The organism is Streptomyces sp. NBC_01217 (assembly GCF_035994185.1).
In the GTDB taxonomy this organism is placed as follows: domain Bacteria; phylum Actinomycetota; class Actinomycetes; order Streptomycetales; family Streptomycetaceae; genus Streptomyces.
The window spans coordinates 6,982,541-7,040,211 of the sequence record NZ_CP108538.1 but is presented as its reverse complement, the minus strand read 5'-3'; the positions used below and the strand labels follow the sequence as shown (position 1 = coordinate 7,040,211).

General features: G+C 71.0%; 42 protein-coding genes and 1 pseudogene (2 of these 43 running past the window's edge). 9 read left to right on the top strand and 34 right to left on the bottom strand.

All coding sequences use genetic code 11. The features are described from left to right. The 14 genes from OG507_RS31390 to OG507_RS31325 form a co-directional block, all read right to left on the bottom strand. Nucleotides 1-1,012, bottom strand: partial view of a non-ribosomal peptide synthetase gene (locus OG507_RS31390; RefSeq protein ID WP_327370483.1) — the beginning only. The gene continues 5,189 nt to the left of window position 1, outside the view; 1,012 of the gene's 6,201 nt are visible here — the first part of the coding sequence; the start codon lies at nt 1,010-1,012; its stop codon lies off the left edge, out of view. Between the two features lie 96 nt (nt 1,013-1,108). Continuing rightward, complete coding sequence (locus tag OG507_RS31385) at nt 1,109-1,318, bottom strand: MbtH family protein (RefSeq protein ID WP_327370482.1); 210 nt, start codon at nt 1,316-1,318, stop codon at nt 1,109-1,111. A gap of 198 nt (nt 1,319-1,516) precedes the next feature. After that, complete coding sequence (locus OG507_RS31380) at nt 1,517-2,587, bottom strand: methyltransferase (RefSeq protein ID WP_327370481.1); 1,071 nt, start codon at nt 2,585-2,587, stop codon at nt 1,517-1,519. A 9-nt stretch (nt 2,588-2,596) separates the two neighbouring features. Further along, nucleotides 2,597-7,654 (bottom strand): non-ribosomal peptide synthetase, encoded by a 5,058-nt coding sequence (locus tag OG507_RS31375; protein WP_327370480.1) that lies wholly within the window; start codon nt 7,652-7,654, stop codon nt 2,597-2,599. Beyond that, complete coding sequence (locus tag OG507_RS31370; RefSeq protein ID WP_327370479.1) at nt 7,647-9,446, bottom strand: non-ribosomal peptide synthetase; 1,800 nt, start codon at nt 9,444-9,446, stop codon at nt 7,647-7,649. The genes OG507_RS31375 and OG507_RS31370 overlap by 8 nt, the downstream gene beginning before the upstream one ends. 5 nt (nt 9,447-9,451) lie before the next feature. Beyond that, complete coding sequence (locus tag OG507_RS31365) at nt 9,452-10,489, bottom strand: TauD/TfdA family dioxygenase (protein WP_327370478.1); 1,038 nt, start codon at nt 10,487-10,489, stop codon at nt 9,452-9,454. Then, nucleotides 10,486-11,241, bottom strand: coding sequence for a thioesterase II family protein (locus tag OG507_RS31360; protein WP_327370477.1), 756 nt, complete (start codon nt 11,239-11,241; stop codon nt 10,486-10,488). Before OG507_RS31360 ends, OG507_RS31365 begins: the two co-directional genes overlap by 4 nt. Then, the gene (locus OG507_RS31355) at nt 11,238-12,476 is read right to left on the bottom strand and encodes a cytochrome P450 (protein ID WP_327370476.1); all 1,239 of its coding nucleotides are present in this window, start codon (nt 12,474-12,476) and stop codon (nt 11,238-11,240) included. The genes OG507_RS31360 and OG507_RS31355 overlap by 4 nt, the downstream gene beginning before the upstream one ends. Next, on the bottom strand, nt 12,473-13,258 hold the full coding sequence (locus OG507_RS31350) for a thioesterase II family protein (RefSeq protein WP_327370475.1): 786 nt from the start codon (nt 13,256-13,258) through the stop codon (nt 12,473-12,475). Before OG507_RS31350 ends, OG507_RS31355 begins: the two co-directional genes overlap by 4 nt. Next, on the bottom strand, nt 13,255-16,407 hold the full coding sequence (locus OG507_RS31345) for a non-ribosomal peptide synthetase (RefSeq protein ID WP_327370474.1): 3,153 nt from the start codon (nt 16,405-16,407) through the stop codon (nt 13,255-13,257). The genes OG507_RS31350 and OG507_RS31345 overlap by 4 nt, the downstream gene beginning before the upstream one ends. A 27-nt stretch (nt 16,408-16,434) precedes the next feature. Beyond that, entirely contained in the window at nt 16,435-18,273 is a 1,839-nt protein-coding gene (locus OG507_RS31340) for a non-ribosomal peptide synthetase (protein ID WP_327370473.1), read from the bottom strand. Nucleotides 18,274-18,331: 58 nt separating this feature from the next. Then, on the bottom strand, nt 18,332-19,576 hold the full coding sequence (locus OG507_RS31335; RefSeq protein ID WP_327370472.1) for an MFS transporter: 1,245 nt from the start codon (nt 19,574-19,576) through the stop codon (nt 18,332-18,334). Next, entirely contained in the window at nt 19,576-22,929 is a 3,354-nt protein-coding gene (locus OG507_RS31330; protein WP_327370471.1) for a non-ribosomal peptide synthetase, read from the bottom strand. The genes OG507_RS31335 and OG507_RS31330 overlap by 1 nt, the downstream gene beginning before the upstream one ends. A gap of 26 nt (nt 22,930-22,955) precedes the next feature. Then, a complete protein-coding gene (locus OG507_RS31325) occupies nt 22,956-23,183 on the bottom strand; it encodes an MbtH family protein (protein WP_327370470.1) in 228 nt (75 codons plus the stop codon). A 225-nt stretch (nt 23,184-23,408) separates the two neighbouring features. On the opposite strand from OG507_RS31325, the gene OG507_RS31320 reads away from it, so the two are divergent. Genes OG507_RS31320 through OG507_RS31295 form a run of 6 tightly spaced genes read left to right on the top strand, consistent with a single transcriptional unit; the run spans nt 23,409 to nt 28,285 of the window. After that, on the top strand, nt 23,409-23,663 hold the full coding sequence (locus OG507_RS31320; protein ID WP_327370469.1) for an acyl carrier protein: 255 nt from the start codon (nt 23,409-23,411) through the stop codon (nt 23,661-23,663). Continuing rightward, a complete protein-coding gene (locus tag OG507_RS31315; protein WP_327370468.1) occupies nt 23,660-24,235 on the top strand; it encodes a ferritin-like domain-containing protein in 576 nt (191 codons plus the stop codon). Before OG507_RS31320 ends, OG507_RS31315 begins: the two co-directional genes overlap by 4 nt. Then, nucleotides 24,232-25,884 carry an AMP-binding protein gene (locus OG507_RS31310; RefSeq protein WP_327370467.1) on the top strand — a complete coding sequence of 551 codons (1,653 nt, stop codon included), beginning with the start codon at nt 24,232-24,234 and terminating at the stop codon, nt 25,882-25,884. Before OG507_RS31315 ends, OG507_RS31310 begins: the two co-directional genes overlap by 4 nt. 43 nt (nt 25,885-25,927) lie before the next feature. Further along, entirely contained in the window at nt 25,928-26,824 is an 897-nt protein-coding gene (locus tag OG507_RS31305; protein ID WP_327370466.1) for a branched-chain amino acid transaminase, read from the top strand. Next, the gene (locus OG507_RS31300; protein WP_327370465.1) at nt 26,821-28,047 is read left to right on the top strand and encodes an acyl-CoA dehydrogenase family protein; all 1,227 of its coding nucleotides are present in this window, start codon (nt 26,821-26,823) and stop codon (nt 28,045-28,047) included. The genes OG507_RS31305 and OG507_RS31300 overlap by 4 nt, the downstream gene beginning before the upstream one ends. Nucleotides 28,048-28,087: 40 nt before the next feature. Then, entirely contained in the window at nt 28,088-28,285 is a 198-nt protein-coding gene (locus tag OG507_RS31295) for a hypothetical protein (RefSeq protein ID WP_327370464.1), read from the top strand. A 61-nt stretch (nt 28,286-28,346) separates the two neighbouring features. On the opposite strand, the gene OG507_RS31290 is transcribed toward OG507_RS31295, so the two are convergent. The 4 genes and pseudogenes from OG507_RS31290 to OG507_RS31280 form a co-directional block, all read right to left on the bottom strand. Then, on the bottom strand, nt 28,347-29,378 hold the full coding sequence (locus OG507_RS31290; protein WP_327370463.1) for an alpha/beta hydrolase: 1,032 nt from the start codon (nt 29,376-29,378) through the stop codon (nt 28,347-28,349). 54 nt (nt 29,379-29,432) lie between these two features. Continuing rightward, nucleotides 29,433-32,117 carry a BTAD domain-containing putative transcriptional regulator gene (locus OG507_RS31285; RefSeq protein WP_327370462.1) on the bottom strand — a complete coding sequence of 895 codons (2,685 nt, stop codon included), beginning with the start codon at nt 32,115-32,117 and terminating at the stop codon, nt 29,433-29,435. Nucleotides 32,118-32,129: 12 nt separating this feature from the next. Beyond that, nucleotides 32,130-32,423 (bottom strand): annotated as a pseudogene (locus tag OG507_RS40535) (AfsR/SARP family transcriptional regulator); the annotation flags it as partial. Nucleotides 32,424-32,878: 455 nt separating this feature from the next. Then, nucleotides 32,879-33,691, bottom strand: coding sequence for a hypothetical protein (locus OG507_RS31280; RefSeq protein ID WP_327370461.1), 813 nt, complete (start codon nt 33,689-33,691; stop codon nt 32,879-32,881). 99 nt (nt 33,692-33,790) lie between these two features. Here OG507_RS31280 and OG507_RS31275 point away from each other — a divergent pair, with 99 nt between their 5' ends. Beyond that, nucleotides 33,791-34,609: a helix-turn-helix domain-containing protein gene (locus OG507_RS31275; protein WP_327370460.1), complete on the top strand. Its 819-nt coding sequence runs from the start codon at nt 33,791-33,793 to the stop codon at nt 34,607-34,609. A gap of 22 nt (nt 34,610-34,631) precedes the next feature. On the opposite strand, the gene mnhG is transcribed toward OG507_RS31275, so the two are convergent. The 8 genes from mnhG to OG507_RS31235 form a co-directional block, all read right to left on the bottom strand. Then, on the bottom strand, nt 34,632-34,985 hold the full coding sequence (gene mnhG, locus OG507_RS31270; protein WP_327370459.1) for a monovalent cation/H(+) antiporter subunit G: 354 nt from the start codon (nt 34,983-34,985) through the stop codon (nt 34,632-34,634). After that, on the bottom strand, nt 34,982-35,317 hold the full coding sequence (locus OG507_RS31265) for a monovalent cation/H+ antiporter complex subunit F (RefSeq protein WP_327370458.1): 336 nt from the start codon (nt 35,315-35,317) through the stop codon (nt 34,982-34,984). Before OG507_RS31265 ends, mnhG begins: the two co-directional genes overlap by 4 nt. Next, on the bottom strand, nt 35,314-35,937 hold the full coding sequence (locus tag OG507_RS31260; RefSeq protein ID WP_327370457.1) for a Na+/H+ antiporter subunit E: 624 nt from the start codon (nt 35,935-35,937) through the stop codon (nt 35,314-35,316). Before OG507_RS31260 ends, OG507_RS31265 begins: the two co-directional genes overlap by 4 nt. Further along, nucleotides 35,934-37,589, bottom strand: a complete 1,656-nt coding sequence (locus OG507_RS31255) for a Na+/H+ antiporter subunit D (RefSeq protein WP_327370456.1) — start codon at nt 37,587-37,589, stop codon at nt 35,934-35,936. Before OG507_RS31255 ends, OG507_RS31260 begins: the two co-directional genes overlap by 4 nt. Continuing rightward, nucleotides 37,586-38,188: a Na(+)/H(+) antiporter subunit C gene (locus OG507_RS31250; RefSeq protein ID WP_327370455.1), complete on the bottom strand. Its 603-nt coding sequence runs from the start codon at nt 38,186-38,188 to the stop codon at nt 37,586-37,588. The genes OG507_RS31255 and OG507_RS31250 overlap by 4 nt, the downstream gene beginning before the upstream one ends. Further along, the gene (locus tag OG507_RS31245; protein ID WP_327370454.1) at nt 38,185-41,100 is read right to left on the bottom strand and encodes a Na+/H+ antiporter subunit A; all 2,916 of its coding nucleotides are present in this window, start codon (nt 41,098-41,100) and stop codon (nt 38,185-38,187) included. The genes OG507_RS31250 and OG507_RS31245 overlap by 4 nt, the downstream gene beginning before the upstream one ends. 373 nt (nt 41,101-41,473) lie before the next feature. Beyond that, nucleotides 41,474-41,875, bottom strand: a complete 402-nt coding sequence (locus OG507_RS31240; RefSeq protein ID WP_327370453.1) for a RidA family protein — start codon at nt 41,873-41,875, stop codon at nt 41,474-41,476. After that, the gene (locus OG507_RS31235; RefSeq protein ID WP_327370452.1) at nt 41,872-42,999 is read right to left on the bottom strand and encodes an acyl-CoA dehydrogenase family protein; all 1,128 of its coding nucleotides are present in this window, start codon (nt 42,997-42,999) and stop codon (nt 41,872-41,874) included. Before OG507_RS31235 ends, OG507_RS31240 begins: the two co-directional genes overlap by 4 nt. Nucleotides 43,000-43,126: 127 nt before the next feature. Here OG507_RS31235 and OG507_RS31230 point away from each other — a divergent pair, with 127 nt between their 5' ends. Then, on the top strand, nt 43,127-44,731 hold the full coding sequence (locus tag OG507_RS31230; RefSeq protein ID WP_327370451.1) for an AMP-binding protein: 1,605 nt from the start codon (nt 43,127-43,129) through the stop codon (nt 44,729-44,731). 48 nt (nt 44,732-44,779) lie between these two features. Beyond that, nucleotides 44,780-45,601: a GNAT family N-acetyltransferase gene (locus tag OG507_RS31225; RefSeq protein ID WP_327370450.1), complete on the top strand. Its 822-nt coding sequence runs from the start codon at nt 44,780-44,782 to the stop codon at nt 45,599-45,601. A gap of 33 nt (nt 45,602-45,634) precedes the next feature. Here the strand turns inward: OG507_RS31225 and OG507_RS31220 are convergent, their stop codons facing one another. The 8 genes from OG507_RS31220 to mmuM all read right to left on the bottom strand — a co-directional run. After that, nucleotides 45,635-47,914, bottom strand: a complete 2,280-nt coding sequence (locus tag OG507_RS31220; RefSeq protein WP_327370449.1) for a bifunctional salicylyl-CoA 5-hydroxylase/oxidoreductase — start codon at nt 47,912-47,914, stop codon at nt 45,635-45,637. A gap of 4 nt (nt 47,915-47,918) precedes the next feature. Further along, complete coding sequence (locus tag OG507_RS31215) at nt 47,919-48,746, bottom strand: enoyl-CoA hydratase family protein (RefSeq protein ID WP_327370448.1); 828 nt, start codon at nt 48,744-48,746, stop codon at nt 47,919-47,921. Between the two features lie 107 nt (nt 48,747-48,853). Beyond that, nucleotides 48,854-50,308: an amino acid permease gene (locus OG507_RS31210; protein ID WP_327370447.1), complete on the bottom strand. Its 1,455-nt coding sequence runs from the start codon at nt 50,306-50,308 to the stop codon at nt 48,854-48,856. A gap of 187 nt (nt 50,309-50,495) precedes the next feature. Continuing rightward, the gene (gene argF, locus OG507_RS31205) at nt 50,496-51,503 is read right to left on the bottom strand and encodes an ornithine carbamoyltransferase (protein WP_327370446.1); all 1,008 of its coding nucleotides are present in this window, start codon (nt 51,501-51,503) and stop codon (nt 50,496-50,498) included. A gap of 113 nt (nt 51,504-51,616) precedes the next feature. Continuing rightward, nucleotides 51,617-52,849, bottom strand: a complete 1,233-nt coding sequence (locus tag OG507_RS31200) for an arginine deiminase (protein WP_327370445.1) — start codon at nt 52,847-52,849, stop codon at nt 51,617-51,619. Nucleotides 52,850-52,942: 93 nt separating this feature from the next. After that, nucleotides 52,943-55,516: a polynucleotide kinase-phosphatase gene (locus OG507_RS31195; protein ID WP_327370444.1), complete on the bottom strand. Its 2,574-nt coding sequence runs from the start codon at nt 55,514-55,516 to the stop codon at nt 52,943-52,945. Continuing rightward, a complete protein-coding gene (locus OG507_RS31190; protein ID WP_327370443.1) occupies nt 55,513-57,144 on the bottom strand; it encodes a 3' terminal RNA ribose 2'-O-methyltransferase Hen1 in 1,632 nt (543 codons plus the stop codon). The genes OG507_RS31195 and OG507_RS31190 overlap by 4 nt, the downstream gene beginning before the upstream one ends. 43 nt (nt 57,145-57,187) lie before the next feature. Then, a protein-coding gene (gene mmuM, locus OG507_RS31185) for a homocysteine S-methyltransferase (RefSeq protein ID WP_327370442.1) crosses the window boundary here: on the bottom strand, nt 57,188-57,671 show its final stretch. The gene runs 551 nt beyond the window's last position; 484 of the gene's 1,035 nt are visible here — the last part of the coding sequence; the start codon falls outside the window, past its right edge; it ends in the stop codon at nt 57,188-57,190.

Genomic DNA, 57,671 nt, shown 5'->3' with positions numbered 1-57,671 from the left:
CCAGCGCCGCGTCGAGCACATGGGCGCGCACTCCGGGCAGTGCCGAGCCGATGTGGGGCACGGGTCCGGCGATGCGAGCCGCGGTGGCGTCCACCGTGCACTCGGTGGGTCCGTACACATTGACCGCGCTCAGCAGGCCGCGTCCGGTCAGTTCCACCAGGTCCGTCCACATCGGGGCGGGCACGGGCTCACCGCCGAGGAACAGCCGCAGCGCGGTGTTCCCGAAACCGCCCTCGATCAGATGCGGACGCAGCACTTCCCAGTGCGAAGGTGTCGCGTCCAGGTCGGTGGCCCGTTGCTCGCGCAGAAAACCGGCGAACAGCTCAGGGTCGTCGCGCAGTTCGTCCGTGGGGAGGATCAGGGTGTCTCCCCGGCAGACTCTGATCCACTGCTGGACGGACGCGTCGAATCCGGGGGCGGCGTTCCACACCACACGCGAGGGCTCCTCGGGGAAGAGCCCGCTGCGCTCCAGGGCCCGCAGGAGATGCGCGACGTTGTTACGGGTGACCACCACCCCCTTGGGACGCCCCGTGGTGCCCGAGGTGTGCATGATGTACGCCGGTGATGCACCCGTGAAGGAGGGCTCCGGCGCCTCCGGTCCGGGGCCGTCAGGGCGGAGCCCGGGGCCGGTGTCCAGGTCGAGGCGTCCGAGGTCCCTGGGCAGAGGGGTGTCCAGCCGGCCGGAGGTGATCACCCAGCATGCCCCGGCGTCCTTGCTCAGGAACTCCAGCCGCCCGGCGGGCTGGGCCGGATCGAGGGGGACGTACGCCGCCCCGGTGCGCCACACGGCGAGCATCGCGGCGACCAGGTCCGCGCAGCGCGGGAGGCAGACCGCCACGGCCGCGCCGGGTGTCACGGCCCGCTCGCGCAGGGCCGCGGCGATCCGCTCCACCCGGTCGTCCAGCTCACGGTAGGTGAGGTCGCCCGAGGGCGTGGAGACGGCGGTGCGTCCCGGATGCCTGAGCGCCGCCTCCCGGAAACGCCCAAGGACATCGCTTGCGCCACTGTCCACGATCAGCTCCTCGGGCTGGACGGCCGGATGGTCTCGTCGCGGTGGCCGCGCCTGGGAGCCGACCGCTGAACTGTTGCTTGTGGTGCTGTCGGCGTCCTACTGCTGCGAACGCCGCCGCAGGCTCGCCGGCCGCATGTCGGTCCAGGTGCGCTCGACGTACTGAAGGCACTCGGCCCGGCTGCCCGGCCCGTGCCCGACGGCCCAGCCTCCGGGCACGGTGACCTCGCGCGGCCACAACGAGTACTGCTCCTCGTCGTTGACGAGTACCAGGTACTGCCGTGTCTCGTCCTCGAACGGATTCGTCATGCCCATCGGCCCGCTCCCGTCCTCACAGGCAGGCGGCGGTGATGGGTGTTCGGTCGGTTCATGTCGGATTCCCGTCGGCTCTTGGCGATGAGAAGGGCGCGCGCCGGGAAGGGGGCGCGGGCTGCCCGTGGGCGAACCGGCAGGCGGTTCGCCCACGGGCCGGGGAGACCTACCGCGGTTGCGGTGACCGATCGGCGGCTACTTGGTGGCGATGATGATGCCGTGCGGCGTCCAGCCCGGAACGTCGATCCGCTCGAACTCGCCGAAGCCGGCCTTCTGCAGGCACTCCTCGTGCTGCTTCCAGGAGTAGATCATTCCGCCCTCGGCCGGTATCGCGGCGAAGTACACGCTGTCCAGCGCCGCCACGACCGGGCCGTCGCCCTCGTCGTTGGACATCGAGTTGAAGATGACGAGCTTGCCGCCTTCGGGCAGCGCCTCGTACGCCTTCGCCAGCAGGCGGGTGTTCTCCTCCAGGGTCCAGATCACCAGCTGGTGGGCGAAGAGGATCACATCGTGTCCGCCCGGGAACGGATCGGCGAACATGTCGCCCGCGATGACGTCGACCCGCTCCGCCAGGCCCGCTTCGGCGATCTTCTTCTGGGTGATGACCGAGGACTCGGGGATCTCGAACACGGTGGCCCGCAGGTGGCTGTTGGCCGCGGCCAGGGCGATCGAGTTCACCGCGTCACCGCCGCCGCAGTCCAGCAGCGCCCGCGCGTCACCGAGGTCCAGCGCGTCGACGAGGTGGCGGTTGGCCAGCTCCGACCACGAGCGCATGTAGCGGTAGAACACGGCCTCCATGTGCGGGTTCTCGCTCAGCCGGTGGTAGAGGTCCCGGCCGGTGCCGCGCACCCGGCGCAGGCCGACGTTGGTGTTGGTCCGCAGGGACTCGGTGAAGTCCAGCTGGCCCTCGTAGACGACGTACTGCTCGAAACCGACCGTGTCCTTGAAGCGCTGCCAGTCCTCGGTGGCGGTCAGCTCCTTCAGTACGTCGGCCAGCCGGTAACGGTCGTTCTCCTTGACCGTGAGGCCCATGGCGGTGGTGCCGAGGAGCAGGATGTCGATGGCCCGTTCCTGGAGCGAGAGCCGCTCGGCGAGTTCCTCCTTGGTGACGCCGGGAGTTTTGACGAGCTCGTCGAGGAGTTCGGTCTCCACGGCGGCGTTGAGGTACTGGAACGCGGCGTGGCCGAAGAGGATCCACGCCAGACCGTCCATGTCCAGCGGCTGCCGGGCGGTCGGCGGGAGGCTCGTCTGCGCGGTGGTCGTCATGGAATGCTCCTATGGGGTAGTTGTGTTGTGCGGTGCGGGCAGATCCGTTTCCCCGGCCGGGCCGTCGAGCAGTCGCTGCACTTCGGCGTCGTCCAGCAGGTCGAGTTCGGCGGTCACCGCCGCCTCCACCAGAGCCGCGGCGGACCGCGGTGTCGGTGCCTCGAAGATCAGAGCGGTCGGCAGGTCGACGTCGAAGGCCTCACGCATCCGTTCGACGACCCGCATGGCCAGCAGTGAATGGCCGCCCTGGTGGAAGAAGTTGTCATCGGCACCCACGCGGTCGAGTTCCAGGGCCTCGCCCCAGATCTCCGCCACGGCCCGCTCGGTGTCCGAGGCGGGTTCGGTGTACGTCGCCCGAAGCCCGGCGCGTCCTGCCGTGGGGGCCGGCTCCGGGCGCGGCCGCGTCCACTCGGGCGCGAAGTCCGCGGCGAGATCCGTCAGCGGCAGATCCGCGTCGGCGGCGATGCGTTCCAGGACGTGCTGGAAGGCGTCGGTGAAGTGCTCCGCCGATGCGTGGTCGAAGACGTCCTGGTCGTAGGTGAGTTCCCCCGTCAGCTCGTGCGAATGCAGCCTGAGGGAGAGGGCCAGGTCGTACTTGGCGGTGCGGATCTCCGGATACAGGGCCCGCGCGTGCAGCCCCGCCATCCGCCCGGCCTCGTCGTCCGTGTGGTCGAAGTCGAACAGCACCTGGAAGAACGGGGGCTGGGACTCCTGCCTCGGCGGGGCCAGTTTCCGTACCAGTTCGTCCAGCGGGATCTCCTGGTGGGCGTAGGCCTGGAGCATGCGGTCGCGGACCCTGCCCACCACGGTGCGGAAGGAGGGTCGCCCGGAGAGGTCGCCCCGGATCACCAGCATGTTGAGCAGGAATCCCACCAGGTCCTCGGTCTCGGGCCGGACCCGGACGGCCGCCGTGGTGCCGACGGTGACCTCTTCCTGGCCCGCGGCCGCACCGTGCAGGACGACCTGCCAGGCGGCGAGCAGGACCATCGCGGGTGTTGCCCGCTCCTGGCCGGCCAGCCGTGTCAGCCCGTCGACCGCCCCGGAGGGGATGCGGAGTTCCACGGAGGCACCGGCGCCGCTGCGCTGCGCGGGGCGCGGCCGGTCCAGCGGCAACCGCAGGCTCTCCAGTCCCGCGAGCGCCTCCCGCCAGTACGCGAGTTCGGTGTTCAGCGAACCGTCCTCTATACGGCCCCGCTGCCAGGCCATGTGGTCGAGCAGCTGCACCGGGAGCGGCGGGAGCGCGGCCGCTTCCGCTCCGGTCCGCTCCGTGTAGCAGGCCGCCAGATCGCGCAGCAGCACTCGACAGGACCAGGCGTCCGAAATGATGTGATGCATCGTCATACAGAGGATGTGGTGTTCGGGTCCGGTCCGGACCAGGTCGGCCCGCAGCAGTGGCCCGGCGGCCAGGTCGAAGGGCCTGGCGATCAGCTCGCGCACCAGTTGCTGCGCCGCTTCCGGGCTCCGCACGTCGTGCTCGGCGAGTTCGGGCGCCGGGCCGTCGGTGGGAAGAACAGTGGCGGCCGGATGGCCCTCCACTGCCGCGAACCGCATCCGGAACGCCTCGTGCCGTCGCACCACCCGGACGAGCGCCTCGGCCAGGGCGGTCCGGTCCAGCGGGCCTTCCAGGTCGAGGACCAGCGGGACCACCTGTTCGTACGTGCCGGGGCGGAGGCGTTCGAGCAGCCAGAGCCCCTCCTGTGCGGGGGTCAGCGGCTGGGGCCGGGTCCGGTCCGCCGGGGCGATGGTGTCGGCGGCCTTGCCGGTGCCCCCGTCCATGGCCGCGGCCAGGAGCAGTTGCCCCATCGTGGAGGTGAACTCCGCCACGGTCGGCCGCCGCAGCAGGTCCCGCAGCAGGGTGTCTGCGGGGACCTGGGGAAAGGCCTGCCTGATCCGGGCGACGAGCCGCGCGGCGAGCAGGGAGTGCCCGCCCAGGGCGAAGAAGTCGTCGTGCACCCCGATGTTCGCGACGCCCAGCACCTCGGACCAGATCGAGGCGATGCTCTGCTCCACCGGCGTGCGCGGGGCCACGTGGCCCCGCCCGCCGCTGCCGGGCCCCGCACCGATCGCGGCGCGGCGCATGCGGTCGCCGCTGCCCGGTTCGGGCAGTCCCGCCCGGTCCAGTTTGCCGTTCGCGGTGAGCGGCAGCCTCTCCAGCAGCACCACGTCCCGCGGTACGAGGTAGTCCGGCAGCCGCTCGGCGAGATGGGCGTGCAACTCAGCGGCGGTCGCACCGGATCCGGGCACGAGCACCGGATATGCCACCAGGGCCAGGTCGCCGGAGGGCTCCCGCCTGCTGATCACGGCGGCGGCGCTCACCGCGGGGTGGGTGCGCAGCACGGCCGCGATCTCCCCGGGCTCCACCCGGTAGCCGCGGATCTTCACCTGTTCGTCGATCCGGCCCAGGTACTCCAGCAGGCCGTCGGGGCGGAGCCTGACGAGGTCGCCGGTCCGGTAGAGGCGTTCGCCCGGTGTGAACGGGTCGGGTACGAAGCGCTCCGCGGTGGCCCGTGGATTGCGGATGTACCCGCGCGCCAGGCACACGCCGCCGACGTACAGCTCTCCCGGCGTACCGACGGCGAGCGGCGCACCGTCCCGGTCGAGTACGTGCAGCCGGATGTCGGCCATCGGTACGCCGATCGGCACCGTGCCCGCGGCGATCTCCCCGGCCGGGACCTCGTGTGCGGCACAGGCGATGACCGTCTCGGTCGGGCCGTAGTGGTTGACCACCCGTCCGTCCGGGCAGCGTCGGCGCCAGCGCGCCACCAGATCGCTGTCCAGCTTCTCGCCGCCCACGACGGCCAGACGCACCGCGGGCGTGACCCCGGGCGGCAGCTGGCCGTCGATCGCGTCCAGGAGGGAGGGCGTGACCTTGATCAGCCCGTATGGCGCATCGGCGGACTCCAGCGCGGCGCACATCCGCTCCAGCTCCCGGCCTTCGGGGAGCAGGGTCACGCAGCCCCCGGCCACCAGGGGCAGGAGCAGTCCCGTGAGCACGAGGTCGAACGCCAGTGAGGTGGCGACGAGCGCGTCCCTCCGGCCGGGCGGACCGTCCAGGAAGTCGTTGCGTTCGTGGAGGAGGTAGTTGGCCAGTCCTGCGTGGGTGACCGCCACGCCCTTGGGCCTGCCGGTCGACCCGGAGGTGAAGATCACGTAGGCCAGGTTGTCCGGGGCGACGCGCGCGGCGGTGCCGGTCTCCGGGTGTCCGACGGCCTCGGCCTCCAGCACGCTGATGAGGTGCAGGGGGACGTCGAGTCCCGGCAGCGCGTCCTGGTGCGCCTCGGTGGCGAGCACGGCGCTGAGCGGGGCGTCCTCCAGCATGGCGGCGAGCCTGGCCGCCGGCTGGCGCGGGTCGAGCGGTACGTAGGCGGCGTCGGCCTTGAGGACGGCGAGCAGGGCCACGAGGGCCTCCACTCCGCGTTCGACGCACAGCCCGATCAGGGTCTCAGGACCGGCTCCGAGCTCCCGCAGACGGTGTGCCAGGCGGTTGACGCGGGCGTCGAGCGCGGCGTAACTCAGCTCCTCCTCGCCGAACCTGACCGCGGGCCGGTCCGGTGTCCGCCGCGCCCACTGCTCGAAGGCGTGCAGGAAGGTCGTGGGCAGGGCCTCGCGGTCGGACGCGGGCGGCGGCGGGAACAGCAGTTCGCGCTCCCGGTCCCCGAACAGCTCCAGGGTGTTCAACGGCGCGTCGGGCTGCGCCGCGACCTGGCGCAGGACGCCCAGGAACCGGTCCTGGAGCAGCCGCAGGGTGGTTTCGTCCAGGAGGCCGGAGCGGTACTTCCAGACCGCGGCGTAGTCCGGACCGCGGCGTCCCAGGCTCACCGTCAGGTCCAGCGCGGACGTCTCCGCGAACAGCTGCCGGTAGGAGACGGCGAGACCGGGGAACTCCGGCTCCACGAAGTCGGTGTTGTCCAGCTGGAACATCACCTGCACCAGCGGCTGACGGCCGGGCTCCCGGCTCGGCCCGGTCGCCTCGACCACGCGCTCGAAGGGCACCTCGGCGTGCCCGAGGTCGTCCAGGGTGGCTTCCCTGACGCGCCGCAGCAGCGCGCGGAAGGATTCCCCCGGCCGGACCTCGACCCGCATCGGGAGCGTGTTGATGAACACCCCGATCAGGCTCTCCGTCTCCGGCAGGTCGCGGCCGGCCACCGGTGAGCCGATCACCAGGTCCTGCTGCCCGGAGCCGCGCCACAGCGTGACCGCGAAGGCGGCGAGCAGCGCCATGTATCCGGAGGCGCCCTCAGTGGCGCTCGCCTTCTCCAGGTCCGTGACGACGCTGCCCGGGATCGACGCGAAGGAGGTGCCCGACTCCAGGCCGCTGTCCTCGTCGGGTGTGCGGTCGAAGGGCAGGGACACCGCGGCGGGCGCCCCCGACAGCCGTCGGCGCCAGTAGGACAGTCCCCGCTCCAGTCCCGCGCCGGACTGCCTCTGCCGTTGGCCGATGGCGAAGTCCGCGTACTGGATGGCCAGTTCGGGCAGCCGGGCCGGTTCTTTCGTGGCCCTGGCCCGGTACAGCAGCGACAGCTCCCGGTTCAGCACACCCTCCGACCATCCGTCGGCGGCCATGTGATGCATCCGCAGCACCAGATGGTGCTCGCGCTCGGTGCGGCGCAGCAGCGACCAGGAGACGGGCGGTTCCGTGGCCAGGTCGTGCTTGCGGCGGAGCTGCTGCCGGGCGAAGGCCTCCACGGCCTCGGCCTCGGCGGTGGGCGGCAGGTCGAGGACGGGGAGAGCCTCCTCGGCCGGGGGCAGTACCCGCTGCACCAGCCGGTCCCCGTCCGGCGCGACCACCGTACGGAGCACCTCGTGCCTGCGGCCCAGGTCGGTGATGGCCCCGCGCAGCGCCGGTACGTCGAGATCGCCCCGAAGGCCGATGACGAACACCGTGGTCTCCGTCGAGGCCTCGGGGTCCAGCTGCTCGGAGAGCCACATGCGCTCCTGGCCGAAGCTGGCCGGGAGTGTCTCGGGGCGTGTCCTGGCTGCCTGTTTCCCGGCCGCGGCCCGCGCGAGCAGCATGCGCTCGAAGGCGATCCGCTCGGGGGAGGGCCCGGACGTCCGGGTGTCACCCATGCTGTCCGCTCCGTCCCTCGCCACCCTCCGGGGTGGCGGTCGTGGTCTGAATGTGGGCCGCCAGCGCGCGCAGCTGCGGATGCTCGTAGACAGCGGTCACCGGCACCGACAGTCCGAGTTCGCGCTTCAGCCGGGCGACCACCTTGATCGCGAGCAGGGAATGGCCGCCGAGCCGGAAAAAGTTGTCGGTGGCGCTGATCCGGACCGAGCCCAGGATGTCCGACCACACCTGGGCGATCAGCGTCTCGATCTCGCCCCGGGGCCGGTCGCCCGCGGTTTCTTCCGCCTCGGCCGGATCGTCGGCCCTGAGCGGGAGCCGGGCGCGGTCCAGCTTGCCGTTGGCCGTCAGGGGGAAGCGGTCCACCGGTATCAGCTCGGCCGGAACCATGTAGTCCGGGAGGGTCTCCTCGCAGGCGTGCCGCCAGGCCTCGCGGTCGGGGGCCGGGGCACCGGAACGGAGCCTGCAGTAGCCGACCAGGCCGGCGCCGCCGGGCAGGTCGTCCCGCAGCAGGACCACGGCTTCGACGACATCGGGCTGCCGGACGAGCACGGCCGCGATCTCGCCGGGCTCGATGCGGTATCCGCGCAGCTTGACCTGCTGGTCGGCGCGGCCCTCGTACTCCAGCGTGCCGTCCGGTGTCCGGCGGGCCAGGTCGCCGGTGCGGTAGCAGCGCGCGCCCGCGGGGCCGTCGGGATCGGGGCGGAAGCGCTCCGCGGTCAGCGCGGGCTTGCCGCGGTAGCCCCGGGCGACGCCGGTTCCGGACAGCTGGATCTCGCCGGTCTCCCCCACCGCCACGGCACGGTCGTGCGTGTCGGCCAGCCGCAGGCGTACGCCCGGCAGCGGTTCCCCGAGCCGGGGTTGCGTCCCCTCGGTGATCCACCCGGCGGTGGCGTCCACCGTGCATTCGGTGGGGCCGTAGAGGTTGACGGCGGTGGCCGCCCCGCGCACGCCGAGCTCGGTCAGCCGCTTCCACAGCGCGTCGCTGACCGGCTCGCCGCCCACCAGCAGGGACAGGCGCGGCGACGAGTCGTCGTGGGGCCAGTGGTCGAGAAGGGTGTCGAGGTGTGAGGGGGTGATGTCCAGGGCGGTCAGCCGCTGTTCGCTGATCAGCCGTGCCAGGGCGGCCGGATCCGCGCGTGCCTCGTCGGGGACGATGACCAGGGTGTCTCCCCGGCACAGCCTGGTCCACTGCTGTACGGACGCGTCGAAGGAGGGGGAGGCGTTCCAGCCGACCCGCCCGCCGTCGCCCGAGGCGACCCCGGCCTGTTCCAGCGCATGTGTCAGGGCCGTCACCGCGCCCCGCGAGACCTGGACCCCCTTGGGCTCCCCGGTGGACCCGGATGTGTAGATCACGTAGGCCAGTTGGCCGGGGTGCACCGGCGCCTGTCCCGGGGTGCCCGTGTCACCGCGGTCCGCGACGAGGCCGTCCAGCGCCAGGACCGGCAGGTCGTCGTGGTCCGTGGTGGCCGACGCCTCGGCGACCAGGACCAGCGAGGCGCCGGAGTCGTTCAGCAGATGGAGCCGCCGCAGCCGGGGCAGGGCCGGATCGACCGGCACATAGGCGGCGCCCGCCGCGAGCACCCCGAGCAGGGCCACCACCAGGTCCGTTCCGCGGGGCAGGCAGACCGCGACCACCTGCTCCGTTCCCACGCCCCGCTCGGTGAGCGCGCGGGCCACCCGGCCCGCGGCGGTGCGCAGTTCGCCGAAGGTCAGACTGCGGTCGCGGTGGCGCACGGCCTCACGGTCCGCCGGTACGTCGGCGAGGCGGGCGAGGAGATCCACGTACGGCATGGCGCTCACCCGTGGATTCCGACCGCGGAGGGCGACACACTCGGGCTGCAGTCCAGCAGGCGGACCGGTTCGCCCATCGCCACCAGGATCTTCCGGTCGCCCTTGAAGGCGTCCCGGCCGTGCGCGCACAGGATGTTGTCGACCAGCAGCAGGTCGCCCGGCTGCCAGGACTCGCGCACGGTGACCGCCTCGTAGGCCCGGCGCAGCGCCGCGGCCTCGGCCTCGGTGATCTCACCGCCGTCCCCGAAGCGGGTCTCGAAGGGCAGCCCGGCTGCTCCGCCCGCCTCCTGGAGCACCTCACGGACGTCCTCGTCGAGGGACCAGGAGTTCCAGAACGCGGCGTGGTTGAACCACACCCGCTCCCCGGTGGCCGGATGCGCGATGATCGCGGGCCGGCGCTGCGCGGTGCGGAGCCCGTCCTCGACCAGCCAGTTCCAGCCGATGCGGTGGTACTGGCAGTACTCCTCGACCTGGCTCCGGTCGGCGGTGCCGAAGGCCTTCTCCCACGGCATGCCGGCGAACGAGGAGTACGAGCGCTCCAGCATCCAGCCCTGCGCCGCGAAGCGCTCCCGCAGCGGGGCCGGGACCAGCCGGAGCGCCTCGCGCATGTCACCGACGGTCGTCGCGCCCCCTTCCTCGGGGGCCTGGACGCAGAAGAAGACCAGGGTGCCGGGGAAGTCGAGCGTGTAGCTGTTCTCGTTGTGCAGCATGATCGGCTGGGCCGGCGGCAGATCGGTCGAGGAGTAGATGTCGTCCCCGAAGTCGCTGCGCGGTGTCGCCTTCTCCTTGTACGCGGCCCTCTTCTGCAGGAGCACGTCACGCAGCGCGGCGAAGCCGGCCGCGTCCCTGGCGGGCAGACCGCGCAGCATCAGGCAGCCGGAGCGCAGCAGTTGTGCGCGCAGCTCCTCGCGGTGCTCCTGGAGCCAGTCCACGGCATCGGCCACGGTGCCGAGTTCCGGGCAGTGCAGCAGCGGGGGCTTGCCCGCGGCGTAGCCGATCTCCAGTTCCGTGGGCTTCTCGGGGCGGTGGCTCGGCTCGGTCATGGCTTCCTCCGGTCTGCGGGCAGGATGCGGGCGACTGCGGCGAGCACCGTCTCCAGGTCGTCCGAGAAGTAGAAGTGGCCACCGGGAAACATCAGGGTGTCTCCCGGGCCGCTGGTGAGCTGGTGCCACGCCTTGAGTTCGGCGGTCGGCACGACCGGGTCGTCCTCACCGCCGAGAACCGTCAGCGGGCAGCTCAGCGCGGGCATGGGCCCGGCGTAGCGGTAGTCGTCGTCGACGGCGAAGTCGGCGCGCATGACGCGCAGCACCATGCGGCGCATGTCCGGGTCGTCCAGGATCTCGTCCGGCGTGCCGCCGCGGACCTTCAGCTCGGTGACGAGTTCCTCGTCGCTCAGCCCGGCGGGGAGCACCGGCCGGGGATTGGGCATCTGCGCTCCCCGGGCGGCGGAGAGGATCAGTCCGGACAGCGGCCGTCCCTCCCGCTCCCTGCGGAGTGCGAGTTCGAACGCCACCAGGGCTCCCATGCTGTGGCCGAGCACATGGAGGCGGGGTATGTCCCGCACGGCCTCGTGGATGGGGTCCACCAGATCGGGCATCCCCGCCGGGAGGGGCTCCGCGTAGCGGGCGCCGCGTCCCGGGTACTGGCCGATCAGGAGGCCGATGTGCGACGGGAGCAGGGGTTCCCACTCCAGGTAGGCGTGTGCGCTGCCGCCGGCGTGGCTGAGCAGCAGCAGGCGCGGGGCCTTTGCCGGGAGGTCCGGGCGGATGTCCCAGACGATGTCCTCCTGTGTCATCCGAGTCCCTCCCCGGACGCCGCGGCGGGCTCCAGCGCGACCACGGCCTCCTCGAATCCGGCGATGTGGTTGGACCGCACCCTGCGCACCGGTCCCGCCATCTGGACACCGGCCACCCGTCGGGTCAACTCCTCGTACAGGACACGGAGTTCGTTCATCGCCAGGGCGCCCCCGAGGCAGTAGTGGGCGCCGTGTCCGAAGGTGAGATGGCGGTTGGGCTTGCGGTCGATCCGGAAGACATCCGGCTCGTCGAAGACCGATTCGTCCCGGTTCGCCGACAGCCCCCACACGACGACCGACTGCCCTGCCAGGATCTTCCGTCCGGCCAGCTCGGTGTCGCGGGTGGCGGTACGCAGGGTGTGTGCGCCCGGCGAGGTCCAGCGCAGGATCTCGTCGACCGCCGTGGGCAGGAGTTCGGGCCGGGCACGCAGGGAATGCCACTGGTCGGGGTCGGCGGCGAGGGCCAGCAGACCGCCGACAGCGGCGTGCCTGGTGGTCTCGTTGCCGCCGGAGATCAGGCCGTCGCAGTTGAGGAAGATCTCCTCGTCGCTGAGCGGTTTCCCGTCGACCTCGCCCTGGACCAGGGCGGTGACCACGTCCTCGCGGGGATCGCGCCGGCGCTGCTGGACCAGCTCGGAGTAGTACAGCAGGATCTCGGCGTGCGCCTCTACGGCGGCCACCGCGGGGGCGCCCTGCTCGTCGACCGCGCCGAAGGCCACGGTGGTGCGGTCCAGCATGAAGTCCCAGTCCTTGCGCGGGACCCCGAGCAGATCGCAGATGACCGAGACCGGCAGCCTGGAGGCGACCTGGACGAAGTCGCACGTCCCGTCCTCCAGTGCCTGGTCCAGGCTCGCGGTGACGGTCTGCCGCATGTTCTGTTCCAGCCGGTGCACCGTGCGCGCGGTGAACACCGAACTGATGATGCGCCGGATGGCGCCGTGCCGCGGCGGGTCCGTGACGATGAGCATCTTGCGGGAGGCGGCCTCCGCCGCCCGGAGGTCCCCGCCCAGGCGCATGCCGCGCTCCGAGGAGAACGTCTTGCTGTCGCGCAGCACCCGCACAGCCTCGGCATGGGTGCTGACGGACCAGTAGGCCACACCGTTCGGCCGGACGTTCCACCGCACCGGGTCGTTGCGGCGCATCCAGCGCCACACCGGAAGCAGATCGCCCTCGCTGTGCAGCTGGGGGTCCGCGACATCCACGGAGGTGGGGTCAACGAGGTCGGACGTGGTCATGACTGTTCCTCCTGGGGGCGCTGCGCGGCAGGGCCGTCGCTCAGCAGTTGCGCTACGAAGGGCAGCAGCCCCGATTCGGGTTCCAGGTAGAAGAGGTGCCTGCCGGGGAACATCCGCCGCTCCCAGCCCGCGCGGGTGTACTCCCGCCAGTCCTCCAGGTCGGCCTCGACGACACCGTCGTCCTCGGTCCCGCCGCAGAGCGTCAGCGGACAGGCCAGCGGCGGCCCCGGGCGGTACCGGTACTCGTCGCAGACCGCGAAGTCCCCACGCAGGGGCGGCAGCAGCAGCTTCTGGAGATCCGGGTCGTCCAGCACCCAGGGCGGCAGCGTGCCGTTGTCCACGAAGTGGCGGACCACATGGTCGTCGTCGTAGGCGCCGAGGTCCAGATCGCCTCGGTGCCGGTCGGGGGGCCGCGTCGCCGAGACGATCAGCCGCTCCGGCCACAGGCCGTATTCGGTGCCCAGCCGCCGGGCCAGCTCGAATCCCACGATGCCGCCCATGCTGTGCCCGAAGACCGTGTAGGGGAGGTCGAGCCGGGGCAGCAGCGCGGTCAGCGCCCCCGTCACGACCTCGTCCATGGTCCGGAGCACGGGCTCCTCCCAGCGGTTCTGGCGCCCGGGAAGCTGCAGCGCCAGAACCGCGGTGCGCGGGCCGAGCAGCTCCTGCCAGCGGCGGAACTGTCCCGCCCCGCCGCCCGCGTGGTGACAGCACACCAGCAGGTGCTCGGCCGCCTCCGGGGCCGGCCACTCCATCAGCCAGGGTGAACGCAGCGCCGTACTCACCGGGCACCGTCCGGCTGCTCCCGGTCGAGCGCGCACTCCATGATCGCCTCGGTGAGCTCGGACAGCACCCGGTGCTCGAAGAGCATCCGTACCGACACGTCCACGCCGGTCGCCGCCCTGATCCGTGCGATGACCTGTGCCGCGAGCAGGGAGTGCCCGCCCTTCTCGAAGAAGTCGTCGTGGATACCGACCTGTTCGACGCCGAGCACTTCCTGCCAGATGCCCGCGATCATCTCCTCCAGCGGGGTCCGCGGCGCCTCGTACTCCGTAGCGCCGATGCGCGGCCGTTCGGCGGACTCGTCGAGCAGCGCGGTCAGGGCGGCCCGGTCGGCCTTGCCGTTGCTGGTGAACGGCAGGCTCTCCAGGAAGAGGTAACCGGCCGGGGAGAAGTGCTCGGGGAGCCTGCTGCCCAGATGGACGCGCAGCTCCTGTGCGCTCACCGGCGCCTCGCTCGCCTCCCGTACCACGCAGGCCGTCAGCCCGACGACGCCCAGGGAGTCCTCGCGGGCGACGACCGCGCACTCGCGCACGCCGGGGTGGCCGGTGAGTACGGACTCGATCTCGCCGAGCTCGACCCGGAAGCCGCGGATCTTGATCTGGTCGTCGGCCCGTCCGACGAACTCCAGCTCCCCGTCGGCCCGCCTGCGGGCCAGGTCACCGGTCCGGTAGAGCCGGCTGCCGGGTTCACGGGAATGGGGGTCGGGGACGAAGCGCTCCGCGGTGAGCCCGGGCCGTCCGAGATAGCCACGGGCCGTCCCGACGCCGCCCAGGTACAGCTCACCCACGACGTTCGCGGGCACCGGACGCAACTCGGCGTCCAGGACCAGGGCGCTGTATCCGGGGATGGCGGTTCCGATCGGCAGCGACGCCTCGCCGCCGGACGCCCGTACCCGGTGGGCGGTGGCGTAGATCGTCGCCTCGGTGGGGCCGTAGAGGTTGAAGCACCGCGCCTGGCCGGTCCAGTGCTGAACCATCCCTGTGGTGAGCACCTCGCCACCGGCCATCACGACCCGCAGGCTCGGGACGTCCGCCGCCCCGGTCGCGGCGATGGCGGACGGCGGGGCCGTCCAGGCGGTGACCTGGTGCCGGCGCATCAGCGCGGCCAGTGGCGCGCCGGGGACGAGTTCGTCCCGGGTCCCCAGCACGAGGGCGGATCCGGCGCCGACGGCGAGGCCGATCTCGAACATCGAGGCGTCGAAGCTGGGTGAGCAGAACTGCAGCATGACGTCGTCGGGGCCGAGCGGGAGTCCCGCCCGTTGCGCCGCCATGACACCGGCGAGCGAGGCGTGGGTGATCTGGACGCCCTTGGGCCGGCCGGTCGATCCCGAGGTGTAGATGACGTACGCCAGATTCCCCGCCACCGGACCCGGACCTTCCACACCTCCCTCGGCATCGGGCGCCACCACCGGCACACCGCACACCGCACCCAGCCCCTCAGCAACCTCCCCCGCACCCACCACCACAGCCGCACCCGAGTCCGACAGCATGAACTCCAACCGCGCCGACGGATACTCCGGATCCAACGGCACATACGCACCACCCGACTTCAACACCCCCAACACCGCAACCACCCACTCCACCGACCGCGGCAGACACACCCCCACCCGCACCTCAGGACCCACACCAGCCGACCGCAACACACCCGCCAAACGATCAGCCCACGCATCCACCTCACCAAAAGACAACGACCGCCCACCCGACACCACAGCCACCCCATCCGGCCGCTCCCGCGCCCACCCCGCAAACACCTCGTGCAGCAGGGGCGCGTCGGGTACGGCGGCGGGTCCGGGGGCCACCAGTTCCTCGTGCTCGGCGTCGCCGAGCATCCGCAGCTCCGACAGGCGCAGTGCGGGCTCCGCCACGGCCGCTTCCAGCAGGGTCCGGAAGTGCGCCTGCATGCGCTCGATGCTCGCGCCGTCGAAGAGGGCGGCGTCGTACTCCCAGGCGGCGGCGAGCCCGGTCTCGGTCTCCACCAGGGTCAGCGCCAGGTCGACGCCCGGGGCCTGGGTGTCCATCCGCACCACGTCGACGGTGAGTCCGTCGAGGCGGATGGTCCTGAGCGACACCTCCGCCAGATGCAGCACCGCCTGGAAGAAGGGCTGCCTGGCCCGGTCGCGGCCGGGGCGCAGCTCCTCCACGAGCCACTCCAGCGGCACCTCCTGGTGCTCGATCGCCTCCAGGGACACCTCGCGGACCCGGGTGAGCAGCTCCTCGAAGCTGGGGTCGCCGTCCAGGTCGCCGCGTACGACAAGGGTGTTGACGAAGCAGCCGATCAGCTCGTCGAGCCCGGGCTGGGCGCGGTTGGCCACCGGGACGCCCACCATCACGTCGGTCTGCCCGGTGTACCGGTGCAACAGGGTGTCGAAGGCGGCCAGCAGCACCATGAACACGGTGGCGCCCCGCTCGGCCGCGAACGCGCGGATGTCCTCGACCAGGTCGCCCGGCAGTGTGGTGAGCAGCATGGTTCCCCGGGCGACCGTGTCCGGGGTACGGCGGCGGTCGGCGGGGATCTCCACCGTGTCCCCGGCGCCCTTCAGCCGCTGGCGCCACACCTCCATGGACGTCTCCAGCGTCTCGGGTGTGAGGTTCTCCCGCTCCCACATGGAGAAGTCCGGGTACTGGATCTCCAGGTCCTCGCCGAGCGCCGGCTCCCCGCTCTGCAGACGCCGGTAGTTCTCGATCACCTCCTGGTAGAGGACCTGGAGCGACCAGCCGTCGGCGATGAGATGGTGCAGGCCCAGGGCGAGCCGGTGTTCCTGCTCGCCCAGGCGCAGCAACGCGGCCCGGAACAGCGGACCGGCCTCGATGTCGAACGGCCGCTGCCACTCCCGCGACAGCCACTCGTCCGCGGCGGCCGCCGGATCGATGCTGTCGTCGCACATCACGGACCGGAGCTCGACGCCGGACCAGGGCCACACCACCTGGACCGGGGCGCCGTCCTCCGCGGCGAAGGTCGTACGCAGCGCCTCATGGCGCCGGACGACCGCGTTCACCGCCGTCTGCAGCATGCCGGTGTCCAGGGTGCCGCGCAGACGGAGCACCGCCTGGATGTTCCAGGCAGCTCCGCCGCCCTCCATCTGCTCGAGAAACCACAACCGCCGCTGGGCGTAGGACGCCGGTACGACGAAAGTATCCTCAGTGAGCTCCATGCCCACTCCTCCACATCTGGTTGGCGGTCAGCTGAGCTGCCCGGGCGCTGCGCGCCGGGCCTGGCGCTTGATTCGGGTGATGCGCGGGCGTTGGGTTCCTCCGTCGGCCACGGCCCGGGAGACCGCCCCGGCCAGGTCCGCGACCGTGCGCCCGTTCGCCAGCAGCGTCTGGAGCGAGAGGTTCACGCCGTAGGTCTTCTCGATCCGGGCGACCACCTGGGCGGCGAGCAGCGAGTGGCCGCCCAGTTCGAAGAAGTCGTCCCGGGTCCCGATCTCCGGCTGTCCCAGTACCTCCTGCCAGATCTCCACCAGGTCCTTCTCGACCGGTGTGCGCGGCGGTACGGGCTCCGTGGTGCGCCGCCGCGGGGAGGAGCCCCGGGACATCAGGGCGTCGCGGTCGATCTTCCGGTTGGCCGTCAGCGGGAACTCGTCGAGCAGGGTGATGGAGTTCGGCAGCATGTAGTCGGGCAGGTCGTCGGAGAGGCTGCGCCGCAGCTGTCCCCCTGTGAGCACGGCGGACGCCGGGGAGTCTCCCGGCACGGGTACGACGAACGCGAGGACCTGCCGGCCCAGGAGGCCGGACTCGCTGACCACCACCGCCGCCTGGGCGACGGACGGGTGGCGTTCCAGGGCCCGTTCGATCTCGTTCAGCTCGATCCGGTGGCCGCGTATCTTGACCTGGTGGTCGGCGCGGCCGCGGAACTCCAGATTGCCGTCGGGCAGGACCGTGCCCAGGTCTCCCGAGCGGTACATCCGGGAGCCCGGTGTCACGGAGAAGGGGTCAGGGACGAAGGCCGCCGCGGTCAGTGCCGGGCGGTCGAGGTAGCCGCGGGCGACACCCGCGCCGCCGATGCAGATCTCACCGGTGCCGCCGGGCGGGACCGCGCCCGCCCCTTCCTCCGCGAGATACAGCGAAACCCCCTCCATGGCCGCGCCGATGGGCACCGAGGCCAGCTCCCCGAGCTCCGGGGCGACGGGGAAGAGAGAGGCGGCGACCGTGGTCTCGGTCGGGCCGTAGCCATTGACGAACCGGTGCCGGGTGGCGAACGAGGCCGCCAGCTTGGGCGGGCACGCCTCACCGCCGGAGACCACCACGGCGAGCTCGGGGAACTCCCGGTCGACCAGGGTGGCGAGGATCGAGGGCGGCAGCACGACCGTGTGGATGTGCTCGTCCAGCAGCCGGGCGGCCAGCCGGTCGGGCGAGGAGACGTCCTCCTTGGCCGCGATCACGAGCGTGCCGCCGTTCGTCAGTGTGGCCAGGGTGTCCACGACCGAGATGTCGAAGCTGAACGACACGCATTGCAGGGTGCGCCGCCCCGGACCGACCTCCAGCGGGGCGGCGGACCCGGCCAGGACGTTGCTCAGCGAGGCGTGGGTGATCTGGACGCCCTTGGGCCGGCCGGTCGATCCCGAGGTGTAGATGACGTACGCCAGATTCCCCGCCACCGGACCCGGACCTTCCACACCTCCCTCGGCATCGGGCGCCACCACCGGCACACCGCACACCGCACCCAGCCCCTCAGCAACCTCCCCCGCACCCACCACCACAGCCGCACCCGAGTCCGACAGCATGAACTCCAACCGCGCCGACGGATACTCCGGATCCAACGGCACATACGCACCACCCGACTTCAACACCCCCAACACCGCAACCACCCACTCCACCGACCGCGGCAGACACACCCCCACCCGCACCTCAGGACCCACACCAGCCGACCGCAACACACCCGCCAAACGATCAGCCCACGCATCCACCTCACCAAAAGACAACGACCGCCCACCCGACACCACAGCCACCCCATCCGGCCGCTCCCGCGCCCACCCCGCAAACACCTCATGTGTCAACGTGGCCGTGTTGCTCTCCATCAGCTCTCCCCTCATGGTCTGCGAACGGTGTGGACTCATTTCCCGGCGGGTTCGCCGGTCACGGAAGTGGCGCCGGTCGTACGGCCGGGACCGGCTCCGGTTCGGGCGCCGCCGGCCTGCGCGTGCCCAGGTAGACGCTGGAGGAGAGAGTCACCACGAACATCAGCGACAGCACGATCCGGTAGTCCAGGGCCGCCGTCAGGGCCGCCCCCAGCGCGATGGAGACCGTCTGCGGCACACCGCCGACCACGTTGAAGGCGGCATGGACCCGCCCCTGCAGATCCGACGGTGTCATCCGCTGACTCAGCGTCAGCATCGGGACGAGGATCCAGGGCACGGCGAAGCCGCAGAGCACCGCGCCCGGAGCCACGGCGGCCAGCCCGGAAGGGGCGAGCAGCAGCACACCGGCGGAGTAGCAGGCGAAGCCGATCGTCGCCGTCCGCTTCTCGCCGAGACGTCTGATGACCGCCGCGGCCGTCAGCCCGGCCGCGAGCGCTCCGACGCCCTGGATGCTGATCAGCACACCGACGAAGGCCGAGGGCCTTCCCAGCCCCTTGTCCACGACCGTGTACAGCACCGTCTGCGCGAAGCCGAACACGGAGAGCGTCATGGTGCTGGCGACGAGGATCTGGCGCAGTGCGGGAGTCCTGCGGATGTGACGGAGCCCGAGCAGCATCTCAGTCGTCCAGCTCTCGCCCTTGTCCTCGCTCCCCGTACTCCCGCCGGAGCGGGGCGCGGACCGGCCGCCGCGTACGAAGAGGAGGGAGAGCGTGGCGACGGCGAAGGTGGCGGCGTCGGCCACGACCACCCAGTGCGCACCGACCAGCACCACCGCACCGGCGCCCAGCAGCGGGGCGACCAGGCGGAATCCCTGCCGTGCCACCTGGATGAAGCCGTTGGCCTGGGCCAGCAGCTCCTCGGGAAGCAGCTCGGGCAGTATCGCCGTCTGCCCGGCATCGAGCGTGGCCGTGGCCACGCCGTAGGCGAACATCACCGCGTAGACGATCCAGACGCCGCTGCTGTCCTCGACCAGGAGCAGTGGCAGTACCAGCACCGCGCTGAGCAGGTTGGTGACGACGAGCAGCGGCTTGCGCCGGACCCGGTCGACCAGCAGACCGCTGAGGGGAGCCAGCAACTCCCCCGCGACAAAGGCGAACATGGTCAGACCGGCGGCGCTGCTGCTGCCGGTGAGTTCCTTCACCCATACGCCCATCGCCAGCCACAGCATGCTGTCCCCGAAAATGGAGAACAGCTGGCCGACGAGGTAGTTCCGTGCGTCGCGGACAGCCAGTACGCGCAGCACTAGGCCATCTCCTTCCGAGGGGTGTCCCGGTCGATGTGCTCAGCGACCTGACGTACCGTCTGAAGCCTCAGGAAGAGCTGTGGTTCGACCTCGAAGCCGGCCTGCGCCATGCGGGTGCAGCAGGTGATCGCCATCAGCGAGTCGCCGCCGGCCTCGAAGAAGTTGTCCGTGGGGCCCAGCGGCCCGGAGCCCAGCACTCCGGACCAGATTCCGGCCAGCGCGGCCTCGGTCGCGGTCGCGTACTGCGGACTGGACTCCCGCCGCGAGGACGGGAGTTCGGGGGCGAGCCCCGCGAGGGCCGTCCGGTCGGCCTTGCCGGCCGGGCTCCTGGGAAGTTCGCCGTGGCACACGAACGCGCTCGGTACCAGGGCGCGCGGCAGCTGCTGTGCGAGCGCGTCGCGCAGGCCTTCCGGTCCGGCCGGGTCCTGGGTGCGCAGCACCACATGGGCCACGAGCCTGCTCCGCCCCGTACCGTCCCGGTGCTGCACCACCACGGCGTCCCGCACACCGGGCAGTTCGCGCAGCCGCGACTCGATCTCGCCGAGTTCGACGCGTACCCCGTTGACCTTGATCTGTGCGTCCGTACGGCCGCAGTAGTCGATCACACCGTCCGGCCGGACCCGGGCGGTGTCACCGGTGCGGTAGAGCCTGGCGCCCTTCTCCGTGCTCCACGGGTCGGGCACGAAGCGCTCCGCGGTCAGTGCGGGCCTGCCGAGGTATCCGCGTGCCAGGCCGGTCCCCCCGAGGAAGAGTTCGCCGACGACACCGGGAGGCACCGGCCGCATCCGTTCGTCCAGGACCAGGCACCGCGTGTTCGCGATGGCTCGGCCGATCGGCACGGTGTCGTGGGGCCCGTCCGGTGCGCAGTGCCACGACGTGACGTCCACCGTCGCCTCGGTGGGGCCGTACAGGTTCTCCAGCCGGGCGCCGGGGAGCGCCCCGAGCGCCTGCCGGGCCAGCTCCGGGACCAGTGCCTCGCCGCTGCAGACGACCAGGCGCAGCGAGTCGCAGCCGGTCGATGAGGGCTCCTCCAGAAAGGTCCCGAGCAGTGAGGGTACGAAGTGGCAGACGGTGATCCGCCGTTGCCTGATCAGCCCGGCGAGGTAGCGGGGGTTCAGGTGCCCACCGGGCGCGGCCAGGACCAGTTCCGCTCCGGTCATCAGCGGCCAGAAGAGTTCCCAGGTCGATACGTCGAAGCTGACGGGCGTCTTCTGCAGTACCCGGTCCGAGGGTGTGAGCCCGTACTCCTCCTGCATCCACAGCAGGCGGTTGACTATGCTCTCGTGGCTGATCTGGACGCCCTTGGGACGGCCGGTGGAGCCGGATGTGTAGATCACGTACGCCAGGTGCGCCGGATCCGGAGCCTGCCCGGCCGCGCGCTCCGCCGATTCCTGCTCCGCCGACTCCTGCTCCACCGCCTCCGCGACCGCCAGGCGTGCGCCGTCGAAGTCCGGTATGACGTCGGCCTGTCCGGACGTACCCAGCAGGATCCGGGCCCCGGAGTCGGCCAGCATGTAGGAGAGGCGCGCCGCCGGGTATCCGGGGTCGAGCGGCAGATAGGCGGCGCCCGACCTGAGCACCGCGAGCACCGCGACCAGGAGGTCCGGGGAGCGTTCCAGGCAGATGCCGACCGGCTGGTCGGGCGCCGCCCCGCAGGCCAGCAGCTTCCGGGCCAGCGCGTCCGCCCGGGCGTGCAGTTCGGCGTACGTCAGCCGGGCCTGTCCGAGACTGACGGCCACCGCGTCCGGGTGCTGCGCCGCGGCCTGTTCCAGCAGCTCCACCAGGGTGACCGCGGGGCGCGGCAGCACCGCTCCCGAGGACGCCGCGAGCAGCGCCTCCCGCTCGACGGCGGGGAGGGGATCGCAATCCGCGACCGGTGCGTCCGGGGCGGCGACCAGCCCCGACAGCAGATACGCGTAGTGCCTCAGCAGGCGTTCGGCCGTCCGCGGATCGAACAGCTCGCTCATGTAGGCGAGATGTACGTCGATATCCACACCGTCGTCGGCGGTGGACAGGGACAGGTCGAACTTGGTCAGTCCGCCGTCGAACTCCGCGGGACGCACATCGAGGCCGGGCAGCCGCCATGTGCCGTGGCTCGGGTCGCGGTGCAGGAAGAAGGCCTGGAACAACGGGTTCCTGGCGGGGTCGCGCTGGGGCCGCAGCGCGTCGATCACCTGGCCGAAGGCGATCTCCTGGCGCTCCATCGCGCGGAGCAGCAACGTGTGTTCCCGGTGGAGCAGCCCGGCGAAGGTGTCGTCCGGGCCGATCGTGGCCGGCAGCGCGACCGTATTGGCGAAGAGCCCGACCATCCGCTGGGTCTCGGTGAAGGACCGCCCGGCGACCACCGTGCCGACGTTGAAGGCGCGCTGCCCGGAGTAGCGGTGCAACAGCACCTTGTACCCGGTGAGCAGCAGCGTGAACAGGCTCACGCCGTGCTGTCGTGCGCAGGCGCGGACCGCCTCGCCCAGAGCGGGCGGCAGCGTGTGCCGGGCCAGACCGCCCCGGTAGGAGAGCGAGGCCGGGCGGGGCCGGTCCATGGGCAGGTCCAGCGTCTGGGGGATGTCGGCAAGCAGCCCTCGCCAGTAGTCGAGACCGGCGGCAAGGGTGCCGTCGGCCTCGCGCTGCCGCAGCCAGGCCGTGTAGTCGCCGTACTGGGCGCGCAGCGGGCCCAGTTCACGGTCGAACGACTCCACGACGCCCGGCAGGCCGCCGCCCGCGGCGGGGTATCCCACCGCCAGCTCCTCCAGGAGCAGGTCGAAGGACCAGCCGTCGGTCACGACGTGGTGCAGCACCAGGAGCAGCAGGTGGTCGGTGGCGGTGATGCGGTAGACGCGGATGCGGAACAGCGGGCCTTCGGCGAGGTCGAAGGGGCGCCGCACCTCCGCCTCGGCAAGCCGCTGGACAGCGCGCCAGGAGCCGGTCTCCGCGTCCGGGACGTCGGCGGACTCGGAGACGTCGACGGTCTCCGGCACCTCGACGACCGCGAAGTCCGGTGCGAGTTCTTCGTGGACGATCTGCTCGGCGTCACCCGTGGCGGGAAACGTCGTACGCAGCGCCTCGTGCCGGCGGACGCTCGCGGCCAGGCAGACCTGAAGGGCCGCCGCATCCAGCGGCCCGGTCAGCCGAACGGCCTGATGGGCGTTGTAGAGCGCCCGGTCCGGAAGGACACGGTCCATCACCCACATACTCTGCTGATGGGGCGAGAGGGGAATTCGGGATCCGGCCGCGCGTCGCTGGATTCGTTCCTGAGCAGATTTCCTGGATGCTCCGGCGCGGCCGCGCAGGCGCTGCTGCAGGAGTAGACGCCGCGCTTCCGATTGTGTGCGGCCGGCCGACAGATCCTTCGAATCCATTTTCTTTCCCGATCCCCCGCCCCGGCTCAACCCGCGCTATTAACGGCCCGCTGATCCATTTGAATCCGCAGACTCAGCGGGCGCATATCCACCCAGATCTTCTCGATCCGCTCCAGGCACTCCTCCTTCGTCCCCGAGACGCCTTCCGCACTCCAGCCGTCGGGCAGCGGGCGCCCTTCACGCCAGATGGAGTACTGCTCCTCGTGATTGACCACGACGCTGTAGCGCTCGACCTGGGGCGTGTCCTCGGACATTGCTCCCACCTCTCTCCCGTGCGTCTCACAAATGCCGGAATCTGCTGGCGGCTTGGTTTTCGTCACCAGCATATGGACGCGTCCATCTGCCACCTATCCTTCTTCCATCTGCCGCTCGGGCCGCCGCTATCGGTTCGCTATTCGCCGCCAATCCCCCCTTGACTTGCCGAACTTCCGGCTGAAACGCTCCTGACCGCAGAACGGTTGCCCAACAAAGGAGCCGAAATGACAGAGGATCAGGCAGTTGAAATTATTGCGCGGCTGATTTGCCGAGGCCGCCCGATCTCCTTGAAGGACGTCACCCCCGACACAAATCTGGTGGAGGACCTGGGCTTCGACTCGCTGGACGCGGCCGAACTCCTGGCCGCGGTGCACCAGGAGACCGGGCAGCAGCTGAACGTGACGTCGCTCAGGGACTTCCAGACCGTCGGGGGCGTGGCGAAGATCCTGTCCTCGGGCGTGATCGGAGAGCCCGCGTGAACACTCAGCAGACGGTTGGCCAGGACGAGTTGGAGCCCCTGGCACTCCTCAACCAGTACCGAGCGGCCGAGGTCCACGGCGCGGGCGCGATCATGCGACTGGGCCGGCTGGCGGACAACCTCCAGCTGCGCAACGACCTGAGCCGCCATCTTCGCGACGAGGCCGTGCACGCCTGGTTGTGGACCAAGGCCATCCAGGACATGGGCGGCGAGATCCACGAGGTCGACGAGCCGTACCAGACCCTGCTCGCCCAGCACTTCGGCATACCCCGCTCGCTGGACGAGTTCCTCGCCCTCACCTGGGTCTCCGAGCGCCGCGGCTGTGCGCAGTACGAGGAGCACCTGGACGTCAAGGACATCCCCTCGGTCATCCGCAGGACCCTGCGGGGCATCCTCAAGGACGAGCTCTGGCACGTCTCGTACATCAACGAGGAACTGCAGCGCCGCGCCCTGAGCAATCCGAAGCTGGAGTCGGTCATCGACCGGGCCCTGGCCGCCGACGAGCGGACCATGACGGAACTGCACGCCACCGACACCTTCAGTTCCGGCATGCGCCCGGGCAGCGCCTCATGACGACGGTCCTGCGTGGCGAGTCGCATGCGGAGGCGAAGGACGACGAGACCGTCATCCACGGGGCGCCGCACCCGGCCGTGCATGCCAGTCTTGAGGAGATCGTCCGGCCGCACCGGGCCAAGGACCACGGGGTCACCCTGTCCGACGGCAGATCGGTCGTGCGGCTGAGCTACCCGGAACTCACCCAGCGGGCAGCCGTGACGGCTGCCCGGCTGAGCAGGGCCGGGGTGACTCCGGGCACCCCGGTCGCCTGTGTCGTCACCAACGACCTCGCCTCCGTACTGACCGTGCTGGGTACCTGGATGGCGGGCGGCTGCCTGGTGTCCGTACCACCGCTGCGCGCCGGCCGGCTGTCGCAGTCGGGCGGTATCGGCGCGGTTCTGGCCACCATGGGCTGCGCGTTCTTCGTCAGCGACGAGGACGCGGACACACTGCCGTTGCCCCCGGGTACGCAGTTGCTGCACCAGTCCGCGCTGACCATGCCGGACCACGGCCATGTCAGCATCCCCGACCACGCCATCCCGGACAGGGCCCTGGTCCAGTTCACCTCCGGGAGCATCGGCACCCCCAAGGGTGTCGTCATCGACGGGCGGACGCTCGCCGGTCACCTCCATGTGCTGGGCACCAGCTCCATGGCCATGGTGCCGGGTGAGGACCGCATGGTCTCCTGGCTGCCGCTTTACCACGACATGGGTCTGGTGGCCATGTTCCTCAGCGGGCTGTCCGCCCGCATCGACATCGTGCTGTCGACGCCCTCGACCTTCGCCGGCCGGCCGTCCAGCTGGCTGACCTCGCTCTCCCAGGAGCGGGCGACGATCACCGCCGCACCCAACTTCGCCTACCGTCTCGCCGCCGCGGTGCCCTACGAGGAGAAGCTCGACCTCTCCAGGATGCGGGTGTCCCTGAGCGGCGGGGAACGGCTGCAGTGGCAGAGCCTGCTCGACTTCCACCGGGCGGCCGGCCCGCACGGCTTCCCCTGGGAGGCGATCCAGCCGAGCTACGGCCTGGCCGAGGGCGTGGTCGGCACGACCACCACTCCGGTGGGGCGCGGGCCGAAGCTGGGCCCCGGCGGGCATGTCTCGCTCGGTGTGCCGCTGACCGGGGTGAGCCTGAAGCTGCGCACGGGAGCGGAGCCGACGCCGATCCATCTCGGCGGGGCGTCACGCTTCGCCGGGTATCAGACCACCGACGGCTTCCAGGCCTCGACGGGCCCGTGGCACGACACCGGTGACGGCGGCTTCGTCCACGAGGGGGAGCTCTATGTGATCGGCCGCCGCAACGAGGTGATCGCCCTGGCCGGGCGGAACATCTTCGCCGAGGACGTCGAGGCGGTCGTCCAGGACGTCGGCAACAACGTGGTGCGCGCCTGTGCCGCCTTCCGCGATCCTGGCGACGACACCCGCTTCGGCCTGCTGGTCGAGGTGGAGCGGGTCCACACATCGGACGCCGCACGCGATGACATGACGGCGCTCGCCCGGGAGATCCGCTCCTGCGTCAGCCGCGTCCTCGGCACCCGGCTGACCTCGGTCCGGGTGGTGCGACCCCGCACCATTCCCCGGACGACCTCCGGAAAGGTCCAGCGCGCCCGGTGCCGCGAACTGGTCGAGAACGGCGACGTGGCACCCCGCACCGTCGCGGAACTCAAGTAGTCGGCTGTCCGCCCATCAACTTCACTGAAAGGGGGTGCTCTGGATGACGGCCAAGTCGATCTGGCTCGACGGTGAGATCGTCGCGTGGGAGGACGCGAACGTCCATGTCAGTGTGTTGGGCCTGCATTACGGCATCGGATTCTTCGAGGGCATTCGCTGTCACCGCACGAGCCGCGGGACCGTGGCCTTCCGTCTGACCGACCATCTCGACCGCCTGGCCAGATCAGCCGCTGTCTACGGGGTGTCCTTGCCCTACTCCGTCGACGAGCTGACCCGGGCCTGTGCCGAGGTGGTGGCGGCCAACGGTCTCGGGGACTGCTATCTGCGGCCGATCGTGTTCCTCGGCGACGGCCCGAATCCGCTCGCCGCACCGTTCCACGCGGCGGTCATCCCCAGTGCGCACGGCCCGCTGGCCGGCGAGGCGCCCACGCAGGGCGTCACCGCCCAGATCTCCAGCTTCCGGCGCATGTCGGCCAACTCCCTTCCCCCCGCGGCGAAAGCCACCGGGCAGTACCTGAACGCCTTCCTCGCCCAGAGCGAGGCCGTGCGCTCGGGCTATCACGAGGCGATCCTGCTCAACGGGGACGGCCATGTCGCCGACGGCTGGGTGCACAACCTCTTCACGGTACGTGGCGGGGTACTGAGCACGCCGCCCACGACCAGCGGTGCGCTCGGCGGCATCACCAGGGACTCGGTCATGACGCTGGCGGCGGCGCGCGGCGTCGCGGTCCGCGAGGAGAACCTGGTGCGCAGCGATCTGTACCTGGCCGACGAGTGCTTCCTGACCGGAACCGCCGCAGGTGTCGTACCGGTCGTCTCCGTCGACGGGCGCACCATCGGCGCCGGTGTTCCCGGAGAACTCACCACCGCGCTGACCGAGGACCTCCGCGGTGCCGTCCACGGCAGCGGCTACCCCGACTGGCTGAAGGAGCTCCCGTGACCCGGATACCTGTGAGGGAAGCCCAGGAGAACTCCCAGCTGCACGAGTTCCGCAACCAGGTCAACGACGCGCTGGCCGCCTTCGACGAGAAGGACTTCGAGCGCTGGGAGCAGGAGCGGCACACCCCGCGGGAGGTCCCCGCCGCGCTGGGCCGTGCCGGAGTGTTCCGGCGCCGCTGGGAGCACGGGGCGGAGCAGGGGCTCCCACAACTGGTGACGATGGCCCAGGAGTTGTACCGGTCCAGCAGCGGGGCGGCCGTCGTGGCCATGGGGCACAGTGAGATCTTCATCGGCGCACTGCGCTGGCTCGGGGAGACTCCCTACCAGCTCTCCCTGCTGGAGGAGGCCCTGGACGGAAAGACGATCGGCTGCTTCGGGGCCACCGAACCGCACGGCGGGTCGAACCTGCGCGGGCTGCGCACCACCGCGACCGCCGTGGAAGGCGGTTGGCGGCTGCGCGGCTGCAAGCGCTACATCTCCAACGTGGGCCGGGCCGACTACATCCTGGTCCTGGCCAAGCCGGAGAATCCGGCCCATGTGAGCGATCTCAGCCTGTTCCTGCTGCCGCTCGACCACCCGGGAGTCAGCGTCGACGGCTTCTTCGACACCGTCGGGCTGCGCGGCTGCGACGCCGGGCAGGTGACCTTCGACGCCACACTGCAGTCGGACGCGCTGCTGGGCAAGCCGAGCATCGGTCTTCTCTACGCGACACATCTGCTGCAGTTCGAGCGCCTGGCGATCTGCGCGCAGCTCACCGCGGCGGCGGACACCGCGCTGCGTCTGGCCGTCGCCTACGCGCGGCGGCGGACGACCGGGGACGCCCGCATCATGGACAAGCAGGCGATCCGGCACCGGCTGGCCACCTGCCGCGCGGAGCTGTGGAACCTGGAGAGCCGGCTGGCCGAACTGGTGGGCGTGGCCCAGCGCAGCGGCAGGATGCCCGCGCACGAGATCTCGGCGCTCAAGCTGACCGCCGGTGACATCACGGGCCGCATCATCGACACCGCTCTGCAGATCTTCGGTGCCCGCGGCTACTCGACGAACTTTCCCGTGGAGCGGCTGTGGCGCGACGCGCGGCTCTCCCGGCTCGGCGGCGGGACCGACGAGGTGCTCGCCGATCTGGTGGCATCGGGGCTCGACCGGCGTGACCCTGTCAGCGACGAGCTGCTCTCCCGGCTGGAGGCCCTGGACGTACCCGCGTATCCCCTCGGGCACCACGACTGACCGAGGAACCGTACACACTCATCGAATCTGGAGACCCGACGTGAAGCACACCCGTCCTGCCGTACTCCGCACCTTCGCCGCGCTGGCCGTCCCGGCCGCGGCCGCGCTGGCCCTCGTCACCGGGGCGGTCGCTCACCCCTCTGCCGCGCACCCGGTGGCCGCCACGCTCACCGAGCCGCCCGTGTCCGAAACCCAGGACGCGCCGCCGGTCACCGACCCCGGCGAGACCCACTGGTAGAAAAGCCCGTGTGCCGAGCCCACCCCCTTCCGGGCTCGGCACACGCCGTCGGCGACCCGGGTCAGCGCTCCGCGATCCGCCCGGCGAGCCAGGCCAGGGACCGGACCATCCGGCCCCGGATCGTGTCGTGATCGGCGCCTTCCACCAGGTCGAACCTCATCGCCTCCGGCGGCAGCCCGGCCTTCAGCACACTGTGGCGCAGCGCCGCGGCACCGAGGTCGAGGTAGTACTCGTCCCTGGTCCCGGCGTCGATCCACAGCCCCCTCAGCCGCGGCCAGACATCCGCGTGACGTGCGGCCATCCGCACCGGGTCCCAGTCCAGCCACCGCTGCCAGACATCGGGGCGCAGCATTCCCGTCGCCGGATCGAACGGCAGCGTCGGCCTGCCGTCGGCGTCGGGCGAGAAGGCGGCGGCCATGGCCAGCAGCACGAGCACCGACAGATCCTCCGGCTCGGAACCCGGACGTGTGGTGAAGCCTTCGGTCCAGGCCTCCGTGCTCCCGCCGTACCGGCGAAGGGCCCGCAGGGCGTTGCGGAACTCCGGGAGATACACATGCTCATAGAGCGCGTCTCCGGCGTGCGAGGCCGCGGCCCCGAAGAGGTCGGGGCGCAGCATGACCGCGACCAGCGCTCCGAATCCTCCGGAGGACTTGCCCATGATCGCCCGGTGATCCCTGGCCGCCAGGGTGCGGTAGGTACGGTCGACGTGGGCGACCACCTCTTCGCAAAGATACGAGTGGTACGGGCCCGAGGCCGTCGAGTCGACGTACTGGGAGCCGCCGTAGCGGTTCCAGCCGTCGACGAACACCACGATGCACGCGGTCTCCGGCGCCCCGGCCATCACCCCGTCCACCTGCTCGGGGAAGGTCCGGCCGAAGGGCACCGTGTTCCCCCACATGGGCACGGTGCCCGCGAAGCCGCTCAGGACGTGGACCACCGGATAGCGGCGGTGGGGGTCCTGGTCGTAGCCGGGCGGCAGGTAGATCCAGAGCTCGCGCTCACTCGGATCACCCAGCGGGTTCCCGCGGAGCAGCACGCTGTCCAGGCGGTCCACCTGGATCCGCCCGGCAAGGGCGGACGGCGGCGCTGTCACATGGACCTCCAGCCCGGGAGTCCGGATGGGGCGGCGGTTCGGTGCGCACTCTTCTCAGCAGCCACGGAGCATCTTCCCCCTGCCCACGGAAAGAGCTTCCAGTTCCTCTTCGAGGCCGATCTGCAGGAAGAGCGCGCGGGCCTCCTCGAAGGACAGTGCGGCCAGGGAGTCCTCGCCGCGCGCCCGGTGCAGATCGCCCAGAGCCACCAGTGCCCGCCCCCGCAGCGCCTGGCTGCCCGCGGACTGGGCCAGCGTCATTCCGGTGTGCAGCAGCGCGGACGCCTCCTCCAGACGGTCCTGCCTCAGCCGTGTCATGCCCAGTCCGCAGACCACATGTGCCTCGCCCTCCAGGTCTCCGCGCAGCCGCACGATCTCCAGGGCGCGATCCAGCATCCGTTCGGCGTCGTCGAACCTGTCCAGCTCCAGAAAGGCCATGCCCCGGCGGAGCAGCGCCTGTGAGGCGACCCGCTGTGCCCCTATCTCGGCGCAGATCGCCAGCGCGCTGTCCAGGAGCGTGCCCGCCTCCAGCGGGCGGCCGTCGGCCAGCCCGAGCTGCGCGATGTTGATCAGCACATGTGCCTCGGCGGCCCGGTCGCCGACCTCCCGGCACCCGGTCAGCGCCTCGTGATAGGTGGTCAGTGCCTCCGCCCGCTTGCCCTGTACGCGTTGCAGGTAGGCCAGATTGCGCAGCACGAGAACTCTCCCGTGGTGCTCTCCCATGTCCTCGAAGCCCGTCAGCGCCTCCCGCAGCAGGCATCCCGCCTCCGCGAGGTTCTGCTTGAAGATGTTCAGTGCCCCGAGCGAGGACAGGAGCACGACCTCCCCGCGGCGGTTGCCCGCCCTGCGTACGGCCTCCAGGGCCTCCGTATGGGTGATGAGCCACTCGTCGTAGTAGCCGTGGCTCTCGAACAGCGTGACCGCCGTGACCGCGAGGTCCCAGCTGATCTCGTCGGCTCCGGCGAGTGCTGCCTCGCGGGTGGCCCAGATCAGGTTGGCCCGCTCGCTGTCCATCCACCGCAGGGGGTTGCTGGACAGCAGCGGTGGGATCAGGGGCGGTTCGCGGCGCAGCGCGGCCGATCCGTGCAGCAGGGTGTAGTCGCCGCCGTACTCCGCCCGGTGCGCCCGCACCGCCAGCCCGAGGTACACCTCCATGAGTTCGTGTCTGGCCCTGGAGATCTCCTGCTCCGGCTCCTCGGCCTGGGCGCGCTCACGGGCGAAGACCCGCACCAGATCATGGATGCGGTAGCGGAAGGTGTCCTGGTCGGTCCCGGAGACCACCTCGATGAGATGGGCGTCCATCAGCTCGTGCAGTGCCACGCCCCACTCGACCGCGCCGCGGCCGAGCAGTACCCGGGCCACCCACCCGGCGAAGGTGGGGATCTCGATGGCGCCCAGTCGCCGGACCAGGCGCCGTGCCTCCGGGGAGAGGCTGTGGTAGGCCATGGCCAGGGTGGTGCGGACCGCGAGTCCGCCGTGGACCAGCTCGCCGAGCCGGCGCGGCTCGTTGCCCAGACGCCGCACCATCTCCTCAAGCTTCCATTCGGAGCGGGTCGCCAGCCGGGAGCCCACGATCCTCAGTGCCAGCGGCAGCCGGTCGCAGAGCTGGGCGATCAGATGGGCCGCCTGCCATTCGGCGACGACCCGTGACTGACCGACGATCCGGCCCAGCAGCTCGACCGCCTCCTCGCCGTCGAATTTGCTGACCTCCAGAAGTGTCACCTGGGAGGCCTTGACCCGGCGCGGCCGCCAGGTGAGGAGAATCGCGCACTTCCCCTTGACCGGCAGCAGTTCCAGCGGGTTCACCTCGGACGGCACGTCGTCGACGACGATGAGCATCCGCCGCTGTGCCACCAGGCTCCGGAAGAGCTCGACGCGGTCCTCCAGAGCATCCGGGATGTCGGCCGCGTCGACACGCAACTCGCGTAGAAAACGCCACAGGATCCGGCGCGGCGTCAGCGGTTGGAGCGACATTCCCTGCATGTCCGCGTAGAGCCGGCCGTCGGGGAAGTCCTGGCTCAGATGATGAGCGGCGTGGATGGCGAGCGTGCTCTTGCCCGACCCGCCCTGCCCGTGGAGCACCACCACCGGTACGTCGTCGTCCGCCGTGGGCTCGCCGGAGTGCAGTTGACGTCTGATCTGTTCGAGCAGTCTCGCTCTTCCCACGAAGTCCGTTATGCGTTCGGGAAGTTGGCTGGATGTCACCGTGACGGGGACCTCCGGGCGCAGCTCCCGCACGACCGGCTCGGTGACCACCGGCTCCCAGTACTGGGTGTTGCCGGACAGGATCTCGTACTCCAGCCTCCGCAGCTGGCTGCCGGGTTCGACACCGAGTTCCTCGATCAGCCGCTCCCTGGTCTGCCGGTAGACGGCCAGGGCCTCGGCCTGACGCTGGGAGCGGTAGAGAGCCTGCATCAGCAGCCCCTGGAGGCCTTCCCGCAGCGGATTGGCCTCGGTCGCCTCCATCAGCTCGCTGATGATCTCGACGTGACGTCCCCGCTGGAGTTCGAGCCGCAGACAGAACTCATGGGCGGCGAGCCGGGCTTCCTGCAGCGAGCCGGCCCAGCCGTCGAGCACCGGACTGCCCTGCAGTCCGGCGAGCGCCGGCCCGCGCCACATGGCCAGACCCTCGCGCAGCCTCACCACGGCCCGGTCCAACGACCGCCTGGCAGCAAGGGTTTGAGCCATCGTCACATGCTCGTGGAAGACCTTGCTGTCCAGCTGGCCGGGGGCGATCTTCAACGTGTACCCTGAGGGCTCGGTGAAGATCACTCGTTGACTGCGCCCGTCGCTGAGCGCTTTGCGCAACCGGGATACGCTGATCTGAATCTGACTGTGAGCCGTTGGCGGAGATTCCTCCCAAGTCGCCTCGATCAGGCGCGAGGTGGGAACGACATGGTTGGCCTCCATGAGCAGTGCGGCTAAGACGCGACGTTGTCTGATCCCACCCAGAGCGGCAGCGTTCTCCCCGCGAAAGAATTCCACGGGCCCGAGCACTTGGTAGTAGTCAGCCGCTAGATCCCCTTCCTCCGATTCCGCTCCCACCATAGATCCACGATCACTAGGCAAAGCGACCCCCATTTTTTTCATTTGTCTGCTGCAGATCCGTCACTCACCATGCCTGATTCAGCGGCTCACAGGATTGGTGATCGGAAAACCGACGGCTTGGAAGACAGGTCAGAGCCACTCACACGAGTCGGACTCGACCCGCCCCTCCACCTCGGCGCTGAACTGTCGTGAAGGGCGGCGAAACCGGGATATGACGGAGCCCCAGATATTCCGCCGCGTCCACGTCGGGTTTGCGAATTCTTTCCCCGATGCGACAAGTACACCTAACGATCATACGCCTGGGTAACCTCCGTATCAATGACTTACCACCCTCGCAGCAGGGCCCCACGGCGGCCGCACAAGTCCACCGATCCCCCTCCATCCAGCACGGTTTCGGGATCCGGACGGGCGGGATTCTCCGGGCTCCGGGCCTCTCCCGGCGGGGCCGCGGGCCGTCACGCACGGCTCTGGTGACCGACGTCGCGGGCGAGGTCCAGGCCGAGGACACGGTCGAGATGGGCGAACGTCTCGAACTTGGCACCGGCCGGCACGTCGGGCCGTTGCGCCACCTCGGCCAGCAGCTCCAGGACGGCGTCGACGCCGAGATCGTCGACGAGCGCCGCGCGGGACTGCCGCAGCAGATCGGCGGGGATCGGCCTGGACGGCTCCTGCGCCCAGTCGGCCACCTGCCTGCGCCACTGCCGCAGTGTCCGCCGGGCATCGGCCAGCGCCCCACCGGTGACCGTGACCGGCGCGGCATAGGGGTGGCCGAGCAGCAGCAGGCGCACGGCCAGCGGATCAGCGGCCTCCGGTACGCCCGCGTCCGGGAGTTCCGGGGAGAGGTCGGGGATGCGCTCGTCCAGCGGCGCCGTTTCGGCCGACCCCACATCGATCCGGACCCCGTCGGCATCGTCCGTGGCCGCGCCCTGGGCGATCACGTGTACGTCGGCGGGGCCGCCGAGCGCCGCGTCGGGACGGTGGCCGACGACGACGGCGGGAGGATGGATGCCGAGCACCGCCATGACGCGGTCGAGCGCCCGGCTCTGATCGTCCGTCAGTTCCGGAGTGGTGGTGAGAACCGTGACGACCTGCAGGCCGTTCAGCTCCGCGGTCCGTGCCAGTACGTCGCCGATGAGCATCACACGCAGGTGCGCCGGGCCGATCCCGGCGCAGACGGGCGGCAGATGGACGCAGCTGCGCAGCAGGCGGCGCGGTGCGGCGGGGATGTCCACGGGATGACCGGTGCGGGTGTCGGCGATACGCAGCATGCCTCGGAGGCTAGTCGCGCGTGCCTCCCGCGCGTGGGAGAAACCGGCCGGGGCGGCGGTGTGGTGCCTGCCGGACCGAGGCCTCGTTAGCATGGCTCCGTGACCCGGCCGAGCGATCAGGACACCCGCGGCATCATCGACCCGCGCGCCGGATTCGAGCACTTCGAGCTGACCCGGCACCTGCCCTCACCCGATCTGGCCTGGGCGGTGGACCGCTACTGGGTGGTGCGCTGGGACATGCCGGACGGGGAGTCCTTCGAGCAGCGTGTGATCCCGCACGCCGCCGTACATCTGGTGTTCGAGGACGGAGCCGCCACCATCGAGGCGATCTCGCCGCATGAATTCGTGCGGCGGCTGGAGCGCCGTGGCCAGGTGTTCGGCGTCAAGTTCCGGCCCGCCGGATTCCGGCCCTTTCTGCGGAGCCGGGTCTCGGCCGTCGCCGGGCAGCGGTTCGCGGCGTCGGCCGTGTTCGGTGCCGCGGCCGGTGACGTGGCCCGTGAGCTGGCCGGGGCCGACGACGTGAACGGGTCGGCCGCCGCTGTCGAGGCCCTTCTGCGTGCCCGGGACGTACAACCGCTGCCCGCGACCGGGCCGTTGAACGCCGTCGTCGCCCTCGTCGTCGCCGACAGGTCCCTCACCAGGGTCGACGCCCTGGCCGAGCGGCTGGGGATGAGCACGCGCAAGCTGCAACGGCTGTTCGCCGACCATGTGGGTCTCAGTCCGAAATGGGTCATCAACCGGTGCCGGATCCACGAGGCTGCCGAGCTGGCCATGCGCCGGGCATCCGTCGACTGGGCGGAGCTGGCCGCCGAACTCGGCTACAGCGACCAGTCCCACCTCGTCCGCGACTTCACCGCCACCGTGGGCACCTCCCCCGAGCAGTACACGCGCCGGGCCGCGCGCACCCCGGCGGGCTGAGCGGCCGGGGTGCGGAAGGGGGTCAGCCCTCCTCGCTCAGCTGCTCGTCCAGCTCGTCGAAGAGCAGCTCGCTGTGGCCGGTCTGGCCGGTCCGGTAGGCCGACCGCGCCACCAGGTGGGCGGCGACCGGACCGGTCATCAGCTGGAAGAAGCCGATCAGCGCGAGCGTGGCGAGGTCCATGCCGCTGCGCAGCCGCAGCGCCACCCCGGCGAGGACCAGGAGCATGCCGAGGGTCTGCGGTTTGGTGGCGGCGTGGCTGCGGGACAGCACGTCCGGCAGCCGCAGCATCCCGATCACGCCGAGCAGACAGACGGCCGCTCCGACGAAGACCAGAACCGCACCGGCCGTGTCGAGGATCTGGAACCAGGCACTCATGGGGTTTCCTCATCGGTCCTCGTGGTGCCTTCGGCGCCCGGACGGCCCGAGGGCCGGTCGCGTACGGCGATGAAGCGGGCGATGCCCACCGAGCCCGTGAACCCGAGGAAGGCCAGCACCAGCATGATCGGGAAGTAGAACGGATCGCGCGCGAAGGCGGATTTGGCGCCGAGGCCCGCGATGATGAGGGCGGCGCACACATCCAGCGAGATGGCCCGGTCCAGCATGGAGGGGCCGCGCCAGATCCGGCTGAGCAACCCCGCTCCGGCGATGATGATCACGACGACGGCCGCGGTGAGCAGCACCCGGTCGACGGTCTCCGGCGCGCTCATGGGCCTTCCCCCCTGCCGTGCCCGGCCGTCGGCGGTGATTCGGCGACGCGGGCGATCTCGTCGGGGGTGCCGAAGGCCCGTACGGTCAGCTTCTCCATCCGCCAGACGGACTGCCGCGCCGCGTCGAGTGCGGCGGGTCTGTCCGCGTCCAGGACGTGCAGGAAGACGGTGGCCGTGGCGCGGCGTACCTCGACGACCGATCCGCCGGGCACGTTCGACACGGCGACGGCGGTGGCCGCGAGCATCAGGTCGGAGCGACAGCGCAGCGGTACGGCGATGACGGCCGCCCGGTGCGGATGGTCGACGAAGATCTGCCGGGTGACCCGTACGCCCGAGGTGTACATGTCGTACAGCAGATAGCCGGCGAGCATCAGGATGCCCCAGGGGTGCAGTCGGAGCCCGAGGTCGACCCGGGGCAGCGGGAAGGCCAGACAGACGGCGACCGCCACGACCGCGCCGATCAGTACGTTGGCCCAGTGCAGGCTGGACCAGAGCAGCACCCAGATCAGGGTGAGCCAGGCGATCAGCGGGAGGTCGAGCACCCGCCCCCGCCCGCCGAGTTCACAGCTGAAGGGCGGCAGGTCCTTGTTCCGGAAGGACAGCTTGATCAGGCGTTTCACCGGCCGAGCACCGCCTCGACGTAGGGGGCGCGGGCGAGGAGTTCGGCGGCCGCGCGGTCGGTGTAGGAGGTCAGCGGCCCGGCGAACACGGTGAAGGCGAGTCCGAGGGCGACGGCCGCCGCGGTGGCCGCGGTCATCGGCCGCGGCAGTTTCGTGGTGGTGGTGACGGCGCGTCCGTGCAGGGTGGCGGCGACCGCGAGCCCGGCGGGCTGATGGCGGGGGCGGACCGGCTCGTCGCCGCTGCCGCGGATGTGGTCGGGGCCCTCGTCGGCGTCGCTGTCGTCCTCGTCGGAGTCGGACTCCAGGACGGTGCCGTACGCGGCCTGCCCCGGGGGCGCGGCCCGCCAGAACGCCAGGTTCCAGACCTTGGCCATCACGTACAGCGTGAGGAGGCTCGTCACGGCGGAACCGATGACGAGGATCCACGCCCAGACGCTGCCGTCGGCGACACCGGCCCTCATCAGCCCGAGCTTGCCGATGAATCCGGACAGCGGCGGGATACCGGCCAGGTTCATGGCGGGTACGAAGAAGAGGGCGGCGAGCAGCGGGGCGGCCTTGGCCAGTCCGCCGATCCGGGTGAGTTCGGTGGTGCCGCCCCGGCGTTCGATCAGCCCCGCCACCAGGAACAGCGTTGTCTGGACGGTGATGTGGTGGGCGACGTAGACGATCGCGCCGCCGTAGGCGTCCCGGGTGGCGAGGCCGATTCCGAAGACCATGTAGCCGATGTGGCTGATGAGGGTGAAGGAGAGCAGCCGTTTCAGGTCGGTCTGGGCGACGGCTCCGAGGATGCCGACGGCCATCGAGGCGAGTGCGGCGGCCATCAGCAGGTCGCCGAGCCGGTTGCCGGGGAAGAGCAGGGTCTCCGTACGCAGCATGCAGTAGACACCGACCTTGGTGAGCAGACCGGCGAAGACCGCGGTGACGGGGGCGGGCGCGGTCGGGTAGGAGTCGGGGAGCCAGGCGGCGAGCGGGAAGACGGCGGCCTTGATGGCGAAGACGGTGAGCAGCATCGCCTGGATCAGGGTCTGTACCCCGAGTGGGAGTTCGGCGAGCCGGCCGGCCAGCTGGGCGAAGTTGGCGGTGCCGGTCGCCGCGTACGTCATGGCGATGGCGGTGAGGAACAGCATCGAGGAGAACAGCGAGATGATCACGTAGGTGGAGCCGGCGCGGACGCGGGGTCCGGTGCCGCCGAGGGTGAGCAGGACGAAGCTGGCGACCAGCATGATCTCGAAGCCGACGTAGAGGTTGACGAGGTCACCGGCGAGGAAGGTGCAGGAGACCCCGGCGACCAGGATCAGATACGCGGGGTGGAAGACCGCCACGGGTGTCTCCTCGTCCCGGTCGGCCATGCCCTGGCCGAGGGAGTAGACCAGCACGCAGAGCGTGATGGCGGAGGAGACGGTCAGCATCAGCCCGGACAGCCGGTCGGCGACCAGGGTGATGCCGAGCGGTGGTGCGAAGTCGCCGAGGTGGACGGAGAGCGGGCCGCGGATGTCGGCGACGATCATCAGGGTGACGGAGAGTCCGAGCACGGCGGTGAGCACGGCGACGCTGACGAGGCGCTGGACCTGTTTGAGGCGGGTGCCGAAGGCGAGGCTCAGGCCGGTGGCGCAGAGCGGCAGCAGCACCGGCAGGGGGACGAGTGCGTTCATCCGGTGGCTCCTGGGCCGGTGTCGGGGTGGGCCTGCTGTCGTACGTAGTCCTCGGGGTCCGCGCCCAGCACGTCGTGCCAGAGGTCCCCGGTGGCGTACCGGCCGCGGGCCTGCAGGGCGCGGTCGGCGCGCAACCTGGCCCGCAGGCGGCGGCGCTCCTCGCGGTACCGGGCGCGTTCCTCGTCGGTGACGTCCGGGGCGGCCCGGTAGCGTTCGCGCAGTTCGTCGCGCTCACCCCGCACCTCCGAGCGGAGCGCGATGCGCCGGTCCTCCAGGTCGTCGTGGACCTCGTCGGTGCCGTTCAGCTGGTGGCTGCGGTAGGCCATGGCGAGGAGGAAGGCCGTGGTGGCGAGGGTGATGACGATCGCGGTGAGCGCGATGGCCTGCGGCAGGGGGTCGGTCACCTGCCCCAGCGGGACGCCGTACAGGAGGGGTTCGCGGCCCGCCGATCCGCTCGCGGCGAGGACGAGCAGATTGATGCCGTTGCCCGCGATCACCGCGCCGAGCAGGATGCGGGTGAGGGGCCGGGTGAGCATGAGGATGCCGCCGACCGCACACAGCACCACGGCGGTGGCCAGGAGCGAGACGCTCACCGTCATCCTGGGGTGCCTCCCGCCCCGGGTGGCGTGCCGGCGCGCGCGGCGGCGGCCATCTCGACCGCCGCCCGCTCGATCTGCCGGTCGATCTTGGCGCCGAGTGCGCGCACGATGTCCAGCACCACTCCCAGGACCAGCAGATAGACCCCGAAGTCGAAGAGGACCGGCGTGCCCAGGTGGTAGTCGCCGATCACGGGCAGCCGGCCGTGGTGGGTCCAGGCGTGCAGGACCGTTCCGTCGGCCAGGCCGAGCAGGGCGACGCCGGTGGAGATGAACAGGCCGAGGCCGGTGAAGAGTCCGGGCTGCAGCGGCGCGGCCTCGGCGAGTTCGAAGCGGCCGCCCGCCAGGTAGCGGGTGATCAGGGCGAGTCCGGCGACGAGCCCGGCGACGAAGCCGCCGCCCGGCATGTTCTCGGCGCAGAACAGCAGATACACCGAGAGCACCAGGATCGGGTGGAACAGCAGCCGGGCCACGACCTCGAAGACGATCGAGCGGTGCTCGGGCGCCAGCGTCGAACCCGCCGCGAGCCAGCCGCGCTCCGGCGCGCCCTCGTCGCCGTGCGGAAGTCCCGTCATCCCGCGGGCCGTCAGCGACCAGGCGGTACGTCCCTGCACCTCCTCCCGCAGCGACGGTCCCTCGGTGCGGCGGTGCAGATAGATCAGGCTCGTCACACCGATCGCCGCGGCCGCGAGCACGGCGGACTCCCCCATGGTGTCCCAGGCGCGCAGGTCGACCAGGATGGTGGCCACGACGTCCTTGAGTCCGTGGTGGGCGGTCTCCTCCACCATGGCCGCGCCCGCCGGGTCCGCCGTACGGGCGGCCGCCGCGACCCACACCACCACGCCGAGCGTCGCCGCCGCGGCCAGCGCCACCGGAATGCGCATGGCACGTCGCCAACTGCTGACCGTCTCCTGGAAGTGGACCGGCATCCGCCGCAGCACCAGCACGAAGACGATCATCGACACGGTCTCGACGCAGAACTGGGTGAGCGCCAGGTCCGGGCCGCCCTGGACGACGAAGAGCAGTGCCGTGCCGTATCCGGTCAGCCCGGCCAGGACCACGGCCTTCATCCGGCGGCTGACGGTGAGACAGAGGAGCGCGGCCGCGCAGGTCAGCACGGCGATGGCGCCCTGCAGCGGAACGTCCCAGATCCTCGGGGCGGCGGCCCCGCGCCAGGGCCGGTCGACGCCGAGGACGGTGAGCTGGCCGGCCAGCATCACGAGCAGGGTGGTGGCGAGGTAGACGGAGAGCGAGCCGCGCTGGACGAAGCCGGTGAGCTGGAGGGAGAGCCGTTCCAGGCCGAGCAGCAGGTGGCCGAAGACGCTGTCGGCGGTCGGCCAGGCGATCCGCCGGGAGAGCCGGGTCACGGTGGTGCGGCCCATGAAGAGCACCACACCGGCCGCCGTGGCGATGGCCGAGAGCAGCAGGGCGGTCCCGAATCCGTGCCAGAGCGCGAGATGGTACGGATGCGCGGACGGGGGGAACGTGTCCGCGTACGCGCTGAGCAGCCGGTCCGTCCATCCGACGCCCGGCCCCAGCACGAGACCGCAGAGCGCGAGCAGGGCGGGCGGCGCGAGGAACGCCGGGCCGACCCGGTGTACGGGGGTGTCCTCGATCCCGGGTTTACGGGCGAAGGCGCCCCAGACGAACCGCACGGTGTACGTGACGGTCAGCGCGGAGCCCGCGACCGTGATGCCCAGCGCCCACCGGTCGGCGGTGTCTCCGTGCAGCAGTGCCTCGAACGCGGCCTCCTTCGCCGCGAAGCCGAGCAGCGGGGGCAGGGCTGCCATGGACGCGGCGGCCACCACCGCGACCGTGCAGACGTGCGGCAGCGCCCGGCCGACACCGGAGAGTTTGCGCAGGTCACGCGTGCCGGCGGCATGGTCGACGATGCCGGTGACGAGGAACAGCGGGGCCTTGAACAGGGCGTGGCCCAGGATCATGGCGGCGGCGGCCAGTGCCGCGTCCCGGTTGCCGACCCCGGCGAGCAGGGTGAGGAAGCCGAGCTGGCCGACGGTGCCGTAGGCGAGGACGAGTTTGAGGTCGTTCAGACGCAGCGCCCGCCAGCCGCCGAGCAGCATGGTCGCGGCGCCGAGGACGATCACGACGGGCCGCCAGACCGGCACGTCGGCGAAGCCGGGGGCGAGCCGGGCGACGAGGTAGACACCGGCCTTCACCATCGCGGCGGCGTGCAGATAGGCGCTGACGGGGGTGGGCGCTGCCATGGCGTTCGGCAGCCAGAGGCTGAACGGCCAGACCGCCGACTTCGACAGGGCCCCGCACAGGATCAGCACCACCGCGACCGAGACGGCGAGGCCCGGCCGGGGCGGGTCGGCGAGGATGGCGGAGATCCGGTACGTGCCCGCCGACCGACCGATCATCAGGAAGCCGACGAACATCGCGAGACCGCCGAGCGTGGTCACGGTGAGCGCCTGGAGCGCGCAGCGGCGGCTGTGCTTCTGCTCGCTGTCGTACCCGATGAGCAGGTAGGAGAAGACCGTGGTCAGTTCCCAGAAGACATAGAGGGAGATCAGGTCGTCGGCGAGGACCAGGGCGAGCATGGCACCCGCGAACGCGAGGAGGTTCCCGGCGAATCCGGCGAGTTGCGGGGTCTCGTCGCTGAAGTACGAGGCGCAGTAGAGCAGGACGAGCGTGCCGATTCCGGCCGCGAGCAGCACCATCAATTCGGCGAGCGCGTCGAGCCGCAGATCGACGGTGACGTCGTAGGCGGGCATCCACTGCCACGACCAGGTGACCGAGCCGCCGGACGCGGTGGTGTTCCACTGCGTGGCCGCCCACACGGTAGCGGCGGCCGGTGGCAGCGCGAGCACGACGAAGGCGCGCCTGCCGAGCGCTTGTACCAGCGGGCGCGCGCAGGCGGCCAGAACGAAGTGGCAGACGATGAGCGCGGTCATGCGGCTCCGGGCGGCGTCCCGCGCCCGCCCCGGTCGGACGTCCGGGGGGTGAGCGATGCATCGCGGGCAAAGGGCACTAAATACAGATATATCCCCGATCGCGCTTCACTCGTGGGGCGCGCCGCGCCCGGCCCGGCGCGGTGGGTTCACCCGTGCTCGCCGCAGGCCCCGCTGTGGTCGCGGTACGGCGTGCTCCCGGTGCGCCCGCAGCCGCACAGCATCACCCGGGCCTCCTGGCGGAGACATGGGCCGGCACCTCCGGCTCCTCGTCGGCGATGCCGTCGGGCCGTGGCGGGTTCATGACTCCGTACGGACGTCTCCAGCCTCACCCGTGCCCCCCTGCCCGCTGCTCGAACCGGCCCGCCCGGTGCGTTCACGGCAGTACGGCCACTCCGTCGATCTCGACCAGCGCCTGCTCGTCCCAGAGCCTCGCCACGCCGATGACCGCCATCGCGGGGTAGTCGCGGCCCGCCGACTGCCGCCAGATCCGGCCCAGTTCTCCGGCATGGGCCCGGTAGTCGGTCACATCGGTGGCGTACACGGTGACCCGGGCCAGGTCCGCCGGGGAGCCGCCCGCGGCGCGCAGGGCGGTCAGCAGATTGGTGAGGGCCGTCGCGAACTGCTCGGGCAGGGCGGCGCCGATGACCTTGCCGTCCTGGTCGAGCGCGGTCTGCCCGGCCAGGAAGACCAGCCGGCTGCCGGTGGCCGTGACGGCGTGCGAGAAGCCCGCGGGCGGCGACAGCTCGGCGGGGTTGATCCGGTGGACGGGACTCATGCGGACGCCTCCCTGTTCGTGTACAGCTCCTTGGCGATGATCGTGCGCTGGACCTCGCTGGCGCCCTCGTAGATCCGTGGTGCGCGGACCTCCCGGTAGAGGTGTTCGAGCAGATGGCCGCGGCGCAGGGCGCGGGCGCCGTGCAGTTGGACGGCGGTGTCGACGACGTACTGCGCGGTCTCGGTGGCGTACAGCTTCGCCATGGCCGCGCGGCGCGGTACGCCGGGCTCCCCCGCGTCGTACGCGGCGGCGGCCGCGTACACCAGGAGGCGGGCGGCCTCGGTGCGGGTGGCCATCTCGGCGACCTGGTGGGAGACGGCCTGAAGGTCCTTCAGCGGGCCGCCGAACGCGGTGCGTTCGGCGGTGTACGTCACCGTGGCGTCGAGGGCTGCCCGGGCCATGCCGACGGCGAACGCGCCGACGCTGGGGCGGAAGAGGTTGAGGGTGTCCATCGCGACCCGGAAGCCGCGGTCCGGTTCGCCGAGCACATCGTCGGGGGTGACGGGGACACCGTCGAAGACCAGGGCGCCGATGGGGTGCGGCGAGAGCATGTCGAGTGCGGTGCCGGTCAGGCCCGGGCGGTCGGCGGGGACCAGGAACGCGGTGACGCCACGGGATCCGGCGCCCCGGGTCGTACGGGCGAAGACGGTGTAGAAGTCGGCCTCGGGCGCGTTGGAGATCCAGCACTTCTCGCCGGTCAGCCGCCAGCCGCCGGGGGTGTGTTCGGCGTTCAGCGCGAGGGCGGCCGCGTCGGAGCCCGCGCCCGGTTCGCTGAGTGCGAAGGCGGCGACGGCGCGGCCGGCGCGCACCTCGGGGAGCCAGCGTTCGCGCTGGACCCCGGTGCCCGCCCGGACCACGGGGTGGGTGCCCAGGCCCTGGAGCGCCAGTGCCGTTTCGGCCTCCGTGCAGCCGCGGGCCAGGGACTCGCGCAGGAGACAGAGTTCGAGGGCGCCGGAGTTGAGCAGCCGGTCGAGGAGACCTGCCTCGGCGAGTGCGGCGATCAGGGGGCGGTTGACGTGGCCCGGGTCGGCTTTTTCGGCGAGGGGGCGCAATTGCTGCTCGGCAAGGGCTCTTAGCTCTTCACACCAGGCGGTTTGTGACGGATCGAGCGAGAATGCCGTCATACCGGCGCCTCTCTTGTCGGTGTCCGAGGCGGCCGCGCGGCGCGCCTCTTCTTCTCGTCTTATCGCGGACCGTTGACTACCGTCACCCAAACGATACGCTCCAGAGGCGACAAGGGGGCGAGCCGTCATGGACCCGAAGACCTCAGCGCACCTCGACACCTTCGCCAGGGAGCATCTGCCACCTCCGGACCAGTGGCCGGAACTGCTCTTCGACCTGCCCGAACTGCGCTACCCGGACCGCCTCAACTGCGCGGCCGAACTGCTGGACCGTACGGTCGACCGCTTCGGCCCCGACCGCCCCGTCTTCCGTACTCCCGACGGCGGAGTGTGGAGCTACGGGGAGCTGCGGGACCGGGTAGACCGGATCGCCCATGTCCTCACCTCCGATCTGGGGGTCGTCCCCGGCAACCGCGTCCTGCTGCGCGGCCCCACCTCCCCTCATCTGGCCGCCTGCTGGCTCGCGGTGCTGAAGGCGGGCGCGATCGCCGTCACCGTGCTGGCCCAGCAGCGGTCCTCCGAACTCGCCACCATCTGCTCGATCGCCCGGGTGAGCCACGCGCTGTGCGACATCCGGGTGGTCGACGACCTGGTGAGGGCTCAGGTGCCGGGGCTGCGAATCACCGCGTACGGAGGTGATGCCCCGGACGATCTGCTGCGCCTGGCCGAGGCCAGGACGGGGCCGTACCGCCCCGTGGACACGGCGGCGGACGATGTCGCGCTGATCGCGTTCACTTCGGGAACCACCGGGCGCCCCAAGGGCTGTATGCACTTCCACCGGGATGTGCTCGCCATCGCGGACACCTTCTCGCGCCACGTCCTGCGCCCCACGCCGGACGACGTCTTCGCGGGCAGCCCGCCGCTCGGCTTCACCTTCGGGCTCGGCGGTCTGGTGGTCTTCCCGCTGCGCGCCGGTGCCAGTGCCCTGCTGCTCGAACAGTCCGGCCCGGCGCAGTTGTTGCCCGCGCTCGCCGCCCACCGCGTCTCGGTACTGTTCACCGCGCCGACCGCCTACCGCGTGATGCTCGACCACATCGACGCACACGATCTGAGCGCGCTGCGGCGCTGCGTCTCGGCCGGTGAGAACCTGCCGGTCGCCACCTGGCGTTCCTGGTACGAGCGGACGGGTCTGCGCATCATCAACGGCATCGGCGCCACCGAACTGCTGCACATCTTCATCTCCGCCGCCGACGACGCGATCCGCCCCGGCACCACCGGGGTTCCCGTGCCCGGCTGGCAGGCCCGGGTGCTGGACCGCGAGGGCAGACAGCTGCCGGACGGGGAGCCCGGACTCCTCGCCGTACGCGGTCCTGTCGGCTGCCGCTATCTCGCCGACGAGCGCCAGCGCAACTACGTGGCGCACGGCTGGAACCTCACCGGCGACACCTATGTGCGCGAGCCCGACGGCTACTTCCGTTATGTCGCCCGCGCCGACGACATGATCATCTCCTCCGGCTACAACATCGCGGGCCCCGAGGTCGAGGACGCCCTGCTGCACCACCCCGCGGTGGCCGAGGCCGCGGTGGTGGGCCGGGCGGACGAGCTGCGCGGCCAGATCGTGGTGGCGTACGTGGTACTGCGCAAGGGCGTCGCGGAACTGGCGGCCGACGAGCTGCGCGCGTACATGAAGAGCGAACTGGCCCCGCACAAGTGCCCGCGCGTCATCGAGTTCCTGCCCGCACTCCCCCGGACGGCCACCGGGAAGCTGCAGCGCTTCCGGCTGCGGGACGGCTGAGCCGGAAATACGGGTGCTCCGCTCCGGCCGCACCCGGCAGGATGAGGCATGACCTGGACCTTCACCGATGACGTCGACGTCTTTCTCGAAGCGGCCGGCGCTTCGCTGGCCGCCCGGCCCGCCGAGAACACCCTGGTGCTGACCGTCACCGCGACCCTGCGGCGCAGCGGCCCGCACGCCTACGGTGACGCCGCCCCGCTGCTGGGCTGGTGGCGCGGGGCGGACGGCGAGGTCGCGGGCACGCTGGTGCAGACCCCGCCGCATCCGCCGCTGCTGGGAGCCATTGCCCCGGAGGCGGTCGCTCCGCTGGCCGCCGCGCTCCCTCTGACCGGGATCAACGCGGACCGCGCCACCGCCGAGGCGCTGGCCGCCACCTGGCCCGGCCACCGGGTCGACCAGGAACAGCGGCTCTACCGGCTGGCCACGCTGATCCCGCCCTCCCCCGCCCCCTCGGGCCGGCCCAGGGCCGCCACCGCCGCCGACCGGGACCTGCTGGTCCGCTGGCATCTCGCCTTCGCCGAACAGGTCGGCCAGCCCGGCGCGCACACCGAGCGGATGGTGGACGAGCGGACGGCCTCCGGCGGGCTGACGCTCTGGGAGAACGACGGCGTGCCGGTGTCGATGGCGGGCGTCTCCCCGCGGATCGCGGGGATGGTGCGGGTCGCGGCTGTCTACACGCCCGCCGAGCACCGCGGCCGGGGGTACGCGGCCGCCGTGACGGCGGAGGTCAGCCAAGCGGCACGGGAGGCGGGCGCGCAGGAGGTGCTGCTGTTCACGGATCTCGCGAACCCGACAAGCAACGGCGTGTACCGGCGCATCGGCTACCGGGCGGTCTCGGACCGGCTGCTGATCAGCGCGGAGCCGAAGTGACGGGCGGGGCGCCGGAGCCCGCATGGCTGTCCGTCACCCCAGGGTGAGCCGCGGCTTCGGTGCGTCCGTGCGGCCCGTCGGTGGGGTGCGGCTGCCCGCGCGGTACGGGAGCGGCCAGGGTGCGCCCGGTCCGCTGTAGCCCTGGTCGGCCGCCGCGTGCAGCGTCCAGTGCGGGTCGTAGAGATGGGGACGGGCCAGGGCGCAGAGGTCGGTCCGGCCCGCGAGCAGCAGCGAGTTGACGTCGTCCCAGGAGGAGATGGCACCGACCGCGATGACGGGCACGCACAGTGTGTTGCGGATCCGGTCGGCGTACGGGGTCTGGTAGGAGCGGCCGTACTCGGGGCGCTCGTCGGGGACGACCTGGCCGGTGGAGACGTCGATGGCATCGGCTCCGTGGGCGACGAAGGCGCGGGCGATCTCGACGGCGTCCTCGGCACTCGTGCCGCCCTCGGCCCAGTCCGTGGCGGAGATGCGTACGGTCATGGGCCGGTCGTCGGGCCACTCGGCGCGGACCGCGTCGAAGACTTCGAGGGGGAAGCGGAGCCTGCCCTGCAGCGTTCCGCCGTAGCGGTCGTTGCGGTGGTTGGTGAGCGGCGAGAGGAAGCCGGAGAGCAGATAGCCGTGGGCGCAGTGGAGTTCGAGCAGGTCGAAGCCGCAGAGGTCGGCTCGCCGGGCCGCGCTTGCGAACTGTTCGCGTACGGCGTCGAGTCCGGTCCGGTCCAGGGCGTGCGGGACCTGGTTGACGCCCTCGGCGTACGGAATCGGGGAGGCCGCGGTGAGCGGCCAGTTGCCTTGGTCGAGGGGCTGGTCGATGCCCTCCCACATCAGTCTGGTGGAGCCCTTGCGCCCGGAGTGGCCGAGCTGGACACCGATGGCCGTACCGGGTGCGCCCGCATGGACGAAGTCGGTGATCCGGGTCCAGGCGGCGGCCTGTTCGGCGGTGTAGAGCCCGGTGCAGCCGGGGGTGATGCGGCCCTCGGCGCTGACGCAGACCATCTCCGTCATGACGAGTCCGGCGCCGCCGAGTGCGCGTGCGCCCAGGTGGACGAGGTGGAAGTCGCCGGGGACACCGTCGACGGCCGAGTACATGTCCATCGGTGAGACGACGACGCGGTTGCGCAGTTCCAGGCCGCGCAGCCGCAGCGGGGTGAACATCGGCGGGGTGCCGGGGGCACAGCCGAACTCCTCCTCGACGGCGGCGGTGAACGAGGCGTCGCGCAGCCGCAGATTGTCGTGGGTGACGCGGCGGCTGCGGGTGAGGAGGTTGAAGGCGAACTGGCGGGGCGGCTGGTCGACATAGGTGCCGAGCTCCTCGAACCAGCGCAGGCTGGCCGCGGCGGCCCGCTGGGTCGATTCGACGACCGGTCGGCGCTCCATCTCGTACGCGGACAGCGCGCCGGGCAGGTCGGGCTGTTCCTCGATGCAGGCGGCGAGCGCGAGGGCGTCCTCGACGGCGAGTTTGGTGCCGGAGCCGATGGAGAAGTGCGCGGTGTGGGCGGCGTCGCCGATGAGGACCGTGTTGCCGTGCGACCAGCGGGCGTTGACGACGGTGCGGAAGGTGAGCCAGGAGGAGTTGTTGGAGCGCAGCGGACGGCCGCCGAGCGCCTCGTTGAAGATCTTGGCGCAGCGTACGGTCGAGTGCTCGACGTCGCAGGTGTCGAATCCGGCGGCCTGCCAGACCTCCTCGCGCATCTCGACGATGACGGTGGAGGCGTCGGCCGAGAAGGGGTATGCGTGGAGCTGCATGACCCCGTACGCGGTCTCGGCGGTCTCGAAGCGGAAGGCGTCGACGGCGAAGTCGGCGGCGAGCCAGATATAGCGGCAGCGGTGGGTGGTGAGGCGGGGGCGGAAGGTGTCGGCGTGGGCGGCGCGGGTGAGGCTGTGCACACCGTCGGCGGCGATCACCAGGTCGTGGGTCGCGGCCAGCTCGGCGGCGGGCGGGGCCTCTGCGCGGAAGCGGAGCCGTACGCCGAGGGCGTCGCAGCGTTCGTGCAGGATCTCCAGGAGTCTGCGCCGGCCCAGGGCCGCGAAGCCGTGGCCGCCGGAGGTCTGGGTGACGCCGCGGTGGACGATGTCGATGTCGTCCCAGCGCACGAATTCGTCCTGGAGTGCCCGGTGGACGACGGAGTCGGCGTGCTCGATGCCGCCGAGGGTCTCGTCGGAGAGGACGACACCGAAGCCGAAGGTGTCGTCGGGGGCGTTGCGCTCCCAGACGGTGATGTCGCGTTCCGGGTCGAGCCGCTTGAGGAGGGCCGCGGCATAGAGCCCGCCGGGGCCGCCCCCGATGACCGCGATCCGCTTCACGGGCGGCATCGGGCTACCGGCCCTGCCACTTCGGGGGCCGCTTCTCGGTGAAGGCGGCGTGGAATTCGGCGTAGTCGTCGCCGTGCATCAGCAGGGCCTGGGTGGCGGCGTCCATCTCGACCGCGGCGGCGAGCGGCATGTCGAGTTCGGCGGTGAGCAGCGCCTTGGTCTGGGCGAGGGCGAGGGCCGGTCCGTCGGCGAGGCTGCGGGCCAGCGCCGCCGCGCGTGCGTCCGCCCGGCCCTCCTCGGCCAGCTCGCTGATCAGCCCGATCCGTTCCGCTTCGGGGGCACGGACCGGTTCGCCGAGCATCAGCAGCCGGGTGGCATGGCCGAGGCCGACGACGCGAGGCAGCAGATAGGCGGCGCCCATGTCGCCCCCGGAGAGGCCGACCTTGGTGAAGAGGAAGGCGAAACGGGCGGACGGGTCGGCGATCCGGAAGTCGGCGGCGAGCGCGAGAACCGCACCGGCGCCTGCCGCCACGCCGTGCACGGCGGCGATGACGGGGAAGGGGGCTTCGCGCAGGGCCCGCACCACCTGCCCGGTCATGCGGTTGAAATCGAGGAGCTGGGCGGTGTCCATGGCGAGTGTCGCGCCGATGATGTCGTCGACGTCTCCGCCGGAGCAGAAGCCGCGGCCCTCGCCGGCGAGCACCAGAGCGCGCACGGTGCGCTCGCGGGACATTTCGGCCAGCAGGTCGCGCAGGTCGGCGTAGGCGCCGAAGGTGAGCGCGTTGAGTTTCTCGGGGCGGGCGAGGGTGACGGTGGCGACTCCGTCGTCCGTCGTCAGCCGCAGATGGCGCCAGTCATCCGTACGGGGGGCGGAGCTGGGAAACGGGCTCATGGAGGGGGCTCCCCTTCAGCCGTCGGGCTGCTACCTGCAACCGAACCTATCACTCGTACGTGACTCCCGTCACGAGCGCGCAATAGGGGGCCGCTGGGCCGCCGGTGTCAGCCCGCGTCGGTGTCAGCCGCATCGGCGGCGGCCAGCCGGGAGCGGCTGCGGCCGTAGAAGGTGTAGACCGCCGCGCCGACGATCAGGAAGACGGCGAACTGCACCCAGGTCGCCCAGCCCGTCCCGTACATCAGATAGAGGCAGAAGGCGACGCCCAGGATCGGGCTCAGCGGGTAGAGCGGCACCCGGAACGAGCCCTTCACCTCGGGGTTGCGGCGGCGCAGCACGATCACCGCGATGTTCACCGCGACCATGGTGCCCAGCGTGCCGATGGTGGTCAGGTTCACCACCACGTCGAGCGACGAGAAGGCCGCGGGGACCGCGAAGACGACGGCGACGATCCAGGTGTTGGCGACGGGTGTGGCGGTCCGCGCCGAGACCCGCTCGAAGACCCGCGGGACCAGGCCGTCGCGGGACATCGACATCAGGATGCGGGTCTGCCCGTACATCACCGCGAGCACGACCGATGCGATCGCGACGACCGCTCCGAAGGCGATGATTCCGCCGCCGACGGTGGAGTCGGTGACCTGGTCGACGACGATCGAGAGCGCGGCCGGCTTGTCGGCGACGGCCTCCGGGCCGAGGGCGCCGATGGCCGCGAGCGCGACGGCGCAGTAGAGCAGGGTGACCAGGCCGATGCAGATCATGATCGCGATCGGGATGTTCCGCCGCGGGTTCCTGACCTCTTCGCCCGCGGTGGTGATGGCGTCGAAGCCGATGTACGAGAAGAAGGCCAGCGACGCGCCGGCGGTGACCCCGCCCGCACCGTGGGTGGCGAACGGCGTGAGGTTGCCGTGCTCGAAGGCCGTGAACGCGATGACGCAGAACATGATCAGGATGGCGATCTTGAGGACCGCCATCGCGGCGGTGGCCCCCGCGCTCTCCCGGACACCGCGCACCAGCAGGGTGGCGGCCATCATGACCACCAGGACCGCGGGCAGATTGATCACTCCGCCGTCGCCGGGCCCCGCCGAGAGGGCGGCGGGCAGCTGATGGCCGAACAGGCTGTTCAGCAGCTCATTGACGTACTGGCTCCAGCCGACGGCGACCGCGGAGACCGAGACCCCGTACTCCAGCAGCAGACACCAGCCGACGAGGAACGCGATGCGTTCGCCGAGGGTCGCGTAGGCGAAGGAGTACGAGCTGCCGGAGACCGGGATCGCGCTGCCCAGCTCGGCGAAGGAGAACGCGGTGAAGATGCAGGTGATCGCGGCGAGTACGAAGGACAGCACGACGGCGGGGCCCGCCTCGGCGACGCTGTCGGACAGGCCGACGAAGATGCCGGTGCCGACGACGGCTCCGATCCCGAAACACACCAGCTGGAAGAGTCCCATGGTGCGCTTGAGGCCGTGCCCCTCCAGGTCGGCGCCGGACTCGGCGATCAGCTGGTGGGGGCTCTTGATACGTGGCCCGGAGGGGCGCAGGGAGCTCGGCGGGCGCAGCGGACTCACGGGGGCGGTTCTCTTCTCTGGTGGCGCATGTGGGGGGAGGTGCGTCCGGGGCCCAGGGCTCGTGGGGGGCTCTGGTGACACACATGGAAGTGGGGTTCGAGCGTTCGAGCTCGAACCCCACCAACAGACAACATATTAATCGCCTTCACGCATGTTCACCCAATTGGGTGCATGATCATGCGGTAAATCAGCTTGCCGACGTCAGGGTGGCCACCAGAACGGCCTTGATCGTGTGCAGCCGGTTCTCGGCCTCGTCGAAGACGACGGAGTGGGCGGACTCGAAGACCTCGTCGGTGACCTCCAGCTCCGTCAGCCCGTGGGCGGCCTCGATGTCCCGCCCGACCTTGGTGCCGAGGTCGTGGAAGGCCGGGAGGCAGTGCAGGAACCTCACGTCGGCGTTGCCGGTGGCGCGCAGCACGTCCATGGTCACGGAGTAGGGCGCGAGGGCCTCGATGCGCTCGCCCCAGACCTCCTTGGGCTCACCCATGGAGACCCAGACATCGGTGGCGATGAAGTCCGCGCCCCTGACGCCGTCGGCGATGTCCTCGGTGAGAGTCACGGTCGCACCGCTGGTTTCGGCCAGCCTGCGCGCCTCGGTGACGATCTCCTCGGCCGGCCAGTACGACTTCGGCGCGACGATCCGTACGTCCATGCCCAGCAGGGCGCCGGTGACCAGGTAGGAGTTGCCCATGTTGAAGCGGGCGTCGCCGAGGTAGGCGAAGGCGATCCGCTCCAGGGGCTTGTCGCTGTGCTCGACCATGGTGAGGACGTCGGCGAGCATCTGGGTCGGGTGCCAGTCGTCGGTGAGTCCGTTGAAGACCGGGACGCCGCCGTACGCGGCCAGTTCCTCGACGGCCGCCTGGCTGTCACCGCGGTACTCGATGCCGTCGAACATCCGGCCGAGGACGCGGGCGGTGTCCTTCACCGACTCCTTGTGCCCCAGCTGCGAGCCGGAGGGATCGAGATAGGTGGTGGAAGCGCCCTGGTCGGCGGCGGCCACCTCGAAGGCACAGCGGGTACGCGTCGAGGTCTTCTCGAAGATCAGCGCGATGTTCTTGCCGCGCAGCCGCTGCACTTCGGCCCCCGACTTCTTGGCGGCCTTGAGCTCGGCCGCGAGATCGACCAGGCCGCGGAACTCCTCGGCCGTGAAGTCCAGCTCCTTGAGGAAGTGGCGGCCTGCGAGGTCTATGGCCATGGGACTGCTCCTGGGTCGGGTGAGGATCGCGCATACAGTGACCATGGAAGTCTATACGACACACTGCATTGCTATACGGGCATGATCTGCAGCCACTGATCTACGGGGTGTTGCTACACCGCATCGCGCACCACCGGGCAGCTCATGCAGCGGGGGCCTCCCCTGCCCCGGCCGAGCTCGCTGCCGCGGATCTCGATGACCTCGATGCCCTCCTTGCGCAGATAGGTGTTGGTGGTGGCGTTGCGCTCGTACGCGACGACGACGCCCGGCTCGACGGCCAGCACATTGCAACCGTCGTCCCACTGCTCGCGCTGGGCGGCGTGCACATCCTGGGTGGCCGTGAGAACCCGGATCGAGTCCAGGCCCAGGGCGTGCGCGATCGCTTCGTGCATGTGCTCGGGCGGATGGTCGGTGACCTTCAGGTCCCTCGGCCCGTCACCGGGCTCGATGGTGTACGAACGGAGCATGCCCAGGCCCGCGTACTTGGTGAAGGTGTCGCCGTCGATCATCGTCATGACCGTGTCGAGGTGCATGAACGCCCGGCGCTTGGGCATGTCGAGCGCCACGATCGTGTGCGCCGAGCCCGCGTCGAAGAGACCACGGGCCAGCATCTCCACGGCCTGCGGGGTGGTGCGCTCGCTCATCCCGATGAGGACTGCGCCATGGCCGATGACCAGCACATCGCCGCCCTCGATGGTCGAGGGGTAGTCGTCCTGCCCCTCCGACCAGTGGTGGAAGGCGCCCGCGTCGGGGCCGGTGAAGAGGGGGTGGTGTCGGTAGATCGCCTCGAAGTGGACGGTCTCGCGCTGCCGGGCGGGCCAGCGCATCGCGTTGATCGACACCCCGTCGTATATCCAGGCCGAGGTGTCCCGGGTGAAGAGATGGTTCGGCAGCGGGCCGAGGAGGAAGTCGTCCAGGTCCATGACATGGAAGCGGACGGAGGTCGGCTCCTTGTGCCGCTCCAGGAACTCCCGCTTGGTCATCCCGCCGACCAGCGCCTCGGCCAGCTCGGCGCTGGGCAGCTCCTCGAATGCGGCCCGCAGATGCTCGGTGGCGAGCGGGCCGTACTCCTTCTCCTCGAAGACCCGGTCCAGGACGAGCCGTCTGGCCACCGGGATGTCCAGCGACTCACAGAGGAGATCGCCGAAGAGGTGCACTTCCACTCCGCGGTCGCGCAGCACGTCCGCGAAACCGTCATGCTCCTGGCGGGCGCGGCGCACCCAGAGCACGTCGTCGAAGAGGAGCGCGTCCTTGTTGCCCGGGGTGAGCCGCTTCAGTTCCAGATCGGGGCGGTGCAGAATGACGCGGCGCAGCCGCCCGGCCTCGGAGTCGACATGGAATCCCATGTCTCCATCCTCACCGTGCGGAGCGCCGTTCACCCGGCGAATCGCCAGCGGGTTTTCCGTTGATCTCACCGCAGGACCCGCCGGCGCCACGCACTACAGCCGCGGGTCGACCGGCTCCGACTCCAGGGCCAGCACCGCGAACACCGCCTCGTGGACCCGCCACAGCGGCTCCCCGTCGGCCAGCCGGTCCAGCGCTTCGAGCCCCAGCGCGTACTCCCGGAGCGCCAACGACCTCTTGTGGCCCAGGAACCGGCCGCGCAGCCGCTCCAGATTCTCCGGGCGGGTGTACTCGGGGCCGTAGATGATCCGGAGGTACTCCCGGCCTCGCACCTTGATGCCCGGCTGGACCAGCCTGTCCTTTCCGTCCCGTACGAGGGCGGCCAGCGGCTTGACGACCATGCCTTCACCGCCGCGGCCGGTCATCTCCAGCCACCAGTCGATGCCGGAGCGCACCGATGCCTCGTCACCGGTGTCGACGACGATCCGGCGGGTGACCTGGAGCAGGCCCGTCGGGTCGTGCTCGACCAGCCGGTCGAGCCAGGCCAGCTGCTCGTCGTGCGGTACGGAGGCCAGCGAGCGGCCCTGTACGGCGAGGATCTGGAACGGCGCGAGCCGCACCCCGTCCAGGTCCTGGGTGCTCCAGCAGTAGCGGCGGTACGCCTCGGTGAACGCCGCCGCGTCCGCGGCCCGTCCCTGCTGACGGTCCGCGAGAGCGCCCACGTCCACTCCACGGGCCACCGCCGCAGCGAGGGCCGCGTTGGCCTCCGGGAGGACGGCCCCGGACGCGGCGCCGACCGCGGCGTACTGCGAGCGCAGCAGTCCGGCCGCCTTGAGGGACCACGGCATCAGCTCGGCGTCGAGCAGCACCCAGTCGGTGCCCCACTCCTCCCAGAGTCCGGCGGCGGTGACGGCGGTGCGCACCCTGGCGAGGATCACCTCGGTGAGTGCGACGTCGTCGAGGAACGGCCGTCCGGTGCGGGTGTACAGCGCCCCGGTCGGACCTCCCCCGGAGCCGGAGTCGTGGGAGGTGTCCCCGACGCCGAACCGCTCGCGGGCGGCGTTCGCGTCGCGGCAGACGAGGGCCACCGCTCGCGAGCCCATGTGCTTCTCCTCGCACACGACCTCGGTGACGCCGTCCGCCCGGTACTGCGCGAAGGCCTCGGCCGGGTGCTCCAGATAGCCGTCCTCGTGCGAGGTGGCGGTGGGCGCCATGGTCGGCGGGAGATAACCGAGCAGCCGTGGGTCGGCGGCGAACCGGCTCATGACTTCGAGCGCCGCCGCGGCGTTCTCCTCGCGGACCGCGATGCGGCCCATGTGCCGGGTCTCCACGATCCGGCGGCCGTGCACATCGGCGAGGTCCAGCGGCCGGCCCTCCCTGCCGCCCGGTGCCTCGGTGGTCAGCGGCTTGGCCGGCTCGTACCAGACCTTCTCGGCCGGTACGTCGACGAGCTCGCGCTCCGGCCAGCGCAGCGCGGTCATCTTCCCGCCGAAGACCGCACCGGTGTCCAGGCAGATGGTGTTGTTGACCCAGGAGGTGTTGGGCACCGGGGTGTGGCCGTAGACCACGGTGGCACGACCGCGGTACTCCTCCGCCCACGGATAGCGCACCGGCAGGCCGAACTCGTCGGTCTCGCCGGTGGTGTCCCCGTACAGCGCGTGCGAGCGGACCCGCCCCGAGGTGCGCCCGTGGTACTTCTCGGGCAGTCCGGCGTGGCAGACGACGAGCTTGCCCCCGTCGAGCACGTAGTGGCTGACGAGTCCGTCGATGAACTCCCGCACCTGCTCGCGGAAGGCCGGGTCCTTCTCGTCCTCGCGGTCCAACTGCTCGATGGTCTCGGCGAGTCCATGGGTGTGCTGGACCTGGCGTCCCTTGAGGTAACGGCCGAGCTTGTTCTCGTGGTTGCCCGGCACACACAGGGCATTGCCGGCCGACACCATGGACATGACGCGGCGCAGTACCCCGGGGCTGTCGGGGCCTCGGTCCACGAGGTCGCCGACGAAGACCGCCGTACGACCTTCGGGGTGCGCTCCGTCGACATAGCCGAGCTTGCCGAGCAGGGACTCCAGCTCGGAACTGCAGCCGTGGATGTCGCCGATGATGTCGAAGGGGCCCGTGAGGTGGCGCAGGTCGTTGTAGCGGCGCTCCAGCACCACTTCGGCGTGCTCCGCCTCCTCCTCGGTGCGCAGGATGTGCACCTTGCGGAAGCCCTCGCGCTCCAGGCCGCGCAGCGAGCGGCGCAGCTCGCGGCGGTGGCGCTGGATGACGTGGCGCGGCATGTCGGCGCGGTCGGGGCGGGCCGCGTTGCGCTTGATGCAGACCTCTTCCGGCAGGTCGAGGACGATCGCGATGGGCAGCACGTCGTGGCTGCGGGCCAGCTGGACGAGCTGCCTGCGGCTGTCGGGCTGGACGTTGGTCGCGTCCACGACCGTCAGCCGCCCGGCGGCGAGCCGCTTGCCCACGATGGTGTGCAGGACGTCGAAGGCGTCACGGCTGGCGCTCTGGTCGTTCTCGTCGTCGGCGACCAGGCCGCGGCAGAAGTCCGAGGAGACGATCTCGGTGGGCTTGAAGTGTCTGCGGGCGAAGGTGGACTTGCCGCAACCGCTGGCTCCGATGAGGACCACGAGGGAGAGGTCGGTCACCGGCAATGTGCGCGACGTACTGGTCATGCGACTCTCGCCTCCTTCTCGGTCCGGGTCCCGGTCTGGGTCCCAGTCTGGGTCCCTGTCTGGGTCCCTGTCTGGGTCCCTGTCTGGGTCCCAGTCTGGGTCCCTGTCTGGGTCCCTGTCTGGGTCTCTGTTTCGGTCTGGGTCCGGAGCCGGGTCCGGCTCGTGGTCCGGCTCCCGGTCTCATCGGCTGCGGTCATCGTGAACACCGCCATCTGGGTGGGCGGCCCCACCTCGGGGTCGTCGAGGCCCACGGGGACGAAGTCGACCCCGTATCCATGCCGCCGCGCCACCTCCTGCGCCCAGTCGCGGAACTCGGCCCTGGTCCACTCGAACCGGTGGTCGCCGTGGCGCACATGCCCGGCCGGAAGGGTCTCCCAGCGGACGTTGTACTCCACGTTCGGCGTCGTCACGAGGACGGTCCGCGGACGGGCCGAACCGAATACGGCGTACTCAAGCGCGGGCAGCCTCGGCAGGTCGAGGTGCTCGATGACCTCGCTGAGCACAGCCGCGTCATATCCCTTGAGCCGCTTGTCGGTGTAGGTGAGCGAGCCCTGCTGCAGCGTGACCCGTGCGGCCTGCCGCTCCCCCATCCGGTCCAGCTTCAGCCGCCGCGAAGCGATGGTGAGGGCCCGTATGGAGACATCGACGCCGACGATCTCCGTGAAGCCCACATCCTTGAGCAGTGCCTGCACCAACTGGCCCTGGCCGCAGCCCAGGTCGAGGACCCGGCTCGCCCCGGCGGCGCGCAGCGCGTCGAGGATCGCGGTGCGCCGCTGCTCGGCGAGCGGCACCGGCTTCTCCTCGGTGTCGGTCGTCTCGTCCACCGCGTTGTCGATGCTGTCGACGTCGAGGTCGTCCGACTCTGCGAGCCGCACCAGTTCGAGCCGCTGCATCGCCTGCCGGGTCAGCCCCCAGCGCCGGGACAGATAGCGGCTGGTGATCAGCTTCTGCTCGGGGTGAGTGGCCAGCCAGCCCTCGCCGGCCCGCAACAGCTTGTCCACCTCGTCCGGTGCGACCCAGTAGTGCTTGGCGTCGTCGAGCACCGGCAGCAGGACATACAACTGCCGCAACGCGTCCGCCAGCCGCAACTCGCCTTCCAGCACCAGACGTACATACCGCGAGTCCCCCCACTCCGGGAACTGCTTGTCCAGAGGTACGGCCACAACATCCACGCTCGTCCAGCCGAGCGGCCCGAAGAGCTTGCGCACCAGTTCCGCGCCACCGCGCGCCGGCAGTGCGGGCACCTCGATCCGCAGCGGGAGCGGCGCCTGCGCACGTTCGGGCAGGGCCCGGCACACCCCGCTCAGCGCGGTCTTGAAAACCGTGCTCATCGCGACGGAGAGCAGCGAGGACGCCGCGTACGGGCGGTCGTTGACGTACTGCGCGAGCGCCGCGTCGGGAGCACCGCCCCGGCCCTTGCCCGTGCCGCGCCGCACCAGCGCCACGGGATCCACCTCCAGCAGGAGCGCCGCTGTGCAGCGCTCGGCGGATGCCTCGGGATAGAAGACATGCGCGGTGCCATGCGAGGTGGAGAACGTCTGCGCCTTCTCGGGATGCTTGTGCAGCAGGAAGCCGAGATCGGTAGCGGGACGTTCCGGATTGCCTGTCGTGCTGATTGTCAGGAACACACGTCCGAGTATGGTCCGCTTCACTTGCCCCCACCAGGCATTTTCATGTGTCCACGGCACTGCTGCCCCTCCTTTCGCCTGCCTTCCTTTCGCCTCCTTTTCCTTCGCCTCCCTTTCCTTCGTCTCCCTTTCCTTCGTCTGCCGCCGTTGCGCGGAGCTGCCCGGCAAGCTTCGCGATGGTGTCCGGGCCGACCCGGCAGCAGCCGCCGACCAGCCGGGCGCCCGCGTCCTGCCAGGCCCGTACCTTCCCCGGATCGAACGTGGATTCGCCGACCCATGCCCGGCCGCCTGCATCCCACCGCTCACCGCTGTTCGGATAGACGACGACCGGCTTCCCGGCCACCTCCGCCGCCACCCTCACCGCCCGGTCCGCATCCGCCGGATCACAGCAGTTGACCCCGACGGCCAGCACACGCTCGTCCCCCGAGGCAAGGGCAAAGGCCGCCTCCAGCGGCTGCCCCGCCCTGGTCCGGTCCCCCACCACGCTGTACGAGAGCCAGACGGGCAGCCCGCATCCCTCGACCGCC

Excerpts from the sequence above, each read along its gene's own strand:
- OG507_RS31385 (WP_327370482.1), bottom strand. The coding sequence starts at position 1,318 with ATGACGAATCCGTTCGAGGACGAGACACGGCAGTACCTGGTACTCGTC.
- OG507_RS31380 (WP_327370481.1), bottom strand. The coding sequence starts at position 2,587 with ATGACGACCACCGCGCAGACGAGCCTCCCGCCGACCGCCCGGCAGCCG.
- OG507_RS31375 (WP_327370480.1), bottom strand. The coding sequence starts at position 7,654 with ATGGGTGACACCCGGACGTCCGGGCCCTCCCCCGAGCGGATCGCCTTC.
- OG507_RS31370 (WP_327370479.1), bottom strand. The coding sequence starts at position 9,446 with ATGCCGTACGTGGATCTCCTCGCCCGCCTCGCCGACGTACCGGCGGAC.
- OG507_RS31365 (WP_327370478.1), bottom strand. The coding sequence starts at position 10,489 with ATGACCGAGCCGAGCCACCGCCCCGAGAAGCCCACGGAACTGGAGATC.
- OG507_RS31360 (WP_327370477.1), bottom strand. The coding sequence starts at position 11,241 with ATGACACAGGAGGACATCGTCTGGGACATCCGCCCGGACCTCCCGGCA.
- OG507_RS31355 (WP_327370476.1), bottom strand. The coding sequence starts at position 12,476 with ATGACCACGTCCGACCTCGTTGACCCCACCTCCGTGGATGTCGCGGAC.
- OG507_RS31345 (WP_327370474.1), bottom strand. The coding sequence starts at position 16,407 with ATGGAGCTCACTGAGGATACTTTCGTCGTACCGGCGTCCTACGCCCAG.
- OG507_RS31340 (WP_327370473.1), bottom strand. The coding sequence starts at position 18,273 with ATGGAGAGCAACACGGCCACGTTGACACATGAGGTGTTTGCGGGGTGG.
- OG507_RS31330 (WP_327370471.1), bottom strand. The coding sequence starts at position 22,929 with ATGGATTCGAAGGATCTGTCGGCCGGCCGCACACAATCGGAAGCGCGG.
- OG507_RS31325 (WP_327370470.1), bottom strand. The coding sequence starts at position 23,183 with ATGTCCGAGGACACGCCCCAGGTCGAGCGCTACAGCGTCGTGGTCAAT.
- OG507_RS31320 (WP_327370469.1), top strand. The coding sequence starts at position 23,409 with ATGACAGAGGATCAGGCAGTTGAAATTATTGCGCGGCTGATTTGCCGA.
- OG507_RS31310 (WP_327370467.1), top strand. The coding sequence starts at position 24,232 with ATGACGACGGTCCTGCGTGGCGAGTCGCATGCGGAGGCGAAGGACGAC.
- OG507_RS31305 (WP_327370466.1), top strand. The coding sequence starts at position 25,928 with ATGACGGCCAAGTCGATCTGGCTCGACGGTGAGATCGTCGCGTGGGAG.
- OG507_RS31280 (WP_327370461.1), bottom strand. The coding sequence starts at position 33,691 with ATGCTGCGTATCGCCGACACCCGCACCGGTCATCCCGTGGACATCCCC.
- mnhG (WP_327370459.1), bottom strand. The coding sequence starts at position 34,985 with ATGAGTGCCTGGTTCCAGATCCTCGACACGGCCGGTGCGGTTCTGGTC.
- OG507_RS31265 (WP_327370458.1), bottom strand. The coding sequence starts at position 35,317 with ATGAGCGCGCCGGAGACCGTCGACCGGGTGCTGCTCACCGCGGCCGTC.
- OG507_RS31255 (WP_327370456.1), bottom strand. The coding sequence starts at position 37,589 with ATGAACGCACTCGTCCCCCTGCCGGTGCTGCTGCCGCTCTGCGCCACC.
- OG507_RS31250 (WP_327370455.1), bottom strand. The coding sequence starts at position 38,188 with ATGACGGTGAGCGTCTCGCTCCTGGCCACCGCCGTGGTGCTGTGTGCG.
- OG507_RS31245 (WP_327370454.1), bottom strand. The coding sequence starts at position 41,100 with ATGACCGCGCTCATCGTCTGCCACTTCGTTCTGGCCGCCTGCGCGCGC.
- OG507_RS31240 (WP_327370453.1), bottom strand. The coding sequence starts at position 41,875 with ATGAGTCCCGTCCACCGGATCAACCCCGCCGAGCTGTCGCCGCCCGCG.
- OG507_RS31235 (WP_327370452.1), bottom strand. The coding sequence starts at position 42,999 with ATGACGGCATTCTCGCTCGATCCGTCACAAACCGCCTGGTGTGAAGAG.
- OG507_RS31230 (WP_327370451.1), top strand. The coding sequence starts at position 43,127 with ATGGACCCGAAGACCTCAGCGCACCTCGACACCTTCGCCAGGGAGCAT.
- OG507_RS31225 (WP_327370450.1), top strand. The coding sequence starts at position 44,780 with ATGACCTGGACCTTCACCGATGACGTCGACGTCTTTCTCGAAGCGGCC.
- OG507_RS31220 (WP_327370449.1), bottom strand. The coding sequence starts at position 47,914 with ATGCCGCCCGTGAAGCGGATCGCGGTCATCGGGGGCGGCCCCGGCGGG.
- OG507_RS31215 (WP_327370448.1), bottom strand. The coding sequence starts at position 48,746 with ATGAGCCCGTTTCCCAGCTCCGCCCCCCGTACGGATGACTGGCGCCAT.
- argF (WP_327370446.1), bottom strand. The coding sequence starts at position 51,503 with ATGGCCATAGACCTCGCAGGCCGCCACTTCCTCAAGGAGCTGGACTTC.
- OG507_RS31200 (WP_327370445.1), bottom strand. The coding sequence starts at position 52,849 with ATGGGATTCCATGTCGACTCCGAGGCCGGGCGGCTGCGCCGCGTCATT.
- OG507_RS31195 (WP_327370444.1), bottom strand. The coding sequence starts at position 55,516 with ATGACCAGTACGTCGCGCACATTGCCGGTGACCGACCTCTCCCTCGTG.